Here is a 57,671-nt window from a genome sequence, read left to right as displayed (position 1 = left end):
CAATGTCGCCACTATCGATCCGTTGACTAATGAAGAGTTCATACCTCTGCTTATGGCTGCCAAAAAAGGCAGTTATGATGTCTGCAAGGCCTTGCTGGATCACGAGGCTGATCCGCAAGTCCATGACCTCGCTCACTGGACGGCGCTGCACTGGGCCGGATCGAAACCAGACAATCAGACCGTCATGCTCCTGAAGTGCCTGCTGGATCACGGTGCCGATATTAATGCCCGTAATAGTATGGGACACACCCCGCTGTGCAATGCTGTCATTGGTGGCGTATTTTCACTTTTGACCGTTAACATCCTACTGGGCGAAGGTGCCGATCCCAATATTCCTGATAATGACGGTAGTACCGCGCTGGATCATGCAGTATTTAACGGGCGCACCAACATGGTTGACGATTTGCTGGCTCACGGTGCCAATCCCGACAAGGCGAGCCAAAAGGGCGAAACCCCGCTGCATCTGGCGATAAAGAAAAGCAACTCAACCTGCGTTGACATGCTGCTGGCCCATGGTGCCAATCCTGATATTCGCAACCAGTCAGGCCAGACCGCCCTGGAGGCTGCCCTCGCTACAGGGGCACCTGTGCACATCATTGATGCCCTGCGTGAGCCCTTTAAACCCGGGGCGACGAAAGTTTGTGCCCGAAACTGTATGCGTGCAACCCGGGTGCAGCCACAGATGACTCCGAAAAAAAACCGGGCAAAACCGCTGTCACTGGTAACTCAACGTTTGCCGTTGCCAAATCCGTTGAAAAAATTTGTGTCCAACCCACTGACGTTTTGACGAAATGTTCGCAAGTATCAGGCAATGTCTGTATCCCTGGATTGGCAGCGACCAGCCAGAGGAACCGACCGGCAGTTTACCTGCAACGCCTTTGCTGTCTCTGCAGCAGCCGGGCGCCTCAGCAGACCACAATCCGGGATTTGCCGCCGCTTCGGCAAGTAACCGAAGAGTACCGTTATCGATGGACGACAAAACGACATCAGTCGTCAGATATAATGACCCGCCAGCCCTTAACGACCAGCTGCTGGATGCTGCCTGGCATGGCAATTATGATAGGGTCAAAGCCTTGCTGCACCGGGGAGCAGACCCGAAAACCTGTGACAGCGGCCACTTTACTGCGTTGCATTTTGCTACAAGGAACAGCAACGATCAGACGGCGCTGCTCCTGAATTGCCTGCTGAATCACGGTGCCGACCTTAATGCCGTGACTGCACTGAACCGTACCCCGCTGCAATGTGCCGTTATCTGTGGCAATCTTTCGGCCGTAAGTACTCTGTTGGAGCACGGTGCTGACCCCGATATTCCAGACCAGTTCGGTTTTACCCCACTTAATAAAGCGGCGGAACAAGGGGCGTGCAAAATAGTTGACCAGTTGCTGGCTCACAGTGCCAACCCCGACACGTTTGGCGTCTGGACCTTGAACCCACTTTACAAGGCAGTATCCAAACAACACACCGATATTGTCCATACCCTGTTGAATCACGGTGCCAACCCCGATCCCGACCTGTGCAACAGCTCTGGCCGAACCACGTTGAACTGTCTGGTAGAAAAACTGCGACCTGTTGCTGAAGTCAGGCTGATGCTGGCTAACGGTGCGAACCCCAATACTTGCAGCAATTCTGGCCAGACCACGCTGAATTTTGTGGTAAACAGAGATGATGGCTGCGCTGTCCAGCTGCTCAAGCTCTTACTGGCTAACGGCGCTGACCCCAATGCCCGTGGTGAAGATGGCGATACCCCGCTACATCTGGGGATAGCAAATCAAAGCCCGGAATTGGTCAGGATTCTGGTGGATAATGGTGCCGATCCAGGTGTGCGTAACCAGCTGGGCTGGACAGCTCTGAAAAGTGCTGAAGCTGGAAGAGCTGACCCCGAAATCATCGATTCCCTGCGTAATCATATACCCGTTTATCAGCCCGGATCGCTGCAAGCCTGTGCCCGAACCTGTATTCGTCAACGCCTGGTGCAAAATCGGATATTATTGGCAGAAGTGCTGTCAACTGACTCTGACTGTCTGCCACTGAAGGATTCCTTAAAAGCGTTTGTCTACCACCCGCTGAAAATTTAACCGGTGTTTTTCAAGGATGATGTTTGAACTTTTGCCTGAATTGGAAGTCTAAAATTCAAACAGCTAACTGGATTGTTGGCGTAGAACGAATTCTTTTAACGGTTCCCAATCAGGGAGATATTATTATGAACGCAAGCAGTGGCAGCATGCCAACCATTTCCCTTGGTACAACACATGATGAATTTCTCAAGCTCATCGGTAATTCTTCATTAAATCCAAAAGATACCAGGTCATTTGTTTTGAAAGGCGTCGGTAAAACTCGCACCCTGACTGTCTTCACGCAAAAAGACCTCTATTTAACACACGCAGATAAAAACCCAAACATATCCCAGATTGAAAGTTTTTCGCGTGATGGAAAATTGGTCAAGATTACAGGTTGTGACTGCTACGTCCGCCTCTTTTCTGTTCATAATCCCAGCAAGGAAGCGGAATCAGTAGCAAGTAAGCTTGGCTCAAAAGCAGGAGCAGCATTTAAAGCAGAAGCATCCAAAGTATCAGCAGGTCATTATGCCGTTATCACCACCTTTTACCCAGTCACTCAAGGCGAGAGATGTAAACCAAAAGACCCTTATGTGCCATTAAAACCGGGCTTTAAGCAGCAACGCCTGGAATATGTTTTTTGCTCCGAACACTGGGATCGCCCCCTTGAAGTGATTAGCAATTCAACGCTTGAGATCCGTACCAGAAGGTTGGGTTCGAGTGATGTGAATTACAAAACACTGGATAGTAAGAATCCTCTGTATTCCCATGGGATTAACCTGACATCGTATTATAAGGCTATCTATTCCAAAAAAGACCAGACCAAGCCCCAATCCGGGGCTCAGGGATGCTGGGGAATGCAAAACGTTGACCCTTTTTCAAATGATGGCCCCGATGGTCAGGATGTTCGCCCTTCTGGCAATATGGCTAATTTCATGGGTGGCTCGAATTTTCATAATAATTAGGCTCCTAGTGCATGGTTTCAATGAGTTTGACGGGTTGTCATGCCTCCGCACTCCGTTCGTCCTGAGTGCTGAGCTTGTCGAAGCATCGAAGGGCGGAAACTCCGGACTCTGATAGATCGTGCCAAGCACCCTTCGACTCCGCTCAGGGTGAACGGAGATTGTACACGTCAAACTCATTGAAACCATGCACGAGTGCATTGCATTCAGTTAACAATAGTTGGCCTTGTCGTTGCCTGTGCGGTTAACTCAATCGCTTCGCCATCCCTCAACACCTGCATGGTCATCTGTTGGCCCGGTGGAATACGGGCCACCATATTCATTACCTTGCGGCCATCCCGGGTGCTCTGGCCATTGATGCCGGTAAGAATATCGCCACGTCGCAAACCCGCCCGGTCGGCAGGACCATCTTCATAAACCCCGGTAATTAAAATGCCAACTTTTGTGCTGACGCCATAGGCTTCTGCCAGTGCCGAGCTCAGTGGCTGTGATTCAATACCCAGCCAGCCCCGAATCACCCGGCCATATTTAATGATGGAATCCATAACAAAGCGGGCCATATTGGAGGGAATCACAAAGCCAACCCCTTCACTGCCCCCACCACGGGAAAACAATAGCGTACTGATGCCAATCAGATCACCATAGGCATTGACCAGGGCACCACCGGAGTTGCCGATATTGATGGCGGCATCGGTCTGGATAAAGTCTTCATAGGTATTCAGTTGCAGGTCATTCCGGCCGGTGGCGCTGATAATGCCCATGGTCACCGTCTGTCCCAGTCCGAATGGGTTGCCAATGGCCAGCACTACATCACCAATTTCTGCGCTGCCAGAGTCTACCAGGTCCAGATAGGGCAAATCCTTCAGGTTGACTTTCAACACGGCAAGATCGCTTTCCGGGTCGGTGCCAATAATGCGGGCTTTGACTTCCCGGCCATCGCGCAGGGTAATCATCAGCCTGGCCGCATTTTGAATCACATGGTGGTTGGTCAGGATATAACCTTCAGGATCAACAATAACGCCGGAACCTTCCGGGGTGCTGCGGGCATGGGTTCTCTGGGGCAGGGGCAGGTTGCTGTCACCACGCTGTGACAGGCTGTTGGTAGAGATACTGACCACAGCCGGTGCAGCCTTTTTCACGGCATCACTGTAGGAAACCTGCCCGGTGACATTGAACACTCTGGAGGATTGTTCAATAAAGCGGTTGCGGGATTTTTCTGAAATACCACCGAACTCAGGCTTGATCAGCAGTACTGTGATCGCGGTGAATAGCCCGATCAGGATGGGTAAGCCCACCGACTTAAGCAGTTTTTTCATTCGCAGCCCATGGGAATTGCCGTTATGTGATTATAATGAGACCAACAAAATACGATTCTTAATATACAGCGATGTAAGGATGGAGAGAACCAATGGTGCCGACATCACAAGATATGACCTTAAAAGAAATGGTGGCATTACTGGATCAGGAGTTACAGCCTGGTCTGTTTAAAGATTACTGCCCAAATGGTATTCAGGTCGATGCCAGCCCGGCAGCGGAGTCGCCAATAAAGAAAATAGTCACGGGGGTCACGGCCTGTCAGGCGCTGATTGACCAGGCCATTGAACGGAAGGCCGATGCCATTCTGGTTCATCATGGCTATTTCTGGCGTGGTGAAGACGCAGTGATTACCGGCAGCAAACGTCGGCGCATCGAAACGCTGCTGGCCAACCATATCAGCCTGGTGGCCTATCATTTGCCATTGGATGCCCATCCGGTGTTTGGCAATAACGCAGAGCTTGCCCGCTTGATGGGGTGGGATGTCGTGGGTGGCATGGAGCCGGGAGCCAAATTGCCGGTGGGTAACTGGGGCACAACAGGGCGAAAACTGTCGCTGGATGAGTTGAGCCAGGAAATTTCCGGCAAGCTGGGACGTGATCCACTGGTGATTGCCGGAGGAAACCACCCCGTAAATACCATCGCCTGGTGTACCGGGGCCGCTCAAAGCATGATTGATAAGGCCCTGAACCTGGGGGTGGATGCTTTTGTCAGCGGTGAGATTTCGGAGTCAACGGTGCATTTTGCCAGGGAAAATGGCATTCACTATATCAGCGCCGGTCATCATGCTACCGAACGTTATGGGGTTCAGGCACTGGCTCGCTGGCTGCATGAGGAAACAGGCATTGAGCATGAGTTTGTTGATATCGATTCTCCGGTATAAATTTTCTTTTATTAATTTTGTGCCGTGTTGTTAGAAAAAACAGGTGGCTTGTTCTTCTTTGATTACAGTTGAAATAGCACATTCATTAATTATTTAAACGCCGTTGAAATTGTTGCTGTAAGTCAATCTGTATAAAAAATAACTCTCGTACACTTGTCCTCGCTTTTTCTTCTGCATCGCTGTTAAGCCTGAGTGGCCACAGCACGAGGCAGTTTTGTCTTGTCGTTTTGGACAGCACCGTCGTGTTGTTGGGGGGTAATTATGATCTGGCTGCAGTTGGCCATAGTGATTCTGTGCATCCTGGTTGGTGCACGTATCGGGGGAATCGGTCTTGGTTTAATGGGGGGGGTGGGTCTTGCCATTCTCTCTTTTGTGTTCGGTATTCAGCCGACCTCCCCTCCGATTGATGTAATGCTGATGATTCTGGCTGTGATTTCTTCTGCCGCCTGTATGCAGGCGGCCGGTGGTATGGACTACCTGGTACAGGTGGCTGAACGTATTCTCAGAAGAAATCCAAAGCGTATTACCTTTATTGCACCGGCGGTGACTTACTTTTTCACCATGTTTGCCGGTACCGGTCACGTCGCTTACTCTGTGCTGCCGGTTATTGCCGAAGTTGCCCGCCGTACGGGTGTTCGCCCGGAGCGTCCTATGTCCATCGCGGTAATCGCTTCTCAGGTGGGTATTGTGGCCAGCCCGATTGCGGCTGCCACCGTTGCCATGCTGACTATTATGTCGACAAAGTATGACATTACCCTGGGACAGATTCTGGGCACCACGATTCCAGCAACGATGGTTGGCCTGTTCCTCGCTGCTCTGGTGACCAATAAGCTGGGTAAAGAGCTGAAGGATGACCCTGAATTTCAGCGCCGTATGCAAGACCCGGAGTTTCGACGCAAGATGGAAGAAACCACCACGGTTTCTGTTGCTGAACTGAAGCCAGGTGCGAAGACCTCCGTTCTGCTGTTCCTGTCAGGTGCCGTTATGGTGGTGGTGATGGGGGCTATTCCTGCTATACGTCCTCAGTTCAATGGCTCTGCCATGTCCATGGCGCACACCATTGAAATCATCATGCTGGTGGTATCCGCACTGATTGTATGGCTGGGTAAAGCTGATGTTGGTGAAGCAAGCCGTGGTGATGTATTCCTCTCCGGTATGCGTGCAATTATTGCTATCTTCGGTATTGCCTGGCTGGGGGACAGCTTTTTCGCTGCCCACGATGTGCTGCTCAAAGGCGGTATCTCTGATCTGGTTCACAGTGCTCCATGGGCATTTGCCATCGCACTGTTTATTCTCTCTGTGATGGTTAACAGCCAGGGCGCGACTACGTCGACACTGATGCCTCTGGGTGTGGCTCTTGGTTTGCCAGTAGCCTCTCTGGTCGCTATGTTCCCGGCGGTTAACGGTTACTTCTTTGTACCTAACTACGGTCCGATCATTGCCTCTATCGACTTTGACAGCACTGGCACGACCCGCATTGGCAAGTATGTGTTCAACCACAGTTTTATGCTGCCAGGACTGATGGCGATTGTGTTCTCTGTGATTGCCGGTTTTGTGTTCAGCAGTATTGTGCTGTAAAGATAATGGCGCATTGATAGAGCGGAGTTTAAGGGCCTGCTGACGTTTTGTTGCAGGCCCGGCGTATCCGGATGCCCTGATACGCCGAACCATCTTTGAGTATCGACTGTGGGTTTAGCGTTTAGCTGACGGGTTCGCCACTGAATTCAGGGAGAATCAGCAAGCGATATATTTATATATAAAAACAATATAGATTTTGAATTTATTATTCTATTTTCACTGATAGTATTTTACTTAGAGCACAACAATAACTTCGCTTTAGGTCGAAATGCATGTCGGATCAAGACTTCAATCATCTAAAACAGCTGGAAGCGGAAAGCATCCATATCATCCGGGAAGTGGCTGCTGAGTTTGAAAACCCTGTCATGCTTTACTCTATTGGCAAAGATTCTGCCGTGATGCTGCATCTGGCCATGAAAGCTTTTTACCCGGGTAAACCGCCCTTTCCTTTATTACACGTAGATACCACCTGGAAATTCCGGGAAATGATTGAGTTCCGGGATCAGCTGGCACAAAGACTGGGTCTTGAGCTGCTGGTGCATACCAATCCGGAAGGTCTGGCGCAGGGCGTCGGGCCATTTACCCATGGCAGCGCAAAACATACCGATGTGATGAAAACCCAGGCACTCAAGCAGGCATTGGATAAATACGGCTTTGATGCTGCGTTTGGTGGTGCCCGTCGGGATGAAGAAAAATCCAGGGCGAAAGAGCGGGTTTACTCTTTTCGCGACAAAAATCATCGCTGGGATCCGAAAAACCAGAGACCGGAACTTTGGAACATCTACAATAGCCAGGTTGAGAAGGGCGAGAGTATTCGCGTGTTCCCGCTGTCAAACTGGACGGAGCTCGATATCTGGCAGTATATCCACCTGGAAAAGATCCCTATTGTGCCACTGTATCTTGCCAAAGAACGCCCGGTGGTGGAGCGTGATGGCAACCTGATTATGGTGGACGATGAGCGGATGCCGTTGCAACCGGGTGAAGAACCCCAGTTGCGAAAAGTACGCTTCAGAACCCTGGGATGCTACCCGCTGACCGGTGCCGTAGAATCTGAAGCCGATACACTGACCGACGTGATTCAGGAGATGCTCCTGACCAGAACCTCTGAGCGACAGGGCCGGGTGATCGACCATGACAGTGCCGGCTCCATGGAAAAGAAAAAGCAGGAAGGGTATTTCTGATGTCACACCAATCTGAACTTATTGCCACCGATATCGAAGAGTACCTGAACCGTCATGAACAGAAAGAGATGCTGCGTTTTCTCACCTGTGGCAGTGTTGATGATGGTAAAAGCACCCTGATTGGCCGTCTTTTACACGACACCAGCATGATTTATGAAGATCAGCTGGCTGCTGTAGAAAACGACAGTAAACGAGTAGGTACCCAGGGGGAAAAACTGGATCTGGCGCTGCTGGTGGATGGTCTGCAGGCAGAACGTGAGCAGGGCATTACCATTGATGTGGCCTACCGCTATTTTTCCACCGAAAAACGTAAGTACATCATTGCCGATACGCCCGGGCATGAGCAGTACACCCGAAATATGGCCACCGGTGCTTCCACCTGTGATCTGGCGATTATTTTGATTGATGCCCGTCAGGGTGTGCTGACCCAGACCCGGCGGCATACCTACATAGCCAGCTTGCTGGGCATAAAGCATATTGTCGTGGCCATCAATAAGATGGATCTGGTGGATTTCAGCAAGGCTCGGTTTGAAGAGATTCGTAACCAATACCTTGATTTTGCAGAACCGTTGCAATTGGGTGATATCCAGTTTGTGCCCATGTCGGCGCTGGAGGGCGACAATGTGGTACACCGCAGCGAACGGATGTCCTGGTATCGTGACAGTACGCTGATGGACGTGTTGGAAAATGTCGAGATCGCCCGGGACCGTAACCTGAATGACTTCCGCTTCCCGATTCAATATGTGAATCGCCCTAACCTGGATTTTCGTGGTTTTTCAGGAACGCTGGCTTCAGGCAAGATTAAGCCCGGCGATCAGATCAAGGTACTACCCTCGGGTCAGGTGAGCACCATTGCCCGCATTGTGACCTGGGATGGTGATCTGCCAGAAGCCCATGCGGGTCAGGCGGTTACCCTGACCCTGACCGATGAAATTGATATCAGCCGTGGTGATATGCTGGTGCGCCGGGACAGCAGTGTTCAGGTGGCTGCTGATCTGGATGTGGATCTGGTGTGGATGGCGGAACAGCCCATGAGCCCCGGCAGGCAGTATCAGATCAAGTTTTCTGCCGACAAGGTTCCGGGCAGTTTTGCCGGGGTTGATCACCGGGTTGATGTGAACTCCCTGGCCCATCACCCGGCAGAGCAGCTGGCACTGAATGAAATTGGCCTGTGCCAGCTCAGGCTGACCAGGGCGGTACCTGTGGACAGCTACCAGCGTAACCGCCAGACCGGTGCCTTTATTGTTATTGACCGGCTCAGTAACGCCACGGTTGCTGCCGGTATGGTACGGGGAGTCAGTGAGCGTACTCGGCAGGATTCACTCTCCAGAGTCCATCGGCAACAGCGCCTGGGTCAGAAAGGCGGTGTATTCAAAGTTGCCGGACAGCACGCCAAAATTATTGAACGACAGCTGTTTGATCGTGGGTTTTATCCATTGGTGATTGGCAGTGATGATGAACAGTGGGCTGCCAAGGCAGATGCGTTACTCAAGGCTGAAGTGGCCGTCTTGATTACCTCGGAAGATGAGGTGGCGGATAATGCTTCTGTAGACTCGGTGGTGGATACCATTGTGGCCTCTCTGACTCTTCCATAAACCTTTCCTCAGGCCTCTCTTCACCTGACAGAGAGGCCTATCAAAATCTACTGTGTTAGAACGGCAACAAACCCATTGAAACCATGCATTAGTACATGGTTTCAATGAGTTTGACGGATTGTCGTGCCTCCGTACTCCGTTCGTCCTGAGCCTGTCGAAGGACCCAAAGGGCCTAAAGGCGGAAACTCCGAACTCTGATAGATTGTGCCAAGCACCCTTCGACTCCGCTCAGGATGAACGGGGTGTACGGGTATTAAAGCTTTTCTGCGCTAATCCCTCGGCACTAACACCTCCTCCATGGGAGGACTGGCAGAATTATCCCGGGAACCGAAAAAGTCTGGTAGCGGTGGCAACAGGTAATTGGTAATTAAGGAGGTCGCGATTATAGCCACCAGTCTAAAGGTTACAGAGCTCATCGATTCGGGCAGCATTTGCCGGAGGTACTCCGATAAAATCTCCGACTCTGAAACGAATTGCCGGGCAAATTCCGGGGAAACGCCAGTATGCTCGGTGTCGGTCCTGACCACTCTATCAAGTAGCTCGTCCAGGCCCAAATAAGGCAGTAATGATCGAGCCAGGCGGTCAGCCAGTGGTTTGACAAAGCAGGGAATGTGGGCGTTGCAGTCAGTCTGGGGGCAACGCCGGAAGCAATCCCGCTGAATCAGGCAGCTACGGTGGAATGCGTGCCCCCGGGCGCATTTGACCATATCAGCGTTGCGATCAGGAGCCCGAGCGCCACGGCACAGAAAACAACTGCTGGCCGAATGTACATTATCCATGTGGCAAGAAACTCCGTGTGATGAAGTTCATCAGTTACCATTTGTTTTTGAATTTTTATTAGACCCCTTGTTTTCCCAAAAGGTTCAATGAAATGCTGTTGAAGGATGCCTTTTTTGACCGGTCAGCCAACCATTGACTGCCGCCATGGCGGCCTTGATTGCGTACGGTGTTCTCAGGCAGCCTTTGATTTCTCCCTGGAATTCTGCGCTGCTTCAACCACTTAACCAGAGGTCAGCAGTGACCCACCGGATTCATCAGGTGAATGGGCAAAAGCCCTGATAATAGGTACAAATGCCGGTTCAATGGGAATCCTCGCTGATCCACTATTAGGCCAATCATCTACAATGATCTGATTGATGACAGAAAGACATCCCCATTGGCCTGACAGCCTCCCAGGAAAACTGTGCCCCTGGCAGATGCTCAAAGGCGGGATGCTGGAAATTACCGAGAACAGGAGTCGAAATGAAGGCCGATTTTTATCAAGGGCTGCGCCGGCAGCTGGATGAGCTCAAACAGGAAGGGCTTTATAAAAGTGAACGGGTGATCAGCTCCCAGCAACAGGCTGAAATCAAAGTACTCTCCAATGGTGAGAGCGGTGATGAAGTGCTTAACTTCTGTGCCAATAACTACCTGGGCCTGGCCAATGCACCGGAGCTGATTGAAGCGGGTAAACAGGGGCTTGATCAATATGGCTTTGGCATGGCTTCCGTGCGCTTTATCTGCGGTACCCAAACCGTTCATAAAGATCTGGAAGCTCATATCTCCCGGTTCCTGGGCATGGAAGATACCATTCTCTATCCTTCCTGTTTTGATGCCAATGGTGGCCTGTTTGAAACCATCCTGGGGCCGGATGACGCCATTATCAGTGATGCGCTCAACCATGCCAGTATTATTGATGGTGTGCGCCTGTCCAAAGCCAAACGTTTCCGCTATGCCAATAACGATATGGCCGATCTGGAAGCGCAACTGCAGGCGGCCGAGGCTGCCGGTGCCAAAACCAGACTGATTGCTACCGATGGCGTATTCTCCATGGATGGGGTTATTGCCAACCTGAAAGGCATCTGCGATCTGGCGGATAAATACGGTGCGCTGGTGATGGTGGATGACTGTCATGCCACCGGTTTTATTGGTGAGAAAGGGGTTGGTACTCCGGAGTTCTGTGATGTTATGGGACGTGTGGATATTCTCACCGGTACCCTGGGTAAAGCACTGGGTGGTGCTTCCGGCGGTTACACCTCCGGTAAAAAGGAAGTGATTGACTGGTTGCGTAATCGTTCCCGTCCATACCTCTTCTCCAACACGCTGTCACCGAGCATTGCTGCCGCTTCGATCAAAGTGTTTGAGATGCTGGCTGAAGGCGCAGAGCTGCGCCGGAAGGTACGTGATAATGCCGACTATTTCCGCGCTGAAATGACCAGGCTGGGCTTTACCCTGGCCGGAGCCGATCATCCGATTGTACCGGTGATGCTGGGTGATGCGTCACTGGCTGGCCAGTTTGCCGACCGTATGCTGGAAGAAGGGATTTACGTGGTTGGTTTCTCCTTCCCGGTAGTGCCAAAAGGGCAGGCGAGAATTCGTACCCAGATGTCCGCTGCCCACAGCAGAGAGCACCTGGACAAAGCCATTGCCGCTTTCGCCAGGGTTGGTCGAGAGTTGGGCGTTATCCACTGATTCACACACAAGGCTTGCTATTGAATAGCAAGCCCATTGAGAAAACTGACACTGTGAAGACATTAGCAAAAAGCAAAGCAGAACCCGGAATCTGGATGGAAGACCGCCCCATGCCAGAAGTGGGTTACAACGATGTACTGATCAAAATCCGCAAAACCGCCATTTGTGGTACTGACATGCATATCTATCACTGGGATGAGTGGTCGCAGAACACCATTCCGGTGGGTATGCACGTTGGCCATGAATTTGTCGGCGAAATCGTTGACATGGGTGACGGTGTGCGTGGCTTTGAGGTCGGTCAGCGGGTTTCCGGTGAAGGCCATATTACCTGTGGCCACTGTCGTAACTGCCGTGCTGGCCGCCGTCATCTCTGCAACTTTACTGTGGGTGTTGGCGTCAATCGTGATGGTGCGTTTGCCGAATACCTGGTGATTCCGGCGGTTAATGCCTTCCCGATTCCTGATGATATCAGTGATGACCTGGCCGCAATTTTTGACCCGTTTGGTAATGCGGTGCACACCGCACTCTCTTTTGACCTGGTGGGAGAAGATGTACTGATCACCGGTGCCGGCCCCATCGGCATTATGGCGGCAGCCATCTGCCGGCATGTCGGTGCCCGCAATGTGGTGATTACCGATGTCAACGAATACCGTCTGGACCTGGCCCGTAAAATGGGTGCGACCCGCGCCGTGAATGTTGCCAATACCGGTCTGCCGGACGTGATGGCTGAGCTGGGCATGGTTGAAGGCTTTGATGTGGGCCTTGAAATGTCGGGCAATGGTCGTGCATTTAAGCAGATGCTGGAAAATATGAACTACGGTGGCAAGATTGCACTGCTGGGCATTCCAGCCAGTGACACGGTGATTGACTGGAACCAGGTGATCTTCAAAGGTCTGGTGATCAAAGGTATTTATGGTCGCGAGATGTTTGAGACCTGGTACAAGATGACCAGCATGTTGCAGTCTGGTCTGGATATTTCTCCAATCATTACGCACCGCTTCCCGGTTGATGATTTTGACAAAGGTTTTGAAATCATGGGGTCCGGACAATCTGGAAAAGTGATTCTGGACTGGTGTTGAATCCAGGCAACAAAAAAGCCAGCAAATGCTGGCTTTTTTGTTGTCAATGATCAGGTTTGTCACCGAATAAAACGCAGAAACTCTTCCCGGGTTGGCTGATTATCTTTCATCAGGCCACGCATGACCGAAGAGGTCATGGATGAGTTCTGTTTTTCCACACCGCGCATCATCATGCACATATGCTGCGCTTCAATTACCACGGCAACCCCTTTGGCGTCGGTCACTTCCATAATGGCATCGGCAATCTGTTTGGTCATGTTTTCCTGAATCTGCAGGCGGCGGGCGAACATATCCACAATGCGGGCAAATTTGGACAGGCCGAGCACCTTACCATTGGGTACATAGCCAATATGGCACTTGCCAATAAAGGGCAGCAGATGATGCTCACACATTGAGTACAGCTCAATGTCTTTGATCACGACCATTTCGCTGATGTCGGATTCAAACACCGCACCATTAACGATCTCTTCCAGTGTCTGGCTATAGCCTCTGGTCAGGTATTGCATTGCTTTGGCAGCGCGAAGCGGCGTATCTCTAAGGCCTTCCCGATGAATATCTTCACCGACGGACTCAATAATGGCCTTGTAGTGTTCGCTGATTCTTTGAGACATTGGAAGAATTATCACTGCATGGTTATCGAAGTGGACGGCAGTTTAACACAATTAATACATAACCCGGAAAGCTGCTGAACGACTTTCTTTGCAAGGTTTGGCACAGGCTGAGCAATTTGAACAAGAAGAAGGGATGGCCAGGACAAACATGAGCGGCATAACAGTTGCTAGTGTTTTTGCTTGCAGGTATGGTTGAAAAACCATGAGCCAAAGCGCGGTTGCAATTGTCAGGTGGTTGAGCAGGGTTAACCTGTGCCGGACATCCCGTGCTGAAAATAATAACAACACCAAAGGAAAGATCTCATGATGAAAAGTCTGAAAACAGTCGCTGCGCTGGGTGCATTGGCGGCAGCGGGTTTGGCACCGGTCGCCAGCGCTTCGGCAACGCTGGAGTCGGTAAAGGAAAAAGGTTATGTGGCCTGTGGTGTCAGCACCGGCCTTCCGGGCTTCAGTAACCCGGATGATAAAGGGCAGTGGAGTGGGCTGGATGTTGATGTCTGTCGTGCCGTTGCTGCAGCGACTTTAAAAGATGCTGGCAAGGTCAAGTTTGTACCGCTTACCGCTAAAGAGCGTTTTACCGCTCTGCAATCAGGGGAGATTGATGTGCTCTCCAGAAATACCACCTGGACCCTGACCCGTGATGCCTCCCTGGGCCTGAACTTCACTGGCGTCTCTTACTACGACGGCCAGGGCTTTATGGTGAAGAAAGACCTGGGTGTGAAAAGTGCCAAAGAGTTGGATGGTGCTTCTATCTGTATCCAGTCCGGTACCACCAGTGAGCTGAATCTTGCCGATTATTTCCGGGCTAATAATATGGAGTATCAGCCCGTGGTCTTTGATACCTCTGACAGTACGGCAAAGGGCTTTGATGCGGGGCGTTGTGATGTCCTGACTTCTGACCAATCTCAGCTTTATGCCTTGAGAGTTCGTCTGTCCAAGCCTGATTCCGCAGTGGTTCTGCCAGAAGTGATTTCAAAAGAGCCGCTCGGTCCCGTAGTGCGTCAGGGCGACGACCAGTGGTTTAATATTGTCAAGTGGAGCCTGGCCGCCATGATTAATGGTGAAGAGCTGGGCCTGAACTCGGGCAATATCAACGCGCAAAAAGCCTCTTCTGATCCCAATGTACGTCGTTTGTTGGGTATTGACGGCCCTAAAGGTAAAGGTCTTGCCCTGGATGATGACTGGTCTCTGCGGATTATCGAGCAGGTGGGCAACTATGAGGAGATCTTTGAGCGTAATGTAGGTGCAGAATCACCGCTTCAGATCGATCGTGGCCTGAACGCTCTCTGGAACGAAGGCGGTATCCTCTACGCTCCTCCCTTCCGTTAATTCAATCGTTATGACATATACCCCGCTTGCACGCAACGCGTGAGAGCGGGAGTATGGACAGTCCTGCATTTCTGCAGAACTTCTGAAGCGCGGGAACAAGATAAGAAAAAGGGAGTTAGGTCGTGAGTGATCCTGAGCACGTATCCCATAAAAAAAATGCAAGACCCTCCTTTTTGGAGAAGATGTTGAAAGAGATGCTGAGGCTATGGCGTGATGCCTCCTTCAGACCGCTGTTGATGCAGGGAATTGTGGTGCTGTTGGTGGTGATGCTCGGTGTCTGGGTGATCAATAACACCATGAACAACCTGGAGCATCGGGGCATCAGCACCGGATTCGATTTTCTTTCCCAGGAAGCGGGCTTTGGCATTATTCAATCGCTGGTGGCCTATGACGAATCCCACAGCTACGGCCGCACCTTTGTTGTGGGCATACTCAATACCCTGCTGGTGTCCGGATTAGGCATCTTCTTCGCCACCCTGTTGGGTTTTCTGGTGGGTGTTGCCAGACTGTCGTCTAACTGGCTGCTGGCCAGAATGGCATCGGTGTTTATTGAAACCTTTCGCAATATTCCATTACTGCTGCAAATCTTTTTCTGGTATTTCGCCGTTCTGGCGGCGTTACCCCATCCCCGGCAAAGTTATGCCCTCGGCGATACCATTTTTTTAAATCTGCGTGGTCTTTTTCTGCCCAAACCTATTATTGAACAGGGGCTGCTGCCGGTTCTGGTCAGTTGCCTGGTGGCCATTGGTCTGGCGTTATTGCTAAGGGCCAGAAACCGGCAGAGAAGAGTGGCAACCGGTAAGGGCATTTCCGGTGCGCCCTGGTATATGGCTGCACTATTAATAGGCATTCCTGCGCTTATCTGGCACTTTTCTGGTGCATCGTTGGTTCTGGATACGCCAGCGCTGAAAGGTTTTAACTTCCGTGGTGGTATTGCCATCATTCCTGAGCTGGGCGCATTGTTACTGGCCCTGACCATTTATACCGCTGCCTTTATCGCCGAGGTGGTGAGAGCCGGTATTGAGTCTGTCCAGAAAGGGCAGAAAGAGGCTGCCGCGTCACTGGGGCTAAAGCCAGGGAAAGTGTTGACCCTGGTGGTGATTCCCCAGGCGATGAAGGTGATTATTCCACCATTGACCAATCAATATCTGAATCTGGCCAAAAACTCTTCACTGGCGACAGCGATTGGTTATCCGGACCTGGTCAGTGTCTTTGCCGGCACAACCCTGAACCAGACCGGGCAGGCGGTGGAAGTAATTGCCATGACCATGGCCGTTTATCTCACCATCAGTTTGAGTGTATCTCTGCTGATGAATATCTATAACAGACGTGTGGCGCTTATCGAGCGGTAAGGTTGAGAGAAATGATCAGTTACGATAGCAACATGATTCCTGCCCGTGAGCCACCGGCAACAGCCGTCGGTGTACTGGCATGGGTAAAAAATAATCTGTTTGCCAACCCGCTGAGTGCGCTGACCACGCTGCTGATTGCTTACGGTCTGTATTTATTGGTACCACCGCTGGTGCAGTGGGCATTTATTGAGGCTACCTGGTTTGGCACCGACAGCACTGCCTGCAGCAGTGAAGGGGCCTGCTGGGCTTTTATCACCGCAAGGCTTGATCAGTTTATTTACGGGTTTTATCCGGAAGAACAGCAGTGGCGGGCAGATCTCTTTTTTGCTCAACTGGCCCTGTTGATTGCCTGGCTGTCGTTTAAAGTGACACCCGGTAAAAAGTGGGTGTTGGGCTACAGCCTGGTACTGATGCCGGTGGTTTCCTGGTTTTTGCTTTATGGCGACTTGTTGGGGCTTGAAAAAGTGGAGACCCATCAGTGGGGTGGGGTGATGCTGACGCTGTTGCTGGCACTGTGCGGGATGATCGCCTCTTTGCCATTCGGTGTGCTGCTGGCCCTTGGCCGTCGTTCCAATATGCCGGTTATACGGTCTTTATGCACCGGGTATATTGAACTCTGGCGCGGTGTTCCCCTGATCACTGTGCTCTTTATGGCCTCGGTCATGTTGCCACTGTTTGTTCCGGAAGAGGTGGTGTTCGATAAACTGCTGCGGGCGCTGATCGGCATTATTCTGTTTCAGGCGGCCTATATGGCGGAAGTGGTGCGAGGTGGGTTGCAGGCCATCCCCAAAGGACAGTTTGAAGCGTTTAACAGTCTTGGCCTGAGTTACTGGCAGGGAATGATTATGATTATCCTGCCCCAGGCCATGAGACTGGTTATTCCCGGGGTGGTAAATACCTTTATTGCCCTGTTTAAAGACACCAGTCTGGTACTGGTCATCGGCCTGTTTGATCTGCTGGCCATTATTCAGGCCGGGCTGAATGATCCCGCCTGGCTGGGTAACTCCATAGAGGGCTATCTGTTTGCCGGGCTGGTTTTCTGGGTCTTCTGTTTTGGCATATCAAAGTACAGCCAGCGATTGGAACAACAATTACAGCGATAATGAAATCAGGGATGCCAATGGTATGAGTGATTATCTTGACGAGCCTCGTCTGCAAAAGCCATTACCGAAAAGTGGCCAGCCAGAGGTGACGATTCAGCGTGAAGCCGCTGTTGAGCAGGCCAGCCTGATTGAGATCAGTGGCCTGAATAAATGGTATGGTCAATTTCATGTGCTGCGAGATATTAACCTGAATGTCAGGAAGGGGGAGAAGATCGTTATCTGTGGGCCTTCCGGCTCCGGTAAGTCCACATTGATCCGCTGCATTAATTGCCTTGAGGAGCATCAGGAAGGCAGCATTGTGGTGGATGGCACCCGACTGACCAATGACCTGAAAAATATAGAAACCATCCGTCGTGAAGTGGGAATGGTATTCCAGCAGTTTAATCTGTTTCCACATCTGACCATTCTGGAGAACTGTACACTGGCACCTATCTGGGTCCGTAAACAGTCAAAAAAGGCTGCGGAAAAGGTGGCCATGGAATACCTGGAGCGGGTGAGGATTCCGGATCAGGCCAATAAATATCCCGGACAACTGTCTGGTGGCCAGCAGCAGCGGGTGGCGATTGCCCGAAGCCTGTGTATGAATCCGGAAGTCATGCTGTTTGATGAGCCCACCTCTGCCCTTGATCCGGAGATGATTAAAGAAGTGCTGGAAGTTATGGTCGAGCTGGCGCAGGAAGGGATGACCATGCTCTGCGTGACCCATGAAATGGGCTTTGCCCGGACGGTGGCTGACCGGGTGATCTTTATGGATGAAGGTCAGATTATTGAACAGGCTCCGCCGGAAGCGTTTTTCAGCAACCCACGTTCAGAGCGAACCCGCAGGTTTCTTGGGCAGGTGTTGAATCACTAGTACATTGTTTCAATGAGTTTGACGGGTTGTCGTGCCTCCGCACTCCGTTCGTCCTGAGCTTGTCGAAGGACCCATAGGGCCTAAAGGCGGAAACTCCGGACTCTGATAGATCGTGCCAATCACCCTTCGACTCCGCTCAGGGTGAACGGAGATTGTACTCATCGAAATGATGTACCAGGGAACTCAAACCGGTTTTGGGTTAATAAAAAAATACCGGCATGAATGGTTCACGCCGGTATTTTATGTCACTTGGCAATCAAAATTAGAACTTGTAGCGCAGAGTGGCGTGCAGTGCCCAGGCATTGGTGTCGTATTTGCCAGAGCTGGCTTTTGAAGTAGCGGTCAGGTCACCACCTCCTTTTACCGTATCATTTTTAGCTAAGTTATATTCTGCTCCCATATCAAGTGCCAATTTGTCGTCCATCAAGGTGGTACCTGCACCCATGGTAAAGGTATGTGCACCAGCAGGAGTGGAGAAGGTTGGTGCGGCGTATTCTTCTGGGGTCACGGCTGTTGTATAAATATAACCTGCTCTCAACGCCCAGTTGTCCATGCCGGTGTACTCAGTAGCAAAGCGGAAGTTCCACTGGTCATTCCAGTTAGTATTAATGCTGTCTACAGCCAGATTTCCTTCACTGCTGACAAACTTGATCGCTTCAATAGAGCTGTACTGCGACCAGGTAACTTCACCAAACAGCTTCCAGTCATCATTCAGACTGTAGTCTACACCTGTGGAAATCTGGGTTGGTAATGCTGTTTTAGCGGTAGCGTCTCTGCCTGCATAAATCGGACGATCTATAGGGCCCAATTCAAAGCTAGCTTTGCCGTCTGCTTCTATATTAACGTCAGAGCGGTAATTCAGGCCCCAGCCCCAGCGGTTATCATCGGAGCGATACATCGCGCCAAGACGCACACCAAATGTGTTAAAGCCGGAAAGGTCATTGTAGCCCACAAGCGCACCAGCAGGACCGACCTTTGAAGCCAGATTGATATCAGCCTGGGCATAAGTTAGACGATAGGTGCCCCCGATAGACCAGTTGTCATTGATCTGATAAGCCAGTGCCAGGCCAGCTTCCATTATCTTGATATCGGTTGAATACTCGCCAGTCATGCGCAGATCAACCATGTTACCCATGATCGGTACAACACTACCGACAGTAACATCTTCATAACTGGCAGAAGCACCACCGGCACCGTAGAAACCATAACCCATAACAAACTTTTCATTCAGGCGAAAAGCGCCGGTTATACCGGCATTTGGAACAAAGTTTCTCTCACCTTTCACATAGGATTTATCGCCTTCAGCAGGACCGTTGGTCTGAACAAAGGTAGGAGATGCATTCAGGGCAAAATCATTGCCCTCAATACGAGCCAGCCCCGCCGGGTTGTAGAAAACGGCGCTGGAGGTATTAACGGAAGAAACAGCGGCACCGGCAAGGGCAGCGTATTTCGCGTCCCACATGGTCGCTTTTTCAAAGCCACCTGCAACGGCATTACCGGTGAATACGGCAAAAGCCAGAGAGGAAAGAACAAATAAACGGCCTTGGCGCGAAACCATAGACATGAAACTCCACAAAAGTCTATTGAGCAGTACTCTGACAAGTCGTTTCCTGAAATTGACTGTCAGTGGATGATACCGCTAAGAAAGAAGCACGCAGAAAATGTGCCGAATAAAACTGAAAGGAATATTATTCAGATTTTAAAAAATTTTCTGTTATGTTTTGTTTCTAAAAGAGTTTTTCAAGATAGTTGTCCCGAAAACTGAATTTTAGGCGGCCTTTTTCTCGTCAATGCTTACTTCTGACAATCGCTCAGGATTCAGTGCTACTGGACCCTGCAGGCTCCCAGTTTCTGATACCTCCTGAGCAACGCGTTGGATTAGCTTCTCGCGCTTTGGTATACATCTGTTTCCGGTGCTTCAGGATTTACTGATACTTTGCTCATGACGTTGTGCTTGTGTCACAAAGCGGATTGAGCTAGGAGGCTGTCCGAGAATAGCGCCCGTAGCGAGGATGGCAGAAAATTGAGGATAAAAATTCCGTTTTGTGAGGTGAATAGCGGGGCTATTTGCCGAACAAAACGGAATTTTTAGACCAATTTGCTGCCACCGCAGTAGGTCAGTCTATTCTCGGACAGCCTCCTAGGACGGTGTTCATTGTTATAAAACCGCTCAAACTTCAGCATCCACTGACGACTGTCTTCTGTAGAAGGCATCGAGCTTTTTTGACAGCACCAGCAGGGCAGCAGCTTCTGCCAACGCCTTGTCTTTACGGAGAAGCTCTTTTTCAAGGCTCTGGATGTGTTTGCGCTCTTGTTTTAATTGCTTGATTTCTTGGTCTTCACGCTGAGAAGCCTGAGCACCTGAAATACAAGCGTGCTTCCACTCCTTGACTTGTTGAGGGTAAAGCCCTTTTTTACGACAGTACTCGCTCAACTCGGTTTCTGACAAAGCTGCAGTTTCAACGACCACGGCAACTTACTTTCTGCAGACCATTGTTCTGATTTTTGTTCGCTTCCTGGCGCAGGCAATCCTTTGTCCCGTAGTTTTTTACGCCAATTATACAGGGTTTATTCGCTGATACCTTCCTCTCTGGCAACATCCGGCACAGAGCGATTGTGTGGTGGTAACAGTTTTTTCAAAACAGCTGATTTACGTTCCTCTGAAAAACGAGGCATATTCAACGTCCATCGCCCACTGTTTGGTTTTTATTGGTTAAGAACGGGACAACTATCCTGACACAGCGGGAATGTCGGTCATGAGTATTTGTAAGAGATATCTTAAAAATCTGTGAGTTATTTGCGCTGTCAATAAAATGGCGTTGACGTATAAAATGGCATTTCTTTAGAGTTCACCTACCCAGAATTGGTTTGTATAAATTATGTAAGTCGGCAATAACCAAAAAAGTTGGAATATATAAATCAAATATAGTTGACAGGTGTTCAACATAAAATGTTTGGTTATGGCGAAAGGAGTCACAAATGAAAAAATGTATAAGAAGTATAGGTAGCTGCTGGTTTTGAACTGGCAGCTTATTAGCTTTGCCTTCCGGTGAGCATTTTTATGTCTAGATTTATCGCTTTTTTTTCAGTGTTATTCTCTCTTCAGGTGCTAGCTTCAGATATTGAAAGCTATGAAAGGCATCTGTCTGATCGTTTGGAGGGAAGATTAAATGAGTTTATGGATGTTATTGAAAGCTCTACTTCGGATGATGAATATGCGCCATCCATCCATGCTACAGAGGAAGAGATTCTTGAGCATATAGCGCCATCGAAAGATTATAAATCAAGATTTTTAGAGGCTTTCTCACACCAACTGAGAGAAATTGATTCTGTGCTGTCGGAGTTATCGACCAGCGATTATGTAGAAGAAAAAGCTCAATGCGGTAGCGTGATTGAACGCTATAGACACAAAGAAATGGACATACTCAAGCAGTGGGAAAAAGGTTTTTCAGGGTTGCCTTTTGAAACAGCTGAGCAACGTGTGAATTTTTCTTCAAGAGTTAATGCATTTATGGCAATGCCTGCATTTCTGGCGGGAAATGTCACTAATGTGTATATAGCTTGCCTGTATCCTGAGTCGAAGCCATTGATTGTTTTTGATCCGGATAAAATGGGGAGTATGGTCCAATGGCACTGACTTAAGGCCTCAGCCCTTGATAATTCAAGGGCTGAGGCCTTAAGTCAGTGCCATTGGGTTATAACTGCATTTTCATGATCATAAAGCTCAAAGAACCCCGCAGACATGACAGATACGGGAACGTTATCGCCTAAAGGCGACATTACCGGTCAGCCAGGTTACATTGAACTCACCGGAATGTGTGGTGCTTAATTAAAATCGTCTTCTTTGTCTTTACCATCATTGGCTTGCCTGATTGGAAACAATCTCTTTCTCAGAGAACCAAACAGATCATTGGGGTTGGGTGCCTGCTCTTTTTTTTCCTTTGCCTCTTTTTTTGCCTCTTGGATTTGTTGCTCAATATCCTTGTCGCTGCTCTGACGCTTGTTATCCATGGCGGTAGCAGCGTTTTCCAGAGCTTTTTTGAATGTCTCACTGCCAAAGAAGCCCTGGTTTGATGGCTTGCTTTTAGCTCCGTTACCTGATTCCGTTTTGTTTGCGTTGTCCGGGCTATTGGCCTGAGCAGTGCTGGTTGATGCCGGAGCCTTCCTGGTCCTGGCGGACAATATTTCCTGGGATATTGGTGGAGGTACTGGTGGTGCAGCGGGAGCCAATGGCGTTGTGGCATCATTGTTCAAAATTGGCTGAGCGGTTTCTCCCGGTTCTTCTGGAGAGAGGGCGGCATTTATGTTGTTCAGGTCAGCGGTTACATCCTCCGGGAGCTGGTCATCAGATACGGACGAGTCTGTGATGTCGTCAGCATCCATGGTATCTGAACTTCTTCTCAGCATCTTTGCCACGGCGGCTTCCAACTCTGCTTTAAACTGGGCATCGTTAAACGTCTTGTTACCGGATGATGTGGTTTTCGTTTCGCCCTTTGGTACGGCAATGTTACTGGTTGCCTTGCTATTCGTCTGAGAAGAGCTTCTCTGCCCGGCCGGTAACTCATTCGCCGCAGGGAACGGTGGAAAGGAAACCGTTGTTTCAGCAGGCTTGTAACCGTTGGATGATAGTGCCGACTGGGAGGGCTGAGCCGTTTCTTCCATTGCTCTGTTTCTTGCCGCTACTTTTTCCATCAGTTCATCGATAAAGGGAAGGTGGCTATTTTCCAATCTCTCCGCCGTCTGAGCCCATTTCCTGGCAACATTGCTATCCAGAGTGTCAACTTCTTCTGGTGTTTTGGGTCTTCTGTCGGCCAGTTTTTTGGTCAATTCCGCCATGAGTTCGGGGTGACTCCCGGGCCGAGAGGCTTTTGGTGTGTTTGCCGTATCGTCATTGGGTGAAAGTCTGTCACTGGTTTGAGTGCTATTGCCTTCGATGGGCTGGTTTGGCTTTGTTGATTTTAGTTCCCTTTGTCTATTTTTTAGCTCTCTGAGCAGTGCTGCATGCAAGTTCTCTTGTTTTTCTGGCTGTCGGACTTGTGATTTGGCCGTCTGTTCCGTTATCGGGTCCGTTGACGGTTCTGCCTGTTGCAGTGCCATTGCTGGCTCAACGTCGGATTGTTCTGCCGGGACAGAGGCTGATTCCCGGATTTCTTCCCGGGCGAGGGATGGTGCTGGTATGGTTTCCGGCAAGGGGGAGAGACTATCAACGGGCATTGTTTCCTGTGGACTCTCTGCGCTGTCTGGTACGGCGTCAGTTTGCTCTTTCAAAGCTGAAACGGGCTCGGTGACAGCGAGGTCTTCTTCTGTTGGCATACTCTCTGTATGTTCAGCTGCGGGAGTGCTTTCTTGTTCTGTCTCCTGAATAAGTGGAGAGCTTTGCGCGACTGCGTCAGTAGCCTGCTGTTCACTCTTTGGTAAAGCCGGTTCGGCCTCTTCATGCGGAGGTGGAACGACGGTTTGCGAACTCACTAAAGGCAGTGGTACGGGATAAACCGGAGGTGGAGGCTGAGTGTTTACAGGTGAATCGGTGACTATGGGGGCAGCTGGCTTCTGTGCACCGGAAGAAGTTGTTGTGGTTAAGTCTTGCTCTTCAGGGTGACCATTACCTTTCTCAATACCCGGAGAATCTTCTCTGGCAGTGATAGCCGAACTTTCCTCTGTTGCTGGCCGGGCGCTTGTATCATGGTGCCTGGTCTCGACATAGCTTTTCTCAACGGGGTTTCGATGATGAACGGTGATTGCACACTTTCTGTTACTGAGCTTGTCAAACGCCTGTGCGCCTTCACCCTGGCCCAGGGTTTCCCTGCCCGCAATCTCGTTATCGTTGCGCACGAGGGACTGTCTTATTTCTTCGGCTTCACTGACACTTGCTTCTGTATTGGTATGCTGCTGACGCTTAAGGGCCTCTACGGTTTTTTCCATTAACTGGTCAAGATTCTTCTGGTTCTCCAATTCATCGCCCGGGGGTATCAGGCTCAGTGGTTTTTCGGACTGAGACTTAAGGGTGATTTTAACGCTAAGGCCAGCCGGGAACTCCATACTCCTGAGCATTGCCAGCACCTGCTCAGGGCTATTAGCTTGAGCTTTTTCCAGCGCTTCCAGCGAAATACCGACGACTTTCCTGGCGTTAATGGCACCAAGAACACTGTCTGCCCGTTGCAGTAAATCAGTCCGTTGCTGCAAAAGTTTTGCAGCCTGGCTATCCGGTTTATTCTCTTTTAAACCCGTCGTGTGATGAGCGGGTACCTGGGTCGCTTCTGTTTTTAGCGGCGATGGACTGTCTGCACCGGTTACCACGCTTTTCTGTTCCGCCAAGTAGCTTGTGGTATCGGCATTTTCAATTTTCCTGCCTCTATGGCTACCAACCGGTGCCTCAGCCTCTTTTGGCGTTGGCTCATAATTGGTGTGGACAGGGCCTGAACCCCCGACTCCTGGCGCTTGGTGACAAAGTGGGTTTCTGGGTAGTTTGAACATAATTAAGTAGGCTGGCCGGTAATATTGTTAGTGATATCGGCAGCAGGAGGAAATTGTTACCGGTCAGCTTTATTTAGCTGACCGGCGTTTTTATTTATTTTCTGCCCTGTCCCCTTCCCGGGTGAAAACCCATTCTTTATCCGAGGACATGGCCTCATTAAAGGCATAACCTTCATAGTTAAAACTTTTCATTTTTTCTGGCTGATCAATATTATGGTCGATAATATAGCGACACATCAGGCCCCGGGCTTTTTTGGCGTAGAAACTGATGATTTTATATTGACCGTTCTTCCAGTCTTTAAATACCGGCGTAATAATCTGGCCATTAATCTGCTTTGGCTGAACAGACTTGTAATATTCATTGGACGCGAGGTTGACCAGTACCTGGCTCTTCTGACTGGCCAGCTCGTTGTTCAGCTGCTCTGTAATCCTGCTTCCCCAGAACTGGTAAAGGTCTTTCCCCCGCTGATTGGCAAATCGCGTGCCCATTTCCAGACGGTAAGCCTGCATTAAATCCAGCGGGCGAAGCAGGCCATAAAGGCCAGAGAGAATTCGCAGGTGTTTCTGGGTAAATGACAGCTGCTTTTCACTCAGTGTTTCTGCGTCGAGACCGGTGTATACATCCCCCTTGAAGGCCAGTACCGCCTGCTTGGCATTATCCGGACTGAACGGTGTTGACCATGCCTGGAAACGGGCGGCATTGAGCTGGGACAGCTTATCACTGATGCTCATCAGGCTGCCAATCGCTGCCGGGCTTAATTCAAGGAGCTCTTCAATCAGTAGGGCGGACTGGTCAAGAAAGTCTGGCTGAGTGAATTTTCTTGTTGTGGGTGGTGTGTCATAGTCCAGGGTTTTCGCTGGAGAAATAACGAGCAGCATTCAACTCTCCCTGATTTTTCAAGCTTAAGATAATGATGACAATAGTAGAGCAGGGAGCGTTTCTTTAATAGGGTTGAATGGGTTAATAAGACCTATCATGTCCATTGATAATGGCTATCACTTTAAGAAGCAGGAGTGTGATCAATTTGTTAATAAATAGAAAGCCCCGGCGATCCGGGGCTTTGTCGTGAAGAGGAATGAGCTACAGATGGGTTTCAGCGTACGCTGCCAGTGGTGACCTTGGTACACCCTGAAGCTGCATTGAACCTCCATTGGGGAAATGCTTCAGGCGCTCAGTCATATAGGTTAAGCCGGAGCTGGTGGCGGCCAGATAAGGGGTGTCGATCTGGGCCAGGTTGCCAAGGCAGATCACTTTACTGCCGACACCGGCGCGGGTGATGATGGTTTTGATCTGGTGGGGAGTCAGATTCTGACATTCATCAATGATGATCAGACTCTGCTGGAAACTCCTGCCACGGATGTAGTTCAGGGATTTGAAATGCAGCGGTACCCGGTCGAGTATGTACTCCACACTGCTGTTGGTGGATTCGTCATCATTGTGCAGCGCTTCCAGGTTATCGGTTATAGCGCCCAGCCAGGGTTCCATTTTTTCAGCCTCGGTACCTGGCAGGAAGCCAATATCTTCATCCAATCCCCGGGTGGAACGGGTGGCAATAATTCTCCGGTATTGTTTCGTGGCAATGGTCATTTCAATGGCGGCTGCCAGGGCCAGAATGGTCTTGCCAGAACCGGCGGCACCATTGAGATTCACCAGATGCACATCCGGATCAAGCAGCAGATTCAGGGCCATGGCCTGGTTGATATTCAAGGGTCTCAACCCCCAGGCTTCCTGATGCATCAGGCTTTCTCTGCTGTAGTGCTGAAGACTGACCTGGTCGTCCGATAGGTCAATGACTTTTGCTACAAACCCCTGGTCGTCTAAAAGGAACTTGTTGAGATACAACTCTTCGGCAAACTCACTTTTATCCAGGGTGTGAATGGTTTTACCATCAAGCTGTACTGTTTTTACTTCATTGACCCGGTCCCAGAAGTTGCCTTCATAATGGATATAACCTTTGGTCAGTAAGCCAATATCACTGACCAGCTGGTCACTGTGATAGTCTTCGGTAAGAATACCGCAGCCCCGGGCTTTGAGGCGCATATTTATGTCTTTGGTGACCAGTATGAACTGCCGGTCCGGATGGGCTTTCTGATACTGACAGATGTCGTTAATTATCTGGTTGTCGTTATTACTGCTGGGGAGTGTGGTGATTTTATCGTCGGCATGACTCATCATGATGGAGAGTGTGCCGGATGTTTCCTTGCTGTGGCTTCTCTGGATAGGGACTCCCTGCTCTATCTCCGCAGGTGTTGCAGTACCCAGAATATTATCAATCAGTCGTATGGCCTGACGACAGTCGGCGGCTATGGTTTGTTTGCCGTTCTTGAGTTTGTCCAGTTCTTCCAGAACGGTGATGGGAATGATTACCTGATGTTCTTCAAAGTTGAGGATAGAGTTAGGGTCGTGAATCAGGACGTTACTGTCCAGTATGTAGGTGGTTGTGATGGGTGAGTTTTCTGGCCTGGTTTCCAGGGCATGTCCCATAGGCAGCTCCCTTGTCTGTTTTTGGGTTACTCATATTTGATTCTTATCGAAAAGCGTTAATCCGGCAAGGCTAAATTTCGATGAAGAATAAAAAAATTTTTTTCTCCTCCTAAAGGGTTTAAGTGAATGTGTTTTACTCTTATGCTTGAAAGGATATATCGTATTTTTTTATAAAAATTTTACTGTTTTTTTGATCGATATTTCTTTTGATTATTACTGTTCTCTCCCATGTCAGCAGGCGAATCGTTAGCATTCGCCTGCTCTGTTAGCTTATCGGTGCCTACTGTTTCTGGGGTCAACAAGAAGCTGTTCCGGTGGGTAGTCCTTCTTCAGTTTATCCCCGAGCAGCGCTTCAAGATCCGGAATCAGAAACGAATCATCTTCACAGGCAAAGCTGATGCTGGTTCCGCTCGCCCCCGCTCTCCCGGTTCTGCCAATCCTGTGGACGTAGTCATCAGGGTCTTCAGGCAGGTTGTAGTTGATCACATGGCTGATTCCGTCAATGTGGATGCCCCGGCCAGCAACATCGGTAGCCACCAGTACTGAAATTTTTCCGGAGCGGAAATCTTCCAGAGTCCTGAGGCGCTTGTTCTGGGGAACTTCGCCGGAGATTTGGTCTGCCCTGATCCCAACCTTTTGCAGCTGTTCGGTCAGCTTGCGGGTTTGGTCCCTGCGATTGGTGAAAACAATGACTTTTTCCAGCTGGTGATGGTTAATCAGGTTTACCAGCAGGGGAAACTTCTGTTCCGATGAGAGAATGTAAACCTTTTGCTCCACCGTGTCGGTGGCCACACTGTCAGGCTCAATCTCAACCTTTACCGGGTTCCAGGTCCACTGTTCTCCAAGCCTTAATACATCATCTGTGAATGTTGCCGAGAATAGCAGCGTCTGACGGTCTCCCGGTCTTGGCGTCATGCGGATAATACGCCGTACCTGCGGGATAAAGCCCATGTCCAGCATGCGGTCTGCTTCGTCGATCACCATGACTTCAACCAGGTCCAGAAACAGGTCTTTACGCTCACAGTAGTCCAGCAGGCGCCCGGGCGTGGCAACGAGAATATCCACATAATTTTCGCCGATACGTTTACGCTGTTTCTCATAATCCATACCACCCACCACGGTGACAACGTGCAGCGGCAGGTATTGGGTCAGGGCTTCAGCGTCCTTACCGATCTGCAACGCCAGCTCCCGTGTAGGGGCGATAATGACCGCGCGTGGCTCGCCCAGGTAGCGGGTATCCGGTGCCGGGGTGTCAATCAGCTGCTTGATCGTGCTGATCAGAAATGCTGCCGTTTTACCGGTTCCCGTCTGAGCCTTGCCGATCGCATCCCGACCCGCCAGAGTGCTGCCCAGCACCTCTGCCTGAATTGGTGTGCAGTACTTGAAGCCCTGGTCAGCAATCGCATGCATCAGTTCGCCGGGCAGGGCAAAATCATGAAAGCGGGTCTTTTCAGGGTCAGGCGCTACCTGGAACTGATCAATACTCCAGCTTTCCTGAGCCCGGGCAGGACGGTCTGACTTTCTGCTGCTTGTCCGCTTCGGACGCTTTGATGATTTGACGTTGTTTCTGGAATGCGCAGCCTGTTTTTTGCTGCCGGAAAGCGCTTTCTTCCCTTTTTCAGGGGAAGCGTCTTTACTCGCGCTGCTTTTCTTAAAAAATCCTAGAAAACCACTCAATGCCTTAATCTCGTTCCTTTCAGTCCTGAACAATGGCTTTACCAATTGGCAGCCGGGTGAGCCAGCTATAAGGATACAATCTTTATCCTGATCGTCGCAGAGATGGGCGAGGAAGAAGTTAGCTGGTTAATACCATGCCCACTTTACGGTGGGAGTGGGTATGGTATAGCGTGAGAGCAACCTTGAGAGGATCTTCACGGTAAATGACATGGCGTATTATCGCGCCGATTTAATGGACAAATCAAACGAACTGTACGGATTCGCGCGAATCATGGAAATAGTGTCTTTCCACCAGGCAAATCCGGCGACGGCTAAATGGGATGCCGTGCAGTTAACACGGTCTGGTCAATCGTCCTCGAATTTTCCCCACTCGCCAGATGGCTCATCATCCGCCCGCTTGCCCAGCCACAATTGTTCAGACTTGCCTTTTTTGGACACTTTTCTTTTTTTCCTTTCCAGCCACTGCTTGTTAAGAACCATCATCAAGCCAGGATCAGGCACTGGTCGTACCGTGAGATTTTTGAACAAGGCGGTGAAAAAGCTGGCTTCTTCAGCAAATTTCTGGTTCTTTTCCCCAACAGACTCCGCTCTTACAGGGTCTGGCATGCAGCGATTACCGATAAAATTAGATATTGGACAAGAACTCATAGTTGTCACCCACCATCTGGCTGAAAATTTAATAATAGGTAGAGATGCCGTGTCTGGAAGTTAGACATTGGTGGGAAAGGAAGGATTTTATTTTTTATTTCAATCAGTTGTTTGATCAGGCCGGAAATAGAAGGCGCTCTTTATCTGCCATTGAACGCCCTCTTGCCGTTATCTGAGTTCTGCCACAATTTCCTTGCTGAAGGATTTTTCGCAATAGTGGCACTTCAGCTGGATATCATGACTTTTCTGACGCAGGTAGAAATAGCTTGCCACCGGTTCATTATGCGTAATGCAGTTAGAGTTGGGGCAGGCAAACGCGGCTCTCAGCGTTTTCGGAATGGCCATGGTGAACTTATCCACCACCCGGTAATCATCAATCACGTTGATGGTTGCGCTGGGTGCGAACAGTGCCAGTTCATTGGCCTCCTGTTCGGTAAACATCCGTCCCTCGACTTTTATAATATCTTTGAAGCCCCGGGCTTTACTGGGCAAATTAAAGCCCACGGTAATACGTGCTTCACTGTTCAGCAGATGAAGACGGTCAAGGATTTTTACCCCCTGTCCCGCCGGAATATGGTCGATGACAGTGCCCTGGCAGATGGCTTCAACCTGAAGTTTGTTACTCATCGATCATTCCTCACATCTGGTCATCAAAGGATTCATTGAGAATCAGGGCCAACAGCGCCTGACGGGCAAATACCCCGTTTCGGGCCTGTTCAAAGTAATAGGCATGGGGGGTTTGATCGACTTCAACGGCTATCTCATCAACCCTTGGCAACGGGTGCAGTACTTTCAGGTGTGCGGGTGCCTGTTTCAGGGTTTCATTGGTCAGTACATAGTTTGAGGCGATGTGCTTATACTCGGTTTCATCGAATCGCTCTTTCTGAACCCGGGTCATGTAGATGATATCTGTATCGGTAACCACTTCTTCGATGCTTTCCGCCCGACGCCACCGAATGCCTTTTTCATCCAGTTCCTGCAGGAGGTAGTCCGGCATTGCCAGTGCATCCGGGGCAATAAAATTAAATTCTGCGTTAAAGTGGGTCAGGGCCTGGGCCAGGGAGTGCACCGTCCGGCCATATTTCAGGTCACCGACAAAGGTGACTTTCAGGTTATCCAGTCGACCCTGGCACTCGCGAATACTAAACAGGTCCAGCAGGGTTTGGGTTGGGTGCTGGTTGGAGCCGTCGCCGCCATTGATAATGGGGACACTGGAGAATTCCGAGGCCAGCCGGGCAGCACCTTCCTGAGGGTGGCGCATCACCACCGCATCGGTATAGGAGCTGATGATTTTGATGGAGTCCGCGAGGGTTTCCCCTTTTTTGGCAGAGGTGTTGCCACCGTCAGCAAAACCAATCAGGGTGCCGCCTAACCTCTGAACGGCTGTTTCAAACGAGAGGCGTGTGCGGGTGGATGCCTCAAAAAAACAGCTGGCAATCACTTTGCCCTGCAATAGACCGGGGCGTGGCGTGTGTTTGAGTTCAGCTGCCACTGCAAGAATCTGTTCCATATCTTCCCGGGTAAGGTCGGCTATGGAGATAATGTTCCTGTTAAAGAACCTGTTTCCCATGGGGGTAATACCTGTCGCCTTTGGTCATTTTCAAGTCAAAAAAAAGCCCCTGGATCAAGGGGCTTTATTTTGCAATACAGATAAAGTGGTTAGCACCAGTAATAAGGATTCTGCTTGTTCTTTTGATTGACTGACGGTTCATGTGCAGTGTCATCGAAACCTTATCCCGGGTGAGTGTCGTTCAGGTTAACTCTTTTTGGTCAATCAGTCAGCTTCTTTGTTGGGTAAAAGCAGTCCGGTTGACAAATTGTATGGCATTTTACACTTCAACTGTCGTTGGTCAAGGGATTTCAGTGTTCTGGCCAGGGGCGGCGGCCTGACCGGAGACTGGCCAGTCCCGCTCACGCTCTTGTCTGAAGAAATTACCAGGGGAGATCAAGCTTTAAACTTGCCTCAAATGCCCTTAGAACCGACTCTTTGGAGTGTAAGATCCAGATGCTGGTGACAAAGTTATAAAAGGTGTCCAGCCAGCTGTCATGATGGTTCAGCTGGTAGATATGTCGTATGTTGGTTTCAAGCCCGCTGGAAGGAATCTTCATCCCGGCAACCACCACCTTGTTCGGCGGCAGTTTCCATCGGGAATATCGGCTGAGCGGATTATAGTCCTGTCCATGAAGAAAGCTGCCTTCAACATAGGAGTGATGAATTCTGGCCAATCGGCTGTCGGGCATACCTGCCAACCAGCTTGGGTGAATACCGTAGCTGTTGAAAATGTAGGCTTGCTCAATGGTCTCGGATATTGACATGGCGGCCTGGGCAATAGCGCCGCTGAAGGAGTAACCGGTTATCTCCACTGAATGGTCCGGATACATATCTTTCAGGGAATCAGCGAGATCGCTGATATCCTGCAGCTGTTTTACCGCAAGAGAGCAGGGAGAGCTGCCGGGGTGAGCGGGTTTTGATTGGGTAACCAGGCATTGGACAGCCTCATCGGACTTTTCACCGGCCAGGGCCAGAACGATCTTGCTCTTGGTCTGGGCGTTGGATGAAGGGTCTTCAGTCAGTTTAAATACCCTGACCTTGATGTTCGAGTCCGGGATAGTGACCTGGCCGATTATCTGGTGGCGGGTCTGGCCAGATTTTCGTTTCTCCTCGGCGGTGCTGGTAAAATGGGGCTGCCATTGCTCAGGGATGGCTTCCGGGTCCGCCACGAATAGAAACTGTCTGGAGCCCAGGTAAGAGAGCCTGAAAATAGCAAATATCTGTTTTTCCGGATCATCGGAGGTCAGGATTGCGTCCATTTCGGAAAAATAGCTCATCAAGGCATAGGGGTAACGCTCCAATAGCAGTTCAGTGGTGGCCCGGTAGTCTACGGTTCTTTTTTGAACGGTTTGCTGTTGATCGTTTTCATTGGATTCGGGCGTTTGTTCAGGCTCCATGCCGGAATTGGCGGGTGGCGGCGCAGTCCATTCAGCGGTGATGCCAGACGCCTGTGGCGTGGCGTCAGCAATAGCGAACAAACTGAGAATGCTCAGCAGTAAGGGGACTGCAATGATTAGGCGTATAGAGTTAGGGTGCATGGGGCTTTCCTGACCAATATAAAACCAGAGGTTAATAACTATGACCAGAAAAAGAGGCTAACGTTCAAATTTAAAGGTGTGAGGGGATTAATCAAAGCGCCTGATCCGCTGATGAGGGTGGAATAACAGGCTTACAAGTTGTGTTTCTTCATTTTGCACCCGCCCGGGATTTCAATGGTGACGTCACTGTTCAGCTGGCAGCAGCAGGTCAGTATTTTTCCTTCCGGAATAAAGGCGATGGGGTCGGTGGTATAGGTGACTTCACCATCAACAAGGGTGACCTGGCAGCTGCCACAAAACCCTTCACGGCATTGATACTCCATGTCGACGTTTTCCTGCTCAAGGGCTTCCAGAAGCGTCAGCTCTTTGCGGGGAATAAAGCTGAAGCCTTCAAGAATCTTAACAATATGAGCCATGGTGTTTCGCCTGTATCAGCCAGGCTTGAAACAGGCCTGGCTATGGGACGTTGGGTATCGGAACTGCTTACACTGTTTTTTAATGCAGGACTTATAGCGAAAAGTTGCTGAAATCTTCGGACTGCACTTCGCTGTCTATTTGTCCAACCAGGTAGGAGCTGACCTCCACCTCCTGAGGCGCAACCTGAACGTTGTCGCTGTTAAGCCAGCTGTTCATCCAGGGCAGAGGGTTCTGTTTGATGGCAAACGCCGGTTCAAAGCCGACGGCAACCATCCGCTGGTTGGTGATGTATTCAACGTACTGGCCAAGAATGTCCCGGTTCAGGCCAATCATGGAGCCATCACGGAACAGGTAGTCTGCCCAGTCTTTTTCCTGTTCTGCCGCGTCGATAAAAATCTGCCTGGCCTGGTCTTTCAGCTCACGGGCAATCACTGCCATTTCCGGGTCATCTTTGCCATCGGCCAGCAGTTGCAGGATATGCTGGGTGCCGGTCAGGTGAAGAGCTTCATCGCGGGCGATCAATTTGATGATTTTGGCATTGCCCTCCATTGTGGAGCGCTCGGCAAAGGCAAAGCTGCAGGCAAAACTGACGTAAAAACGGATCGCTTCCAATACGTTCACAGACACCACAGTGAGGTAGAGCCTGCGCTTCAGGTCGGTAATGCTGATGTTGATTTCTTCGCCGTTAACGGTGTGTTTACCTTCACCCAGCTGATGGTAAAGGCTGACACCTTCGATCAGGGCGTCGTAGTAGCGGGTGATGTCCCGGGCGCGTTTGGTAATCGCCTCATTGGTCACGATATCGTCGAAGATACGGGCCGGTTCGGTGACGATATTGCGGATAATATGGGTATAGGAACGGGAGTGGATGGTCTCACTGAAGGCCCAGGTTTCGATCCAGGTTTCCAGTTCCGGCAGGGAAACAATAGGCAGCAGGGCAACGTTCGGTGAGCGGCCCTGCACCGAGTCCAGTAGGGTCTGGTATTTCAGGTTGCTGAGAAAGATGTGCCTTTCATGATCGGGAAGCGCAGCAAAGTCACGGCGATCGGTTGAGAGGTCCACCTCCTCAGGACGCCAGAAAAAGGAGAGCTGCTTCTCAATCAGCTTCTCAAAGATCGGGTATTTCTGGACATCATAACGGGATACATTGACATTACGGCCAAAGAACATGGGCTCCTGAGTAGCATTGAAGTGTTCCCGGTTAAATGTGGTGTATGTCATTGTTCGATTTGCCCCAATTCAGTGGTTTCCGCGTATGGTTTGCTGGCCTGGGAGCCTGTCGGACTTAAGGGTCCGTAGCGAGGATTGCGAGAAATTGAGGATAAAAATTTCTGCTTCTGAGGAGAATAGCGGGGCTATTTGACGAAGAAGCAGGAATTTTTAGACCAATTTATCGCAACCGCAGTAGGACAGTCTTAAGTCCGACAGGCTCCTAGAGTGATGCGAACCGCGTTATTTATCTATAAGCATTTGCGCTATAGACAGGATTGCTGTTCGCTATTGATCAATAGTTCTGACAAGGGATGTTCATCAGATTTTGCAGGCCCCCCCTGCGCAGTCATCATCCATGTCATTCTGAGCGTCAGCGGCACCATCACGGGTATTGTGGTAATACAGTGTTTTTACGCCCAGTTTGTAAGCGGTCAGCAGGTCTTTCAGCAGCAGCTTCATCGGAACTTTGCCGCCTTCAAAGAGACCGGGATCATAGTTGGTGTTGGCTGAGATCGTCTGGTCGACAAACTTCTGCATGATGGCAACCAGCTGAAGGTAGCCATCGTTGTTCGGGATGTTCCAGAGCAGTTCATAACGATCCTTAAGCTCGACGAAATCAGGAACAACCTGCTTGAGAATGCCATCTTTGCTGGCCTTAACGCTGACAAAGCCCCGGGGCGGCTCAATACCGTTGGTGGCGTTACTGATCTGGGATGATGTCTCGGATGGCATCAGGGCGGTCAGTGTTGAGTTGCGCAGGCCGAACGACTTGATCTCCTCACGCAAGCTTTCCCAGTCAAGATGCAGGGACTCTTCACAAACCGTATCAAGGTCACGTTTGTAGGTATCGATAGGTAAGATACCCTTGGCATACGTGGTCTCATTGAATTTGGAGCAGGTGCCTTTCTCTCTGGCCAGCTTGTTTGACGCTTTCAACAGGTAGTATTGAATGGCTTCAAAGGTGCGGTGGGTCAGGCCATTGGCGGAGCCATCCGAATACCGGACATTGTTTTTGGCCAGGTAGTTGGCGAAGTTAATCACCCCGACACCCAGGGGACGCCGTCCCATGGTTGAGTTGTAAGCAGCAGCAACCGGGTAGTCCTGGTAGTCCAGCAGGCTGTCGAGGGCACGCACAATCAGTTCTGACAACTCTTCCAGTTCTGCCAGATCCTTCAGGGCACCCAGGTTAAATGCGGCCAGGGTGCACAGGGCAATCTCGCCCTCTTCGTCATGGATATGATCCAGGGGTTTGGTGGGCAGGGCAATTTCCAGGCACAGGTTACTCTGGCGAACCGGGGCCACTGCCGGATCAAATGGGCTGTGGGTATTGCAGTGATCGACGTTTTGCAGGTAGATCCGCCCGGTACTGGCCCGCTCGGAGGCAAACAGTGAAAAGAGTTCAATCGCCTTCAGCGTGGTCTTACGGATGCTGCTGTCCTGCTCATATTGCTTATAGAGCCTTTCAAACGCTTCCTGGTCAGCAAAGAACGCATCATAAAGTCCCGGCACATCGCTGGGTGAAAAGAGGGTGATATTACCGCCTTCGATCAGGCGCTGGTACATCAGCTTGTTAAACTGCACGCCATAGTCGAGGTGGCGAACGCGGTTATCATCCACCCCCCGGTTGTTTTTCAGAACCAGCAGGTTTTCAACTTCCAGGTGCCAGATCGGGTAGAAGAGGGTCGCTGCGCCACCGCGAACACCACCTTGAGAGCACGATTTTACGGCCGTCTGGAAGTGCTTGTAGAAAGGGATACAGCCGGTATGGAAGGCTTCTCCCCCACGGATCGGGCTGCCCAGGGCGCGAATATTACCGGCGTTGATACCAATCCCCGCCCGCTGGCTGACGTATTTAACAATAGCGCTGGACGTGGCATTGATGGAGTCCAGTGAGTCCCCGCATTCAATTAGTACGCAAGAGCTGAACTGACGGGTAGGTGTACGTACCCCGGACATGATCGGGGTGGGCAGAGAGAGTCTGAAGGTGGACACCGCATGGTAGAAACGCTCAATGAAATCCAGGCGAGTCTCTTTCGGGTATTGTGCAAACAGGCAGGCACCAATGAGCATGTACAGAATCTGGGGGCTCTCGTAGTACTCGCCGGTTACCCGGTTTTGCACCAGGTATTTGCCCTCAAGTTGCTTGACCGCCGCATAGCTGAAGTTCATATCCCGGCGGTGATCAATAAAGCGTTCCATCTGATCAAACTCAGCTTCACTGTAGTCCGTCAGGAGGTGCTGGTCATACTTCTTCATCTCCACCAGTTTGACCACATGGCTATACAGCCCGGGCGGTTCAAACTGGCCGTAGGCCTTTTTCCGCAGGTGGAAGATGGCCAGGCGGGCAGCCAGATACTGATAGTCTGGAGCCTGGGCCGAAATCAGGTCGGCAGCGGATTTGATCAGTGTTTCATGGATATCCGTGGTCTTGATGCCATCGTAGAACTGTATGTGAGACTTAAGTTCAACTTCAGAAACGGAGACGTTGTCCAGGCCCTCGGCTGCCCATGTAATCACTTTATGGATCTTCTCAAGATCCAGTTGTTCCTTATCTCCGTCACGCTTGGTGACCAGGATATTTTTATTCATTCAGCCCTTACCTGTGTATTCAATGAACACGCTTGATCAAGCGCGGCTATCAATGACCTTGCAGCACGCTTCATGGCCCGGTCAGACCAGCAGACAGTATTACTGCACGTGCTGTCCATCACTGTCTTATCGCCAGCCACTGTACACTGCGGTGGCTGTGAGACTATGAATCTGTCCGGGATATACCTGATGAGTCAGATCCCCGCCTCTGCGAGACAGGCTGTAGCGGCGGAACCGCGAGGCCGCGCAGCTGACAATCTGTATAAGCATTCTTCCCTGATTACCGTCCGCTCTTCCGTTATGTGCTGCTGCCAACAGTAAATCCGCTGTTTGGCTGGACTGTTGCCTGAGGCATTTCCGGTATGCCGGGTTGCTCAGGCGGCAATGTGTTACTCAGCAGCGAGGGGTACCATATATAGTGTAGCGGCCGTTTATCTACACAAGATAATGCGCAGTCGGGAGAAATTCAAGCCGATAAAAGCGGGGGGTTGCTGTGGATAAGATGTGGATTTCTTTCGGTGTTGGTGCCCACTAACTCCCGGGTAACTTTTTCAGACAGAACGAGAAGTTTGCAAGCTCAAGATGGGATTTTGTCAAAATAAAAAAATATTCTGAGTCCGCTTCGGAGAAAAAAATCATGAATACTCTGGCTTCCGGACGTTGATTCAGAAATGTTTGGGCCTGCTCCGGTTCCGGGGAGGACGTTCGATCGTCGGTAGTGTAACATCTACGGCCCATAAACCATCAGATTGCCAGTGAAGTGCCGGTTTTTTGCCGCTTTCAATATTTCGTCTCTTAAACCCTGGGGTGTAAAACAATGGCTTTGGATAATGCAGAAACGGGTCGCATCCTGATTGTTGAGGATGATGAGCGTCTGGCAACCCTGACCCGTGAGTATCTTGAAAATAATGGCCTTCAGGTGTCGGTGGAAGGTGATGGTGGTAAGGCCGTTGAACGTATTTTGAGTGAGCGCCCCGATCTGGTGGTACTGGATCTGATGCTGCCGGGGGAAGATGGGGTGTCCATCTGTCGCCGGGTGCGAGGCCAGTATCATGGTCAGATACTGATGCTGACTGCCCGCACCGATGACCTTGACGAAGTGCTGGGGCTGGAAATGGGTGCGGATGATTATGTTGCCAAACCGGTCCGTCCAAGAGTATTGCTTGCCCGTATAAGAGCCCTGCTGAGAAGGGGCTCGGCACCGTTAGAAGACGAGCCGGAAGTGCAGAATAGCCTTCGCTTTGGCGCGCTGGTGGTTGATAACTCCATGCGTGAGGCCTGGCTGGATGACCAGAGCGTCGACCTCACCAGCGCTGAATTTGATCTGCTCTGGCTGCTCTGTTCAAATGCTGGCCGGGTGTTGAGCCGGGAAGAGATCTTTGCCCAGTTGCGCGGGATTGAATACGACGGTCAGGACCGTTCCATCGATGTCAGGGTTTCACGCATTCGCCCCAAAATTGGCGACGACCCGATGCACCCTCGTCTGATCAAGACGGTGCGCAGTAAAGGGTATCTTTTTGTGAAGAGCATGTGACAAATGAGTAAGTTGCTGGCATAGCGTCATGAGCAGTATTTTTCTTCGTATCTATGGCGGCCTGCTGTTTTCCCTGGTTCTGGTCTCAGTGCTGTCTGGCATAGTGGTCACTATTGTCAATGGTGTTCGATTGGCCGAGTACCGGGAAGATATGGCCCGAGGGACCTTCCGTCTCGTCTCTGAAGTACTGGCCGCCATGCCAGAAGAGCAGCGGCATAAGTGGCTGGGAGAGTGGGGACATAAACTGTCGATTCCTTTTTCAATGTTGCCTTTGGAGCGATCCGACTTCACACCTAAAGAGATTGAGCAGCTCTCTTTAGGGGGGATTGATGTTCAGATGCTGACGGAAAAGGCCGCAGTTATTACCGCCTTGATTGATGACCGGTGGTTGTTGCAGGGACGGGTGGCGGAGATATCTGAACAAATGGCAAGTGGTACCATTGTTTTTCTCAGACACCTGCTCAGCCATTACTCTGCGGATGAGCGAGTGACGGTATTGGCTCAGCGATCCGGAGAATCGCTGAGCTTTCCTGTGTCCATTGTTCACTCCGCTACGTCGTTAACGCCCCTGCAAAACACCCAGTTGCAGCAGGGCAGTATTGTGACTGTGTTGAACATCAGGGATGAATCGCTCCAGCTCTATGCCCAGATGAAGGACAGTGATCAGATACTCCATCTTGGTCCATTGAAATTACTGAACCCTTATCCTTTTAAACTGATCCTGACCCTGGGGCTGTTCGTCTTGATCTCTCTGAGCCTTGCCATCTATATCCTGGTCAGGGGAATGGAGAAGCGGCTGCGAAAACTGGAAAGAGCGGCGACACGCTTTAGCCGGGGAGACTTTGAAGTACGGGTTAATGTTGGCGGGGCGGATTCCATTGGTCGCCTGGCCATGGCGTTTAATGCCATGGCCGACCATATTCAGCGTCTGCTGAGTCTGCAAAAAGAGATGATTCATGGCGTATCCCATGAATTAAGAACCCCCGTAGCAAGGTTGCGCTTTGGCCTGGATTTGATTGCCGATGCCAGAACACAGGAAGCGCGGGAGGCCCAGCTGGAGGGCATGGACCAGGATATCCAGGAACTGGATCATCTGGTGGATGAGTTTCTGACCTATGCCAACCTGGAGCAGGGAACCCCGACCCTCCGTTTGAAACGTCATGACGTTGATAAAGTAGTGGCCCAGGTGGTTGGCGAGCATCTCAGATTACAGAACCGGGTTGAGATCGAGCATATTCCCTGCAATGTGTTAAACCCGAGGCGGTTTGTCGAAATTGACCGGCGCTATATTCATCGGGCGATACAGAACCTGGTAGGCAATGCCTGTCGCTATGCGGACAGTAAAGTTCAGGTGCGTTTTTCATCCACCCAGGACACTTGTCGTATTGATGTGGATGATGACGGGGCCGGGATTCCGGAAGAGCAGTGGGAACGGGTATTTTCTGCTTTTTCCCGACTGGACGACAGCAGAACACGCAAGTCAGGAGGCTATGGTCTGGGGCTCTCAATCGTCCGGCGGATTATGTACTGGCATGGGGGGCGGGCGCTGGTCAGCCACAGTCCCCTGGGGGGAGCCCGGTTCAGTCTGGTCTGGCCCAGGAAGCAGAGGCATTAAAGTTTCTGATGTTTCCGGGAACGTCTCCCCGGGAACATCAAGAAGATCTTGAAGAATTTCAAGAAAGTCCTCCTGGACGCCTTCCTCTTTGAGAATATGGAAGGCAACGTTCTGGGTTGAGAAGCCGGGTTTCAGGACATAATCATAGTGCAGGCGGCCTTCACTGTTGATCTCAGCGCTGACATGAAGATTTTGAAACCTGTCCGGGAACTGATCAGCCAGTGAGGCCAGCCGGGCATAGTGGGTAGAAGAAATGCTGATCGTCCCGGGTAAATCGCCAATCGATTTTATATAGGTGAGTGCACCGATCTCCCCTTCTTCAGGGCTGGTATTGCTGAAAATTTCATCCAGAAAAGCAATGCTGAACTGACCAGTCTCCAATGCGCGTAATGCCTCCAGCAGCTTGATAGCGCGTTTTGATTCTGCGCTGAAACTGGAAACGCCAGTAATCATTTCAGGCTCAATGACGGTATGAATAAAGGAAAATGGTGTCAGTTTAAAGGACGCAGCCGGAGATATACCCAGTGTCTGCGCCATAATGACGTTGAGTGCAGCAGCAATCATGGCATTGGATTTTCCTGCAGCATTCGGCCCGGTAATAATGATATTGGTCGGTGCTATGGCGTGGTTGGCGGCAAGGTCATTGGAAACCGCAATGGCAGGGGAGAGCAGAGGGTTCCAGAAGCCCTGAAGCTCGATACCCGGTTGTGCTGATACTTGATATTGTGCAAAGCACAACGGATTATTTTCCCGGTAAGAAGACGACCGCAGCAGCTTGGCAACGGTCAGCCAGGCATCAATCTCACCGGTGGCCTGCATAATCCTGATCAGTGGGATGTGGTTTCGGCGCAGCAGCATCAGGCTTCTTTTGTAGCGTCCCATGTTGGTTACCAGATAGGTGAGTGTGTCGGGTGTTTTCTCTGGCGCATCGTTTAACAGTGTGGCTATCTCCTGAATCTGGGTGGAATTGCGAAATTTCAGGAAGCCGCTGTCATGGTCCAGAATATCCTCAAGGGCCGGGTGATGCCGGGCCAGTTGCTTTAGTTCTCTGGCGCTGGCCAATGCTCTTCCGGGTCTGCGGCTGCGCTCCATGACAAACGTGTAAGCGGCCCGATTATCCTGAAAGAGCCAGTATGATTGATAAATGGCGATCATTTGCAGTACCGCAAAGCTACCGAAGGTGAAAATTTTGACCGGTGGTGGAAGCCCCTGAAAGTGATCGTGCATTTCAGAGATGGCCAGGTTCATATTGGCTGGCAGGTTGATGGCTGAATTGAGAAGCCCATGAATAATCCCGTATTGCGAGTCAAACTTGCCAAGCAGCGTCGACCCGATCAGGCCGATAGGTACATTCAATGCACTCATAACACTAATGATGTCGTTTAATCGGCGGGCAATCTCTTCATAGAAGGCATCGGAGGTGAGCCCCGGAATGTATGTCTGGTAATCAATCTCATCAAAATGGGGGCTGTTCACGGCATCAGAAGGGTCGAGCAGGGCAATGAGTCCATCTTCATCCGCGGCATAGCGGATCAGTTGCTCCTCAATCTGAAAGATGACTTTGGGGTGATCCAGCAAGTATTGAAGTGCGTTTTGGCGTTTTTCAAGAACCTCTATATCCGTAATTGGGGATATCAGCAGGTTGGCCAGCATAATTTCACCAGCGACCGTCATCGGAGAGCCTAAATTGCCGAGCAGGCTATGTCCGGGGTTTTGTACGGTGCCACTGAGAATATGCAGGTCTTTAACGGCATGATGGGTCATTATCTCGTTGCCCGTTTTATGAGTACGGGAAAAATTTTGCAAAAGAATGCTGCGTCTTTCTCCCGGGGACAGAAGAATTTCAGGTAACTCCTGTTTCTGGTTACGCGAGTTTATGGCGTTTTTGTATTTATCTGCGGAGTGGATTTTTGCCAGGTGATCATGTATCAGCTGATAAGTGTTGGTGATCTCCATGCCTGCGTCAGCATTAAGACTTGTGGTAATGGATGTGATTAACAGGAATATTAAATAATCAGTGGCTCTTGATTTCATTGGGTATTTTCGATGGACAGTTTTTATTGTTTAACATTTCATGTTGCACATCAGAGGCCTTTGGGTAATCAGGGTTACAATCCCGGTTTTTTAGGCCAATGAGCGGATTTATTGTCAATTGAGCAACTCATATCCCCGTAAGCTTGTGTAAAAATAGATGAGAAGCCATAGTCTCGCCATACACTGATGATGTGATCCATTTCAAGCGATTGATCGAGGGAGTAAAGCATGTCATTCCGTCTGGAGATGAAGGTTCGCGACTATGAGTGCGACCTGCAGGGAATCGTCAACAACAGTGTCTATTTCAATTATCTGGAGCATGCACGGCATGAGTTTCTGCACGCTAACGCTATCGACTTTGCCAGGCTGGCTGCAGAGAAAATTCATCTGGTGGTGCTGAGAAGTGAGATGGATTACAAAATGTCGCTGGTACCCGGGGACGAGTTTTATGTAGAAGTAGAACCCGTGCGACTTTCCAAACTGAAATTTGGTTTTAAACAGAAAATCTTCCGGAAACGGGATAACAGGCTGGCCATCGATGCGCTGGTTATTGGTACATCAGTGAACGCTAAAGGGCGGCCTTTTCTATCAGAAGACATTGACCGGGTATTTCCACTGGCATGACAAAGGATAAAAACGTCAGCGCTTGTCTGACGTTTCTGATCGTTATTTGTTCAGCAGTTTCCTTCCGGCAAAATAATCCAGACTGACATAACGTCCGGCTCCCTGGAAAACCAGCACCAGCAACATCACCAGGTAGGTGGCGGCAAACTCAATGCCATTGTTCAGAATCACCGGCTTGCCAAACTCGGTAATATAGTGGTAGCGGCCGGGATGGTTTGACTTCAGCCAGCCCAGAAACCCATTCAGTCTTTGGGTTGCTTCAGCGGCGTGTTCATTGGCAGCAAAGCTGCCCGGGTCAGCAATGGCCTGCCAGCCATGGGGCCAGTGCACCGCGAAAATAGCCACCAGCATAGTGATGATCAATGGGACTGAAATCAACCGAATGCCCAGGCCGGCCACCAGCAGCACAGCGCCGATAATCTCTGTCCAGGTCGCCAGTGCTGCCATCAGCCAGGGGAAGGGGAGGGCCAGTCCATGCTCAAACCACACCACAATATCGTCAAAGTGCGCCAGTTTGTTGGTGCCGGCAATCCAGAAAATGGGGGCAAGGTACAGACGCAGGGCCAGCAATGGAAGCCCATCAGCGTGATGGAGGTAACCTGCTGTTTTTTGGTAGAGTGACAGGATCTTATTCATGGCTGATTCCCTGGATGTTCTTATTGAGTTATTCACTCAACGTTTCAGCCGTGGGATTGTTACAGTGTGCAGGTCATTTTTTCATTCCGGGTTTGTAACGATATGGACGATGAAGCGTTAATAATAAAACAGGCACAAAATGGTGATCAGCAGGCGTTTACAGTGCTGGTGAAGCATTACTATCGCTTGATGCGCTTCGTTGCCCTGCCGATTGTGGGCGAAAGTGATGCCGATGAGATTGTCCAGGAAGCCTGGTTGACGGTGCATCAGAAACTGCCTCAATGGCAGCCCAGAGGCAGTTTCAAGGGATGGTTGCTGACCATTACCGCCAATGAAGCCCGTTCCCGCTATCGTCGGCAGAAACGTGAGCTGCTGTCCGATGCTCCGGAAGAAGCGCCGCTGGCCCATCGTTTTAAAGAAGATGGCCATTGGCAACAGCCGCCTTCCAACTGGCACATCGATGGGCCGGGGGCGCTATTGGATAAACGGGAACTGATGGACTGCCTGAACCATAAGATCACCATGTTGCCGGAGAAGCAGCGTCTGGTGTTTGGCTTGAAAGATTTCAGCCAGATGTCACTGGATGATATTTCCGGTTTTATCGGTGAGTCCGCAGCCAATGTCAGGGTTCTGCTGCACCGGGCGCGGGCAACGCTGTATTCCGGTATTGAACAGTTTCAGGAGACAGGCCGATGTTGAAATGTCGGGATATCGAGCAAATGGCGGGTCAGCTTCAGGATGACGAGCTGAACTGGCAACAGCGTCTGAGTATGCGAATGCATTTGATCATGTGCCACCATTGCCGACGTTTTCTCAAACAGTTTGCCGCCATTAAAAAGCTGGCAGAGCACTCCGTCAGTGAACCGGCGTCTGATGATGAAGTGAAGTCGGTCATGGATAAAATTAACGGTTCACCCTGGGAGCCTGACCGAGAATAGACTGCCCTACGCGGCAACTGCTCCTGCGTTGCCCTAGCTCCTGCATCCATGCAGTCGTGCGGTGGCAGCAAATTGGTCTAAAAATCCGCTTTTGTTCGGCAAATAGCCCCGCTATTCACCTCACAAAACCGAATTTTTATCCTCAATTTTCTGCCATCCTCGCTACGGGCGCTATTCTCGGTCAGGCTCCCAGGGGTAGAGTGCCCCTGGGTTTTTTAGTCATAACTGTCGAATATTATTCTTGCTTTAAAGCCTTCCCACAATCAAACCCAGTTGATAAAAACGCATCAATGCCTGCTCAGCATAAGGCTTGACCCGGGTTCGCTCAGCCGTCGTCAGATGTTGCAATGTCTGTTTGATAAGCTGCTCCCGGTTCACCGGCTGATCCAGGGTGGAGGCAGTTTGAAAAAGCTGCCAGGCCAGTGCATCCACCGTCAGAAACCGCGTTTCATTTTCCTGACGGTAAACAATCAGCAGGGTTGGTTGTTCGGGAGCGGCCTGTGGTTGAAAGTCACGGCTGACGGTATGGACAGGGTATTGGTAGGCGGCGGCCACGGCATTAACCGACCATATCAGTGCATCTTCACAGTCTGAAAAAACCGCGATTGCTGTGGCGGCTGGTTCGTCCTGTTCATTGCCCAGCAACAGGGTTTCCAGCCATTCATAGTGGGCCAGTTCCCGGAGGAACGGTGGCAGAGTGTGGGACTTATCAGTCACTGGATTAGTATTAAGCCAGGCCAGAAACTCCCCGGAGATATCAATAAAGTAGGGGGAGCTGGCAGGGTGATCGGCAATAAAGCGATCCACCAGATGATTGAACGCCTCCTCCGGCAATAACTTTTTCAACACCGGGAAGCCTTGGCTGACAAAGTTAGATATATTGTTTCGGATCAGCCGGGAGTAAACGGCAAAGCGTTCCGGCTTTATCTGCTCAAATGGATTATCAGTCTGATGACGTATAGCCTCGGTAAACTGCTGTTGAACTATCTGGAAATCATCCACAGGCGTACTCCTTCTGCTGATGCATCACAGAGTGCTGAATCCGGTGTATGGAATCGAGCTCTTCAACCAGTTTATCCAGTGGCGGAATATTAAAGTCCCGCTCCAGTAGCGTTGGGAAAACGCCGTGGTATTGGTAAGCTTTGCCAAGCAGCTGCCAGACATCATCGCGAACTGGTGCGCCATGACTGTCGATAATAAGGTCCGGCTGCTCAACATAATGACCGGCAATATGGCCGTAGCTGATACGCTCAGTGGGCAACTGCCTCAGAAACGTATCTGCGTCATAACCATGATTGACGCTGTTGACAAAAATATTGTTGATATCCAGCAGCAGCTCACAATCCGCAAGTTCCAGAACCCGATGAATAAACTCAATTTCCGGCATCTGTTGCCCGGGAGCGCAGTAGTAAGAGACGTTCTCCACCGCAATGGGCTCACCCAGAAAGTCCTGGGTCTGTTTTATCCGGTCCGCCACGTAATGTGAAGCCGCTTTGGTAAAGGGAATAGGCATCAGGTCATAGAGATGCCCCTGGTCAGAGCAGTAACTCAGGTGTTCGGTGTAACGAACTACCTGATGCGCCTGTAGAAATGCCCTGATATCGCGCAGCAGATTCATATCCAGCGGTGTCGGACCACCCAGTGACAGGGAGAGACCGTGGCAAACCAGCGGTGTCTGATCGAGAATCTGCTCCAGCAGCTGGCGTCTCTGTTGCGGCGCTTTAATCCAGTTTTCCGGAGCAATCTCCAGAAACTGAACAGAGGAGGGCACCTTTTTGGCCAGGCTCTGAAGATGCTCCCGGCGCAGGCCAAGGCCTGCACCGCTGAGTGAAGGAACAGGCTTCATCAGGCGGCTCCGCACTTGCCTTCGCCGCATTTGCCTTCTTCATCCTTGCTGGCTGATTCGCCGCACTTGCCTTCACCGCATTTGCCTTCGTCCGCTTTCATGGCACTGTCGCCACCGCATTTGCCCTCGCCACACTTCCCTTCGTCCGCTTTGGCCGATGCCGAAGATGCACCACATTTGCCTTCACCACATTTGCCCTCATCCACTCGTTTTTCCGCCAGCACAATGCCCTCGTAGCCCTGGTTCAAAGAGCTGATGGAGCCGGTCATATCGGCACTGACGGTGACGGATGCAGCGGAAACCAGGGTGGCAGCAACCAGGTTGGTCAGTTTGTTGGTTTTTGTTGTCATGGTGACTCTCCTGTCGTTTTTTAACCGACCGCAAAGTGCGGACTTATCAATACAACGGGAAAGTCGGTGGGATGTTACAGATTCGTTGAAAAAAAATGGAAAAATAATTTCAGGCCGGTGGTTCCGGCCTGAAAGGGCCTTTATAAAAGGCCAAAGCGGAAAATAGTTTTTTCCTGATAGGTTTCACCGGGATTCAGCCGGGTTGAAGGAAACTCCAGCCTGTTGGGGGAGTCCGGAAAATGCTGGGTCTCCAGGCAGAAACCTGCCCGCATACCATATTGGCTGCCACCCCGTGCAGGCTCACCTGCCAGATAGTTGCCGGTATAGAACTGCACTCCCGGTTGAGTGGTAAGTACCTCCAGGGTACGACCACTGTCTGGTTCTTCTACTCGGGCGACAGGTGTCAGAGCGCGATCATTCCCCCTCTCCGTCCAGATAACCCAGTTATGATCGTATCCCCTGGCCTGCTTCAGCTGAACAAAGTCTTGGGCGATATCCTGACCAATAGGCTTCATAGTGGTGAAATCCATGGGGGTGTTAATGACTGGCTCAATCTCACCGTATGGAATGGACGTTTCATCCGTTGGGGTGAACTGGCGGCAGTGCAGCAGCAGCCGGTGGCTGAGACAGTCGTCACTGCCATTAAGGTTGAAATAAGCGTGGTTGGTCAGGTTAACCACGGTGGGGGCGTCCGTCGTTGCCCGATACTCAATACCCAGCTCATTCTGGTTATTCAGGGTGTAGATCACGTTGACACTCAGGTTACCGGGATAACCCTCTTCACCATCTTCTGATTCATAGTTAAGGGACAGTGTGCTTATGTCGTCACTGGTCTGGGACTCTGCCCGCCACAGGTGATGATCAAACCCAACCTTGCCACCATGCAGGTGATTTGGTGCATTGTTGCAGGCCAGCTGAAACGGTTCACCCTCAAGTTCAAATTCTCCCCTGGCGATACGGTTGGCATAACGGCCAACAATGGCACCAAAATAAGCACTGGACCGCTCGTAATCCGCCACCGAATCACAGCCCAGGGTGACTTCGCCCATATTGCCTGCTTTATCCGGCACACGAATGCTCTGGATAATACCGCCCATTGTCAGGATGGTGACTTCCATGCCTTGCTGGTTACAGAGCCGGAAGGCATACACCGGTTTACCGGAGCGAGTGGCTCCAAACACTTCCTGAAAAATCTTCATAAATACGCCATTGCCCTGGAAAACAAATCGCCAACTTTCATAACCCAACTTGCAGAGAAAGTGGAGTGAGGTCTGAGGAGTGTTCACATGGAAAATTGTGAACATCCCTGGTAGGTAAAGAAAAATTCACGCAGTCAGCGTTATCACCAAAGATAGCTATAGTATCCAAGGCTTGTATATCAATTCACTGATGGACATCATGCCCGTGGGTATTTTTAGCACATTTTGTAACCGCTGATCGTATGCCAGTGCTGTTGGGCAATGACTACACCATCGGGCAGCAGAGCTGCGATTATGGCCCGGCCTGTTGCACCACCGGATCATATTGGTTCGTCATGTCGTGAGCGTGATATGGCCACTGATGATCTCCAGCCATTGCGACATCGGCCTCTATGCTCTATAACTATTAACTCTGGGGGCGATTCGGATTCGACGACGGTATTGAACCCTGAGGTGCATGCCGAGGGCGTAGTGGTTCTCGTTAATCAAAACACTACAAACCTATTAGTTGCCAATGATAGCAACTTTGAAGCTGCAGCAGCCGCTGCTTAATCGTACTTAACACTACGAAGCTTCCAGTCTAACCGGCTCGTCTGCTGGCCGGTATTCAGACTGTCATCGTAAGCGGGCTCGCCACGATCAGCAGGTCTCTGGCTGACGGGTTAAAACCTGTGAGAATCGCACTGAAGAACCCCGACCACTGGGTCGCTACGGTGTAAAAACTAAAGGTGGATCTAAGCATGTAGAGCCAAAGGCTGAGAGCTGGCGGACGCGGGTTCAAGTCCCGCCGCCTCCACCACATATAAACCTCGTAGGTTATTCATCTACGAGGTTTTTTATGGTTGACCAGAAGGTAGTTTTGTCTAATCGTTCAGAAAGTGTCCAACCGGATTTTTTTGAAGTGAGTCGGATTGGCTCAATACACACAAATAGAAATAATTTATACACTGGTGATTCATGAGAACCAATATTTCAATGGCATGAAGCTTCCAGACAGAAAGTGCTGGGTATTCAGCGTCGGAGCCGACCACAGCGACAACCCCTATGGCACGGTGGATATTGAGAACATTACTGAGACAATTGTCGAATTGCAGCATCATAAAACCTGCATGCCCTGTCGTGTAGATATTTGCCAATTTCGTACATTTTGTAATGGCCAACACTGGCACCAAAAACAACTAAAGACAATACAAGTGATTGTTCATCAATTATTGAATCATCTTGCTTGAGTTCCAGATACTTAAGGTATGCTTCGGGAGTCGTACGCTTGGCAAAATAATTCTCGGCGGGTGAACTGTAAAAAGCATTGATCTGATTGCAAATAGCGACGGTTGCCACTCCAGTACACACTGAGAAGATGCCTTTTTTAATCAATTCAGCTGATGATATTGGTGATAATGCAGGAGGCATTTGCAGATTGGCTGAAATTGCAGAGTTGTTGACAGGTCCCACGGTATAACCTCGATTGAAATGACAAATTATTGATTTTTTTATCTGTGAGATCAGGCAAAGTAGCTGCATGTCCGGTTGTATATGGATTTAGCTATGGACGTACCAAGGTTATACAAATCAGTCAGGCCACCACTGGCAGAAAATATGACTATCGGGATTAACACATCCTGGACAGTAATGCCAAAATCGTTGAGTTTAATGTATTCAAGACGTTGACCATGAGGCAGGTTATCGAAAGCAAAATTCCTGGCAGGCAATTCATGCTTCCGGCGAATTTCATCACAGGCAAAGGCGGTAACAAATCCAGCTTGAACTGAGAGATTGGCTTTTAATCCAACCTTACTCAACTGTGAAAATATTGTAAGAGTCTCCGAATTCCGTGGTGGTATAGTTGCCACGGAATTATTGGCAGTAGAGAGCGTTAGCATTTATGAACCTCTAATCGAATTTTTTAGGATTATTTGACTAAACAAATATTGACCACGCTGACAGAAGTAAAGTTCAATCCAGCGTATTTTTTTATAAGCCTTAATCTTGCCTGTGCAAGACAGCTCAAAGCGAATAGTCAGGCAGAATGGCGAATTATGGCGTTAACAGAACAATCGTTCCGTATATGAGATGTGCATCAGATATATTGATTTGTTATGCCTCCTTACCCCTCTTTTAGAAACAGCTTCGATGGAATCGCATTTTTATGGTCAAAAGAAGTATGTATCCGACCTTCACCACCCCTTGGTAACATTTTGATTTTAAACGATTAAAAATCGTGCCAACCATATATTCGAATAGAATATATGCTTCAAAATCAAATGATTACGTTATTTTGGTGGTGAAAGTGGGATGTATAAATCTAGGACTAAAACTATATGAATCCAAGTTTTTGGAATTTGAGGTGTTGAGAGACAGCGGCATCACTGACAGTGGGCTGTCCCAGTTTATGAAAGTGGTGCAGGCGCTTCAGAGCGCCTTACTATTCATGCTCAAGAATATGAGAGATGTGGTTTGATAGTGGAGTGTTATCATGAACTGTCTTTATTAGATTCTCTACTTCCTGAAAAGTCCTCCCCGAATAAATGGCATCAACTCTTAAACCAGATGGATCTCCTTTAAATAAAACATTGTTGGGATTATTTGGATCTTCTACAATATTACAGGCTTTACGAGGTGCCATAAGAAATACATGCCCATTTTCAAATAACCCTGTGAGCAAAGGGTATACTTTATCACTGTATTTAAGGGTTGTGTTACTCAGATTCATAATTGCATAGAGATTTTTTATATTTACTTGCTTTGGCTCATAATTAAGCCCTGAGCGGTGGTCATATTCATAACGTGTATAAGAATGTTCAAATATGCCTGAGTTGTAAATTGATATAAAATTCTTATATTTATCAGGATTTGCTATTGCTTCCATATTCTTGAATTGAATTGGACGCTGTAAATCTTCGATAGCCCTTTGATCAATAGATTTGTTGGTATTATGGCATGTCTGCTCCAGTTGGAGTTCGTCAGGCTGAGCCAGTTCATTTGCGTTAGGTTGAATCGCCTCAACTGGCAAATAGTTGAAATTGCCAGGTTGTCGCTGTTGGTCTTCTGTTGAGTTTGCTGATTGCGGTAGAGCTTTGGGCAATAATTCTGTTGGATTATTTGAAATATTGGTTAGCATAAGATCGTCATTAAATTTTATTTACCTATATTTTTGATCCTAAGTTTACAAAAAAGTTCCATTTACGGAAATTTCCTGGCTGCTACACAGTTAATAGTCCAATTCCCTGTTCCCTCTTAACCATTCCCTCACAAACTGTTTTATTTCAGCCAGCAGATTTGACTCACTTATCTGACAGCATTCCAGTTGTCCGAAATCGCAGGTAACCCCATTGCCTTATATATGCAGTTACTCCCTTTTTCCTGATTAAAGCAGTCAAGAGCCAGTGGATTTCTCACCTTTACAGGGAAGGCCTGCCTCTGATCACTTCTGCCAACCACAAGATAATAGCCACCTGTCGGTTTGTCATGGAACAAGGCAATGACCATGCTTTTGATGTGCTCGGCCCTGGCCCTTTCAACGCTGGTGGTTGGTCGTTTTGTGTTTGTCCCGGCTCCTTCAACGATCTGTTTCAGTGTGGATATAACGTCTGAGCCAAAAAGTGTCTCCAGAAATGTGTGTCTTTGCTGAGCTGTGAATAGTTCCAGCCGCTTGCAGTCTCTGTAATCAAATAAGGGCCTGCCAATGAAATCGTCGTACATCGCCTTGGCCATAAGCTCGAACTCCTGATCAGCAGGAGATGCTTTGCGCTCCTGGTCATATCCCCAGCCGAATGGATATTGCTTCAGCTTAAAGAGTCGTAATATATCATCGGCGTATTTCCGGACACATTGGCGCTGACTCTCTGAGTGTCTGGAGGCTCCTTTGTCAAACTCAGCCAAAAATTCCCCGCGAGTCCATTTTGCCGGATCCCCTTTGACATCCCAGCTTTTTGGAAAGACCACTGATTGTTTCAGCAGGTGCAGCATTGTTCCATCAATATTGCCCCCGTTGCCAGGCACTTTTTTATTGTCTGCTATTTCAGAGAGTTTTCTTGCCGAGGGTGGAGCAATCTTTTCGGCAATCTGGCGGTAGCCTACGGTTTGTGAAAACTTGTGGACACATTCGCTGGGTTTCATGGCCTGCTGTTTGACCCGGTTAAGATCACTGACAATGGCTTTTGATTTTTCTGCACAGCGCTCTTCCAGAAATTGATCCAGCTCTTTTCTTTCAGGCTCGCTTTGACAGTTTTCTACAAACTTCAGCACCGCATCTGCAATAGCCATATCCCCCTTAAGCTTGCGGATGTCGGCGATTGATGGGTAGGTTTTGGTGACAGTGACAGGCTTTGCTGTTTCCCTGGCAACAGCTGGTTTGCTGGTGACAGGTTTTGCTGCGGGCTGTGGAGTAGATGGTTTCGACCTCACTGGCGCTGGCTTTGTCTCTTCTTCTTTGTTCTTTTTGGACTGTTCAAGGAATTTCCACCCCTCTTCAAGTGTTCTGTCTACCTCCTCCATTTCCTTATCTATGGCTTCGCGGCGCTTTCTTTCCACTTCTGACTCTTTTTGGCCATCATTATTTGAGTCTGGCTCATTGACACCAGAATCAGAGCCCGGGTCTCTGCTCTCTGGAGCAGAAGGGATAGAAACTCCAGAGTCTCTTACCAGTGCGTTTACTTCATTGCTCATGAAGTTAAAAGCGGAAAGTGTCTGTAACCTGCGAAGAAGGGATTTATCGGTATCCGATTCAACCTTCTCCAGAGCATCTTTAAACGTGGGGTTACTGAAGGCTTCCGATATGCAGGCAGTTCTGACGTCGTCCATCAGCATGCCCAATTTCTCGGTCATTTGTTCGATCGCATGCTTGATGATTTCGCCCTTTGCTTTCATTCCTGCTGGCATTTGTCTGTCGAGCTGATACACGCGTCGTACGAACTCAGTAAAATGATGTGCTGCTTTTTCCTTATCGGGAGAGACAAAGTCGTGAGCCCTGAAAGTAAATAGCTCTTTTAATTCCAAAATGGCTTTTTGTCCCTTCCCCTCTCTGATTTTTCTCAAATTCTGGGAAAGTTTAATTTCAAACGTCTGATAACCCTGATCAGGTAATTCAGGAATAAAAGGGAGTGCTATATCTTCATCGAACAGTTCATCCAGCTCTGAGTCTGAAATTTCAATCTCATCGGCTTGCTTCCGGGAAGGTGGCTCTTTAGGCCTTTCCGGCTCTTTAGGCCTTGCCGGTTCTTTAGGCCTTTCCAGCTCTTTAGGCCTTTCCGGCTCTTTCCTCTTCTTTTTGGGTGCTGGTTTTTCCATCTCTGGCATCATCATGCCGAACAGTTTTTCATGTTCCAGGCAGGAAGCCTTGTCAGCCCGCCTCGGGAGAAAAGTGTGTACTTTGCTGACAACCTGGGGGTTGTACTTGTCGAGGCTTTTCCGGGTGGACGCAAAACTCTTACTGAAATTAAATGGTTGGCCTGGATCTTTATCTCCCCGGTGGCAAGTCTGTTGCTCTGTATGGGCAGAGTCACTGCCACGGCGGGCAGCAGAAGAATGTGTGTCCAGTTTGTATAGAAAGAGCTGGTTATTAGTATCCACTTGATAATCCCTGACTTAAATAACTTGAGTTAATTAAAGTTGGAGTTTTGTGAGTCCAAAAAATTCAATTTCAGCTCAGGGAATTCATCATTAATTTATAAATTACTGAATAAAAAAGTTATTTTATACTCCTTTGGATGCGTTTAAATGACGGTTTATTTGGGATAATAGTACCTATTAGCTCTCCGCAGGGGGGCAATTCTCAAAACTAACTGGATGCAGGAGCTAGTACATCATTTCGATGAGATTGATATGTACAATCTCCGTTCACCCTGAGCGGAGTCGAAGGGTGATTGGCACAGTCTTTATGCAGGGTATGGTGTTTAAGCTCTTCGTCCGTGCATCCTGAGCCGAAGGGCGCTCAGGACGAACGGAGCTTGGGAGTCATTGAAAAAGGAACCCATCAATTACATTGAAACCATTTACCAGAGCAACGCAGGAACAGTTGCCGAGAGTGACTGTCCACTTAATCAGAAAATATGATTTCATTTGGTTAACTACTTATATAATAAACCGCTAGAATCAACCCTCTATCGAAGCAATAAATGATTTAAATAATGAAAATCCCGGTTGCTTCCGGCCAGCTTTGCCATTATGTTTAACTGTTTTTTTATACAGTCTGGGTTTTCTGGTAAACGCAGATGCACCGATTAGCCTGTCAGATTCATTACAACCAGCAAAGCATGGAGACTTCAGGGACTTGTTACACATTATTGATGATATTCGGCAACAAGCCGCCTTGAAACTTGATCAAGCCAAACGGAGCGAGCAAGGTCAGTATATGACACCCGCTCCAACAGCTGAGCTGTTGGCGTCCATGTTTGATAATCTCAGCGGCGATATCTCATTGCTGGACGCAGGGGCAGGTGTTGGCTCCCTGACCGCTGCTTTTTTGCAAAGAGTGGTTCAGGAAGGCGATGTCAATAAAATTACCGCTACCGCCTACGAAACCGACAAGGTTTTGATTAATAACTTGCACAATAGCATGGCTCTGTTTGCCGAAGTTGCAGGGGAGCAAAAGATTCAGTGGCACAGTAATATTATCCCGGCCGATTTTATTGAGAGTGCTGTCAATCAATTGCAGGCGATTTATGTCGATGCAACCCCTATAATTCGTTACAACAAGGCGATTCTTAATCCACCTTATTTCAAGATCGGCAGTAAAAGCCGCCATCGAAAGTTACTCCAGCAGGTAGGCATCGAAACCGGCAACCTCTATTCCGCCTTTGTTGCACTTGCCATCAAACTTCTTGAGCCTGGTGGTGAACTGGTGGCCATTACCCCGCGCAGTTTCTGCAATGGCCCGTACTTTAAAGGATTCAGGGATATCCTGTTAGAGGATACTGCACTCAAGAAAATCCGGGTATTCAACAGCCGTACGAAAGCGTTTAAAGGCGACAAAGTCCTGCAGGAAAATGTGATTTTCCACCTGGTAAAGGGGGAGCCACAGGGGGATGTGGAAATTTCATCCAGCAGTTGTGCTGAAGACCCAGAACCGATTATTCGAATCACCCCTTTCCATGAAGTGGTTAATTCAGATAATCCAGACCGTTTTATCCATATTGTGACCTCAGAGCAGGAAGCCGATATCGCCGTTAAGGTGGGCGGTTTGCCGTGCTCATTGTCTGATTTGGGTCTTGATGTCAGCACCGGAAAAGTGGTTGATTTCAGGACCAGGGATAACCTCAGAATGGAGCCCGAAGCGCAGACTGTGCCACTGATTTATCCCATGCATTTAAAAAATGGTTCTATCGTATGGCCAATAAGCAATGTAAAAAAACCGAATGCCCTGCTTAACAACAGTGAAACCGCCAAACTGATGGTTCCCAACGGCACTTATATATTGACCAAACGACTGACAGCAAAAGAAGAAAAACGCCGGATTGTTGCCTCCCTCTATGAACCGTCTGTTGCTGACGTAGACGTTGTAGGCTTTGAGAATAAAACCAACTATTTTCATGCCTTGGGCAAACCGTTGCCGCAGGATCTTGCCAGAGGCTTATGGCTGTTTTTGAATAGCACCATTGTTGATCAATATTTTCGGCAGTTTAACGGGCACACCCAGGTCAACGCCACAGACCTGAGAAACTTGCGTTACCCCACAATAGAGCAGTTGCAAGCTTTAGGGCATGGAGCAAAAGGAAGCTCGCTGCCATCTCAGGAGGAGATCAATCGTCTGGTGTCGGCTATTTTATAGACAGCGGATCACGCTTGCAAAATATGAATATTTCTTGATGGGTCCTCCTGAATCCACAACCAAGTATCATCAGCAAGGTTTTTCAATCGGCCCTGTCGATCTGCCGCCTTTCTCCCAAAGAGGTTTCAGCCAGTAATCCCTTCCTTCACGATCAAGCTTAGTATTCTGGCCTCTTTGTAAGATACCAATATGTGCTCCAACGTGAGCTGTAGCTGCGCCATCTTTGAATGCTGTACCAATGGGTGCCTTACTGAACCAGTTGGAGCGGGTATCCAGGAGAGCAAAAACAGCATCCACCATGTCTGGTGTTTTTCGGTCAATTCTCTGAAGTACTTCAGCAATTTTCGTCTTTGATATTCCGGAAAACTCTTCGGGCACTGCGGTCCCTTCTTCAGAAATCAGTTTGTTTCTCAGTGCAATAGCATCGTCGACTACGCCCATGATTACTTCAACCTTTTGGCACATGTGCGCGAATTTTATCGATCTATTAGAAAGGAATATACAACGGAATACTTCTGACTAATTTACACAATAATTCGACTCAATTGCTTATCTGAGCCGCCTGGTTCCGTGTTTTTGTAAAATACTCGCATTGCAACGTATCAATGCTTGCGATTATCCGGGGTGCTCAGCCAAGGATAATCCCATTTTTCCCATATTGGGGATGGGATACCGTTTCTGAACTTAGTACCATTGTCTTCTAGTCGTCTGCTGCGCTCAGCAGAAGTAATATCAAAGGAGACGTTGCTATGGATCGTATCCATCTGGCACAGGTGCCACGAAACAACCAGGGCAAGATCAGTTACTCGTCTATCCCGTCCATGGCAGTGCGGGTGATGGTGGCTGAAGAGGAACTGTCGGTTCTGCAACGGCGGGTGAAGCGGCACCATGATGTTCGTGACCGGTTGCACATTGGTGAAGAGGAACTGGCTGGGCTGGAGGCGCATATTGCTGATTTGGAAGAGAAGTTGGTTGAGTGGCGGGCGTTACTGGCGGAGGCGTGAAAGCGGTTACTTTTACAGCCTGATGGTCACAGCCGCCAGAGTCTCTTCACTGAGAAAAATAAGACATCCACATTTTTCTTGATCATTCAGACATCTCGACTACTTTTTAAGCATCAAAAACTTAAAGATCGCTACTAAAGTCATGACGACTGCTCGGAAAAACTTGATAGACCCAGTCTGTACACCTTATTACCACTGCATGGCTCGCTGCGTTCGTCAAGCCTTTCTCTGTGGTAAAGATTCGTTTTCCGGCAAGGACTGCGAACACCGTCGCCTATGGGGGGAAGACCGAATTCAACAGCTATCGTCAATCTTTGCATTGGAAGTTTGTGCTTATGCGGTCATGTCCAATCATTACCACATCGTGCTTTACATCAACCGTAAACAGGCCAGGAGCTGGTCTACCAATGAGATTCTCACTCGTTGGTCTTCCCTATTTTCAGGCCCGATGCTGGTCCAACGATTTCTCTCTGGCGAACAATTGCGCGAGGCAGACAAGCTACGGGTGGATGAGTTTGCTGAAGAATATCGTTGTCGTTTGATGGATATCGGCTGGTTTATGAGATGCCTCAACGAACATCTGGCCAGAAAAGCCAATAAAGAGGATAACTGTAAGGGAAGGTTCTGGGAAGGACGTTACAAAAGCCAGGCGCTGCTCGACGATGCGGCTCTGCTGACTTGTATGGCCTATGTTGATTTAAACCCTGTTCGAGCCAAAATGGCGAAATCGCCAGAGACCTCTGAATACACTTCTATCAGCAAACGGACGAAATACTACTCAGCTCCATCCGGCAAAAAGCAACCTGCCAAATTGAAGCCCTTCAAAGAGCCAGGACAAAACCCTGACCATGCATTGCCTTATGCACTCAGTAGTTATTTTGAACTGGTTGACTGGTCGGGAGGAATTGTTCGTCAAGGTAAGCGAGGTTGTTTAAACGACAACATTCCCTCAATACTTAAGTTTTTTGATATTCCGCCGGATGAGTGGTTTAAAACCATGCAGTGGAATAACCGTTTCTATCGGGCCGTTGGTACGCTGGCATCACTGAAAAGTTATGCTGAAAAAATGGGAAAGTCCTGGATACATGGTCAGAGTACCAGCGCTTTGCTATTTGCAGGCTAACTTTCCGTCCGCCATATTGTTGAAGCTGAAAAAAACTCTGACTTCAGCCCCTGTCCTTCACTACGC

General features: G+C 49.6%; 48 protein-coding genes, 1 other RNA gene and 1 pseudogene (1 of these 50 only partly in view). 24 read left to right on the top strand and 26 right to left on the bottom strand.

The window, feature by feature from the left end; all coding sequences use genetic code 11:
- From ACO6VE_RS06555 to ACO6VE_RS06545, 3 genes are all read left to right on the top strand, one after another.
- Positions 1–787: the end of an ankyrin repeat domain-containing protein gene (locus ACO6VE_RS06555; protein WP_422460408.1), read on the top strand. The gene continues 1,697 nt to the left of window position 1, outside the view; the window shows 787 of its 2,484 coding nt (coding positions 1,698–2,484); its start codon lies off the left edge, out of view; the stop codon is at positions 785–787.
- 4 nt (positions 788–791) lie between these two features.
- Positions 792–2,075 (top strand): ankyrin repeat domain-containing protein, encoded by a 1,284-nt coding sequence (locus ACO6VE_RS06550; RefSeq protein WP_422460406.1) that lies wholly within the window; start codon positions 792–794, stop codon positions 2,073–2,075.
- Positions 2,076–2,200: 125 nt separating this feature from the next.
- On the top strand, positions 2,201–3,019 hold the full coding sequence (locus ACO6VE_RS06545) for a hypothetical protein (protein WP_422460404.1): 819 nt from the start codon (positions 2,201–2,203) through the stop codon (positions 3,017–3,019).
- Between the two features lie 203 nt (positions 3,020–3,222).
- On the opposite strand, the gene ACO6VE_RS06540 is transcribed toward ACO6VE_RS06545, so the two are convergent.
- Positions 3,223–4,332, bottom strand: a complete 1,110-nt coding sequence (locus ACO6VE_RS06540; RefSeq protein WP_422460402.1) for a S1C family serine protease — start codon at positions 4,330–4,332, stop codon at positions 3,223–3,225.
- A gap of 92 nt (positions 4,333–4,424) precedes the next feature.
- Here ACO6VE_RS06540 and ACO6VE_RS06535 point away from each other — a divergent pair, with 92 nt between their 5' ends.
- From ACO6VE_RS06535 to tdh, 7 genes are all read left to right on the top strand, one after another.
- Entirely contained in the window at positions 4,425–5,213 is a 789-nt protein-coding gene (locus ACO6VE_RS06535) for a Nif3-like dinuclear metal center hexameric protein (RefSeq protein ID WP_422460400.1), read from the top strand.
- Positions 5,214–5,474: 261 nt separating this feature from the next.
- A complete protein-coding gene (locus tag ACO6VE_RS06530; protein WP_422460399.1) occupies positions 5,475–6,791 on the top strand; it encodes an anaerobic C4-dicarboxylate transporter family protein in 1,317 nt (438 codons plus the stop codon).
- 272 nt (positions 6,792–7,063) lie between these two features.
- Positions 7,064–7,972, top strand: a complete 909-nt coding sequence (gene cysD, locus ACO6VE_RS06525) for a sulfate adenylyltransferase subunit CysD (protein WP_422450008.1) — start codon at positions 7,064–7,066, stop codon at positions 7,970–7,972.
- A complete protein-coding gene (gene cysN / locus ACO6VE_RS06520) occupies positions 7,972–9,567 on the top strand; it encodes a sulfate adenylyltransferase subunit CysN (protein ID WP_422450009.1) in 1,596 nt (531 codons plus the stop codon). The genes cysD and cysN overlap by 1 nt, the downstream gene beginning before the upstream one ends.
- Before the next feature lie 611 nt (positions 9,568–10,178).
- Positions 10,179–10,367 carry a hypothetical protein gene (locus ACO6VE_RS06515; RefSeq protein WP_422460397.1) on the top strand — a complete coding sequence of 63 codons (189 nt, stop codon included), beginning with the start codon at positions 10,179–10,181 and terminating at the stop codon, positions 10,365–10,367.
- Positions 10,368–10,809: 442 nt separating this feature from the next.
- Positions 10,810–12,018 (top strand): glycine C-acetyltransferase, encoded by a 1,209-nt coding sequence (locus ACO6VE_RS06510; protein ID WP_422450011.1) that lies wholly within the window; start codon positions 10,810–10,812, stop codon positions 12,016–12,018.
- 53 nt (positions 12,019–12,071) lie between these two features.
- On the top strand, positions 12,072–13,097 hold the full coding sequence (tdh, locus tag ACO6VE_RS06505) for an L-threonine 3-dehydrogenase (RefSeq protein ID WP_422450550.1): 1,026 nt from the start codon (positions 12,072–12,074) through the stop codon (positions 13,095–13,097).
- A 59-nt stretch (positions 13,098–13,156) separates the two neighbouring features.
- Here the strand turns inward: tdh and folE are convergent, their stop codons facing one another.
- Positions 13,157–13,708 (bottom strand): GTP cyclohydrolase I FolE, encoded by a 552-nt coding sequence (gene folE / locus ACO6VE_RS06500; protein ID WP_101745113.1) that lies wholly within the window; start codon positions 13,706–13,708, stop codon positions 13,157–13,159.
- 303 nt (positions 13,709–14,011) lie between these two features.
- Between folE and ACO6VE_RS06495 the strand changes: the two genes are divergently transcribed.
- From ACO6VE_RS06495 to ACO6VE_RS06480, 4 genes are all read left to right on the top strand, one after another.
- Positions 14,012–15,037: an amino acid ABC transporter substrate-binding protein gene (locus ACO6VE_RS06495; protein WP_422460395.1), complete on the top strand. Its 1,026-nt coding sequence runs from the start codon at positions 14,012–14,014 to the stop codon at positions 15,035–15,037.
- A gap of 182 nt (positions 15,038–15,219) precedes the next feature.
- Positions 15,220–16,389 carry an amino acid ABC transporter permease gene (locus tag ACO6VE_RS06490; RefSeq protein WP_422450551.1) on the top strand — a complete coding sequence of 390 codons (1,170 nt, stop codon included), beginning with the start codon at positions 15,220–15,222 and terminating at the stop codon, positions 16,387–16,389.
- Positions 16,390–16,403: 14 nt separating this feature from the next.
- The gene (locus ACO6VE_RS06485) at positions 16,404–17,492 is read left to right on the top strand and encodes an amino acid ABC transporter permease (RefSeq protein ID WP_422460429.1); all 1,089 of its coding nucleotides are present in this window, start codon (positions 16,404–16,406) and stop codon (positions 17,490–17,492) included.
- Positions 17,443–18,345, top strand: a complete 903-nt coding sequence (locus ACO6VE_RS06480) for an amino acid ABC transporter ATP-binding protein (protein ID WP_422460393.1) — start codon at positions 17,443–17,445, stop codon at positions 18,343–18,345. Before ACO6VE_RS06485 ends, ACO6VE_RS06480 begins: the two co-directional genes overlap by 50 nt.
- Before the next feature lie 262 nt (positions 18,346–18,607).
- Here ACO6VE_RS06480 and ACO6VE_RS06475 read toward each other — a convergent pair whose 3' ends face one another.
- A complete protein-coding gene (locus ACO6VE_RS06475) occupies positions 18,608–19,903 on the bottom strand; it encodes an OmpP1/FadL family transporter (protein ID WP_422460391.1) in 1,296 nt (431 codons plus the stop codon).
- Between the two features lie 654 nt (positions 19,904–20,557).
- Positions 20,558–21,021: pseudogene (locus tag ACO6VE_RS06470) on the bottom strand (transposase); the annotation flags it as partial.
- Positions 21,022–21,406: 385 nt separating this feature from the next.
- Between ACO6VE_RS06470 and ACO6VE_RS06465 the strand changes: the two are divergent.
- Positions 21,407–21,982, top strand: coding sequence for a hypothetical protein (locus ACO6VE_RS06465; protein WP_422460389.1), 576 nt, complete (start codon positions 21,407–21,409; stop codon positions 21,980–21,982).
- 188 nt (positions 21,983–22,170) lie between these two features.
- Here the strand turns inward: ACO6VE_RS06465 and ACO6VE_RS06460 are convergent, their stop codons facing one another.
- The 11 genes from ACO6VE_RS06460 to nrdA form a co-directional block, all read right to left on the bottom strand.
- Positions 22,171–24,819 carry a hypothetical protein gene (locus ACO6VE_RS06460; RefSeq protein ID WP_422450016.1) on the bottom strand — a complete coding sequence of 883 codons (2,649 nt, stop codon included), beginning with the start codon at positions 24,817–24,819 and terminating at the stop codon, positions 22,171–22,173.
- Positions 24,820–24,909: 90 nt separating this feature from the next.
- A complete protein-coding gene (gene yaaA, locus ACO6VE_RS06455) occupies positions 24,910–25,698 on the bottom strand; it encodes a peroxide stress protein YaaA (protein ID WP_422450017.1) in 789 nt (262 codons plus the stop codon).
- A gap of 202 nt (positions 25,699–25,900) precedes the next feature.
- Positions 25,901–27,304: a PhoH family protein gene (locus tag ACO6VE_RS06450; RefSeq protein WP_422460387.1), complete on the bottom strand. Its 1,404-nt coding sequence runs from the start codon at positions 27,302–27,304 to the stop codon at positions 25,901–25,903.
- Between the two features lie 270 nt (positions 27,305–27,574).
- The gene (rhlB, locus tag ACO6VE_RS06445; protein WP_422460385.1) at positions 27,575–28,981 is read right to left on the bottom strand and encodes an ATP-dependent RNA helicase RhlB; all 1,407 of its coding nucleotides are present in this window, start codon (positions 28,979–28,981) and stop codon (positions 27,575–27,577) included.
- A 345-nt stretch (positions 28,982–29,326) separates the two neighbouring features.
- Positions 29,327–29,587 carry a hypothetical protein gene (locus ACO6VE_RS06440; RefSeq protein WP_269675596.1) on the bottom strand — a complete coding sequence of 87 codons (261 nt, stop codon included), beginning with the start codon at positions 29,585–29,587 and terminating at the stop codon, positions 29,327–29,329.
- A 210-nt stretch (positions 29,588–29,797) separates the two neighbouring features.
- The gene (pyrI, locus tag ACO6VE_RS06435) at positions 29,798–30,256 is read right to left on the bottom strand and encodes an aspartate carbamoyltransferase regulatory subunit (protein ID WP_101747838.1); all 459 of its coding nucleotides are present in this window, start codon (positions 30,254–30,256) and stop codon (positions 29,798–29,800) included.
- A 10-nt stretch (positions 30,257–30,266) separates the two neighbouring features.
- Positions 30,267–31,199, bottom strand: a complete 933-nt coding sequence (pyrB, locus tag ACO6VE_RS06430) for an aspartate carbamoyltransferase (protein WP_422460383.1) — start codon at positions 31,197–31,199, stop codon at positions 30,267–30,269.
- A 362-nt stretch (positions 31,200–31,561) separates the two neighbouring features.
- Entirely contained in the window at positions 31,562–32,719 is a 1,158-nt protein-coding gene (locus ACO6VE_RS06425; RefSeq protein WP_422450022.1) for a hypothetical protein, read from the bottom strand.
- Between the two features lie 131 nt (positions 32,720–32,850).
- The gene (gene yfaE, locus ACO6VE_RS06420) at positions 32,851–33,135 is read right to left on the bottom strand and encodes a class I ribonucleotide reductase maintenance protein YfaE (protein ID WP_101747835.1); all 285 of its coding nucleotides are present in this window, start codon (positions 33,133–33,135) and stop codon (positions 32,851–32,853) included.
- Between the two features lie 91 nt (positions 33,136–33,226).
- Positions 33,227–34,357: a class Ia ribonucleoside-diphosphate reductase subunit beta gene (nrdB, locus tag ACO6VE_RS06415; RefSeq protein WP_422450023.1), complete on the bottom strand. Its 1,131-nt coding sequence runs from the start codon at positions 34,355–34,357 to the stop codon at positions 33,227–33,229.
- Positions 34,358–34,666: 309 nt separating this feature from the next.
- Positions 34,667–36,937 carry a class 1a ribonucleoside-diphosphate reductase subunit alpha gene (gene nrdA, locus ACO6VE_RS06410; protein WP_422450024.1) on the bottom strand — a complete coding sequence of 757 codons (2,271 nt, stop codon included), beginning with the start codon at positions 36,935–36,937 and terminating at the stop codon, positions 34,667–34,669.
- An 817-nt stretch (positions 36,938–37,754) separates the two neighbouring features.
- Between nrdA and ACO6VE_RS06405 the strand changes: the two genes are divergently transcribed.
- Complete coding sequence (locus ACO6VE_RS06405) at positions 37,755–38,471, top strand: winged helix-turn-helix domain-containing protein (RefSeq protein ID WP_422450025.1); 717 nt, start codon at positions 37,755–37,757, stop codon at positions 38,469–38,471.
- 28 nt (positions 38,472–38,499) lie between these two features.
- The gene (locus ACO6VE_RS06400) at positions 38,500–40,086 is read left to right on the top strand and encodes an ATP-binding protein (RefSeq protein WP_422450026.1); all 1,587 of its coding nucleotides are present in this window, start codon (positions 38,500–38,502) and stop codon (positions 40,084–40,086) included.
- On the opposite strand, the gene ACO6VE_RS06395 is transcribed toward ACO6VE_RS06400, so the two are convergent.
- Positions 39,976–42,120, bottom strand: coding sequence for a MutS-related protein (locus ACO6VE_RS06395; protein ID WP_422460381.1), 2,145 nt, complete (start codon positions 42,118–42,120; stop codon positions 39,976–39,978). The genes ACO6VE_RS06400 and ACO6VE_RS06395 overlap by 111 nt on opposite strands.
- A 228-nt stretch (positions 42,121–42,348) precedes the next feature.
- Here ACO6VE_RS06395 and ACO6VE_RS06390 point away from each other — a divergent pair, with 228 nt between their 5' ends.
- Positions 42,349–42,744 (top strand): acyl-CoA thioesterase, encoded by a 396-nt coding sequence (locus ACO6VE_RS06390; protein WP_422460379.1) that lies wholly within the window; start codon positions 42,349–42,351, stop codon positions 42,742–42,744.
- A 42-nt stretch (positions 42,745–42,786) separates the two neighbouring features.
- Here the strand turns inward: ACO6VE_RS06390 and ACO6VE_RS06385 are convergent, their stop codons facing one another.
- On the bottom strand, positions 42,787–43,380 hold the full coding sequence (locus tag ACO6VE_RS06385; RefSeq protein ID WP_422460377.1) for a DoxX family protein: 594 nt from the start codon (positions 43,378–43,380) through the stop codon (positions 42,787–42,789).
- 102 nt (positions 43,381–43,482) lie between these two features.
- Between ACO6VE_RS06385 and ACO6VE_RS06380 the strand changes: the two genes are divergently transcribed.
- Together ACO6VE_RS06380 and ACO6VE_RS06375 are read left to right on the top strand one after the other, a co-directional pair.
- A complete protein-coding gene (locus ACO6VE_RS06380) occupies positions 43,483–44,079 on the top strand; it encodes an RNA polymerase sigma factor (RefSeq protein ID WP_422450030.1) in 597 nt (198 codons plus the stop codon).
- Positions 44,073–44,318 carry a zf-HC2 domain-containing protein gene (locus tag ACO6VE_RS06375; RefSeq protein WP_422460375.1) on the top strand — a complete coding sequence of 82 codons (246 nt, stop codon included), beginning with the start codon at positions 44,073–44,075 and terminating at the stop codon, positions 44,316–44,318. Before ACO6VE_RS06380 ends, ACO6VE_RS06375 begins: the two co-directional genes overlap by 7 nt.
- Positions 44,319–44,564: 246 nt before the next feature.
- Here ACO6VE_RS06375 and ACO6VE_RS06370 read toward each other — a convergent pair whose 3' ends face one another.
- From ACO6VE_RS06370 to ACO6VE_RS06355, 4 genes are all read right to left on the bottom strand, one after another.
- Positions 44,565–45,320, bottom strand: a complete 756-nt coding sequence (locus tag ACO6VE_RS06370) for a DNA-binding domain-containing protein (protein WP_422460373.1) — start codon at positions 45,318–45,320, stop codon at positions 44,565–44,567.
- On the bottom strand, positions 45,313–46,164 hold the full coding sequence (locus ACO6VE_RS06365) for a DUF692 domain-containing protein (protein ID WP_422460371.1): 852 nt from the start codon (positions 46,162–46,164) through the stop codon (positions 45,313–45,315). The genes ACO6VE_RS06370 and ACO6VE_RS06365 overlap by 8 nt, the downstream gene beginning before the upstream one ends.
- On the bottom strand, positions 46,164–46,514 hold the full coding sequence (locus ACO6VE_RS06360) for a hypothetical protein (RefSeq protein ID WP_209202496.1): 351 nt from the start codon (positions 46,512–46,514) through the stop codon (positions 46,164–46,166). The genes ACO6VE_RS06365 and ACO6VE_RS06360 overlap by 1 nt, the downstream gene beginning before the upstream one ends.
- A 140-nt stretch (positions 46,515–46,654) precedes the next feature.
- Positions 46,655–47,713, bottom strand: coding sequence for an aldose epimerase family protein (locus tag ACO6VE_RS06355; protein WP_422450035.1), 1,059 nt, complete (start codon positions 47,711–47,713; stop codon positions 46,655–46,657).
- Positions 47,714–48,127: 414 nt separating this feature from the next.
- Here ACO6VE_RS06355 and ssrA point away from each other — a divergent pair.
- Positions 48,128–48,512, top strand: a transfer-messenger RNA (tmRNA) gene (gene ssrA / locus ACO6VE_RS06350).
- 269 nt (positions 48,513–48,781) lie between these two features.
- On the opposite strand, the gene ACO6VE_RS06345 is transcribed toward ssrA, so the two are convergent.
- From ACO6VE_RS06345 to ACO6VE_RS06330, 4 genes are all read right to left on the bottom strand, one after another.
- Positions 48,782–49,165, bottom strand: coding sequence for a hypothetical protein (locus ACO6VE_RS06345; protein WP_422450036.1), 384 nt, complete (start codon positions 49,163–49,165; stop codon positions 48,782–48,784).
- 50 nt (positions 49,166–49,215) lie between these two features.
- Entirely contained in the window at positions 49,216–49,512 is a 297-nt protein-coding gene (locus ACO6VE_RS06340) for a hypothetical protein (protein ID WP_422450037.1), read from the bottom strand.
- A gap of 623 nt (positions 49,513–50,135) precedes the next feature.
- The gene (locus ACO6VE_RS06335) at positions 50,136–50,831 is read right to left on the bottom strand and encodes a hypothetical protein (RefSeq protein ID WP_422450038.1); all 696 of its coding nucleotides are present in this window, start codon (positions 50,829–50,831) and stop codon (positions 50,136–50,138) included.
- A 167-nt stretch (positions 50,832–50,998) separates the two neighbouring features.
- Positions 50,999–53,281: a hypothetical protein gene (locus tag ACO6VE_RS06330; RefSeq protein ID WP_422450039.1), complete on the bottom strand. Its 2,283-nt coding sequence runs from the start codon at positions 53,279–53,281 to the stop codon at positions 50,999–51,001.
- A 700-nt stretch (positions 53,282–53,981) separates the two neighbouring features.
- On the opposite strand from ACO6VE_RS06330, the gene ACO6VE_RS06325 reads away from it, so the two are divergent.
- A complete protein-coding gene (locus ACO6VE_RS06325) occupies positions 53,982–55,478 on the top strand; it encodes an Eco57I restriction-modification methylase domain-containing protein (RefSeq protein WP_422450040.1) in 1,497 nt (498 codons plus the stop codon).
- Positions 55,479–55,547: 69 nt separating this feature from the next.
- Here the strand turns inward: ACO6VE_RS06325 and ACO6VE_RS06320 are convergent, their stop codons facing one another.
- Positions 55,548–55,943 (bottom strand): hypothetical protein, encoded by a 396-nt coding sequence (locus tag ACO6VE_RS06320; protein ID WP_422450041.1) that lies wholly within the window; start codon positions 55,941–55,943, stop codon positions 55,548–55,550.
- Positions 55,944–56,227: 284 nt separating this feature from the next.
- Here ACO6VE_RS06320 and ACO6VE_RS06315 point away from each other — a divergent pair, with 284 nt between their 5' ends.
- Positions 56,228–56,482, top strand: coding sequence for a hypothetical protein (locus ACO6VE_RS06315; RefSeq protein ID WP_101745073.1), 255 nt, complete (start codon positions 56,228–56,230; stop codon positions 56,480–56,482).
- 199 nt (positions 56,483–56,681) lie between these two features.
- Entirely contained in the window at positions 56,682–57,605 is a 924-nt protein-coding gene (locus ACO6VE_RS06310) for a transposase (protein WP_422460369.1), read from the top strand.
- The last annotated feature ends 66 nt before the right edge of the window (positions 57,606–57,671 follow it).

This window comes from Endozoicomonas sp. ALB115 (genome assembly GCF_049310245.1).
Lineage (GTDB): Bacteria > Pseudomonadota > Gammaproteobacteria > Pseudomonadales > Endozoicomonadaceae > Endozoicomonas.
This window is presented reverse-complemented; position numbering and strand designations above follow the sequence as displayed.

Coding starts and splice junctions, on each gene's coding strand:
- ACO6VE_RS06550 (WP_422460406.1), top strand. CDS start 792: ATGTTCGCAAGTATCAGGCAATGTCTGTATCCCTGGATTGGCAGCGAC.
- ACO6VE_RS06545 (WP_422460404.1), top strand. CDS start 2,201: ATGAACGCAAGCAGTGGCAGCATGCCAACCATTTCCCTTGGTACAACA.
- ACO6VE_RS06540 (WP_422460402.1), bottom strand. CDS start 4,332: ATGAAAAAACTGCTTAAGTCGGTGGGCTTACCCATCCTGATCGGGCTA.
- ACO6VE_RS06535 (WP_422460400.1), top strand. CDS start 4,425: ATGGTGCCGACATCACAAGATATGACCTTAAAAGAAATGGTGGCATTA.
- ACO6VE_RS06530 (WP_422460399.1), top strand. CDS start 5,475: ATGATCTGGCTGCAGTTGGCCATAGTGATTCTGTGCATCCTGGTTGGT.
- cysD (WP_422450008.1), top strand. CDS start 7,064: ATGTCGGATCAAGACTTCAATCATCTAAAACAGCTGGAAGCGGAAAGC.
- cysN (WP_422450009.1), top strand. CDS start 7,972: ATGTCACACCAATCTGAACTTATTGCCACCGATATCGAAGAGTACCTG.
- ACO6VE_RS06510 (WP_422450011.1), top strand. CDS start 10,810: ATGAAGGCCGATTTTTATCAAGGGCTGCGCCGGCAGCTGGATGAGCTC.
- folE (WP_101745113.1), bottom strand. CDS start 13,708: ATGTCTCAAAGAATCAGCGAACACTACAAGGCCATTATTGAGTCCGTC.
- ACO6VE_RS06495 (WP_422460395.1), top strand. CDS start 14,012: ATGATGAAAAGTCTGAAAACAGTCGCTGCGCTGGGTGCATTGGCGGCA.
- ACO6VE_RS06490 (WP_422450551.1), top strand. CDS start 15,220: ATGTTGAAAGAGATGCTGAGGCTATGGCGTGATGCCTCCTTCAGACCG.
- ACO6VE_RS06475 (WP_422460391.1), bottom strand. CDS start 19,903: ATGGTTTCGCGCCAAGGCCGTTTATTTGTTCTTTCCTCTCTGGCTTTT.
- ACO6VE_RS06465 (WP_422460389.1), top strand. CDS start 21,407: ATGTCTAGATTTATCGCTTTTTTTTCAGTGTTATTCTCTCTTCAGGTG.
- ACO6VE_RS06460 (WP_422450016.1), bottom strand. CDS start 24,819: ATGTTCAAACTACCCAGAAACCCACTTTGTCACCAAGCGCCAGGAGTC.
- yaaA (WP_422450017.1), bottom strand. CDS start 25,698: ATGCTGCTCGTTATTTCTCCAGCGAAAACCCTGGACTATGACACACCA.
- ACO6VE_RS06450 (WP_422460387.1), bottom strand. CDS start 27,304: ATGGGACATGCCCTGGAAACCAGGCCAGAAAACTCACCCATCACAACC.
- ACO6VE_RS06440 (WP_269675596.1), bottom strand. CDS start 29,587: ATGCCAGACCCTGTAAGAGCGGAGTCTGTTGGGGAAAAGAACCAGAAA.
- pyrI (WP_101747838.1), bottom strand. CDS start 30,256: ATGAGTAACAAACTTCAGGTTGAAGCCATCTGCCAGGGCACTGTCATC.
- pyrB (WP_422460383.1), bottom strand. CDS start 31,199: ATGGGAAACAGGTTCTTTAACAGGAACATTATCTCCATAGCCGACCTT.
- ACO6VE_RS06425 (WP_422450022.1), bottom strand. CDS start 32,719: ATGCACCCTAACTCTATACGCCTAATCATTGCAGTCCCCTTACTGCTG.
- yfaE (WP_101747835.1), bottom strand. CDS start 33,135: ATGGCTCATATTGTTAAGATTCTTGAAGGCTTCAGCTTTATTCCCCGC.
- nrdB (WP_422450023.1), bottom strand. CDS start 34,357: ATGACATACACCACATTTAACCGGGAACACTTCAATGCTACTCAGGAG.
- nrdA (WP_422450024.1), bottom strand. CDS start 36,937: ATGAATAAAAATATCCTGGTCACCAAGCGTGACGGAGATAAGGAACAA.
- ACO6VE_RS06405 (WP_422450025.1), top strand. CDS start 37,755: ATGGCTTTGGATAATGCAGAAACGGGTCGCATCCTGATTGTTGAGGAT.
- ACO6VE_RS06400 (WP_422450026.1), top strand. CDS start 38,500: ATGAGCAGTATTTTTCTTCGTATCTATGGCGGCCTGCTGTTTTCCCTG.
- ACO6VE_RS06395 (WP_422460381.1), bottom strand. CDS start 42,120: ATGAAATCAAGAGCCACTGATTATTTAATATTCCTGTTAATCACATCC.
- ACO6VE_RS06390 (WP_422460379.1), top strand. CDS start 42,349: ATGTCATTCCGTCTGGAGATGAAGGTTCGCGACTATGAGTGCGACCTG.
- ACO6VE_RS06385 (WP_422460377.1), bottom strand. CDS start 43,380: ATGAATAAGATCCTGTCACTCTACCAAAAAACAGCAGGTTACCTCCAT.
- ACO6VE_RS06380 (WP_422450030.1), top strand. CDS start 43,483: ATGGACGATGAAGCGTTAATAATAAAACAGGCACAAAATGGTGATCAG.
- ACO6VE_RS06375 (WP_422460375.1), top strand. CDS start 44,073: ATGTTGAAATGTCGGGATATCGAGCAAATGGCGGGTCAGCTTCAGGAT.
- ACO6VE_RS06365 (WP_422460371.1), bottom strand. CDS start 46,164: ATGAAGCCTGTTCCTTCACTCAGCGGTGCAGGCCTTGGCCTGCGCCGG.
- ACO6VE_RS06360 (WP_209202496.1), bottom strand. CDS start 46,514: ATGACAACAAAAACCAACAAACTGACCAACCTGGTTGCTGCCACCCTG.
- ACO6VE_RS06355 (WP_422450035.1), bottom strand. CDS start 47,713: ATGAAGATTTTTCAGGAAGTGTTTGGAGCCACTCGCTCCGGTAAACCG.
- ACO6VE_RS06335 (WP_422450038.1), bottom strand. CDS start 50,831: ATGCTAACCAATATTTCAAATAATCCAACAGAATTATTGCCCAAAGCT.
- ACO6VE_RS06320 (WP_422450041.1), bottom strand. CDS start 55,943: ATGTGCCAAAAGGTTGAAGTAATCATGGGCGTAGTCGACGATGCTATT.
- ACO6VE_RS06315 (WP_101745073.1), top strand. CDS start 56,228: ATGGATCGTATCCATCTGGCACAGGTGCCACGAAACAACCAGGGCAAG.
- ACO6VE_RS06310 (WP_422460369.1), top strand. CDS start 56,682: ATGGCTCGCTGCGTTCGTCAAGCCTTTCTCTGTGGTAAAGATTCGTTT.